The organism is Sporosarcina sp. P20a (assembly GCF_002743175.1).
Taxonomy (GTDB): Bacteria; Bacillota; Bacilli; order Bacillales_A; family Planococcaceae; genus Sporosarcina.
In genome coordinates this window covers 458260-515930 of sequence record NZ_PDYT01000001.1, presented here as the reverse complement: position 1 = coordinate 515930, position 57671 = coordinate 458260, and the positions used below count along the sequence as shown (strand labels likewise).

Here is a 57671-nt window from a genome sequence, read left to right as displayed (position 1 = left end):
GCACCCCATAGGAATTGACTGACGATAAGTCCACTATATACCGGGAAAATTACAGGAATAATGAGTGAAACTGCACCAATTCCGAGTGTCGCTAGCAATGCAGATTTTCGTCCGATCCGATCAGATACTCCGCCCCATAACGGACCACTAAAAATCGCCATAATTCCACTGATTGCCATGATCTGCCCTGCTTGGAACTTCGTCAATCCCACTTCGAGAATATAGCTGAACAAGAAGCTTTGCGGGACCAAATAAGCAAATCCAACGAGTCCGTAAATGAAGGCGACACGAAGTACGCGTTTATCTAAGTATACTTTCGTCCAAAACGTGCGTTTCTGTGTTTCCTTTGGCAGTAACAGGATTGGTGGATCACGTAAAATGATCATCGCGATGATGATAGATACAATCGACAGAGCGCCATAGAAGAACCAAAGATAGCGCCAGCCCATATCACCGAACCATGTACTGAAGAACGGAATTAACGCGCTTGATATGAGTGTTCCTAGTCCCATGCCACTAACGAGAAATCCGATAAGCATGCCGCGCTTCCTCGGAAACCAACCGACGAGTATGGTGATGAGCGGTGTATAGGTGAAAGCCGTTCCTATTCCAAGCAGCAGCATGGCGAAAAGTATCCAGCCATAGCCAGCGACGAGTGATAACATAAATAGTCCGAATGACACGAGTCCCGTTCCAAAAATCACGAGCTTTTTTGCCCCGTATTGAGTTACGAGCAATCCAACAAAGATCACCATCATCAAATAGCCAATCGACACCGTTGTTGCGAGCAGTCCTGCTTGTTTATAGGACATGGCGAGGTTTTCTTTCATGAACGGCATAATGATTCCATACGACATCCGTCCAAAGCCGAGAGAACTGACAGTGACGGCGACGCTTGCAAATGCGTATTTCCAAATGTTTTGATCGTGTTCTTTAGCTAGCATACAAATCCCACCCTTTTTTGCGTTCAATATAAACTTTCTAGTAATGGTAGTCACTCAGAGTTGTGTCAGGGTGTTTGATCATAGTAGGTTTGGCAACATTTCTGAGGTTATTCATTTATGTCTAATGTGTGAACTCTATCATTCACACTATAGCATTCATGATAGAATATTCCAACTTCTTTATACTGAAATTTATTCTAGTTTACATAATAATATTATTGGTTAATCAAAGTGAAAAGCGAGTGGGATGGCACCGTTGATCGACGTTCCAGGTGGACGCTTTCCCATGGGCCCGCGTTGAGCCAACTAGGTCGCAAGCTCCCTTTAGTTGTCTCACCTGTCGGGCTGGTCCATAGGGAGTCGCCACCTTCCACTTACGATCAACTAGTTTATTCTTCTATTTAATGTAACGTTTAAAGATTAATTCACTAATTAAACGAAGACACCTTCAAAACGAGGGCCATCCGCCAGCTTTATAGTGGGTCCGGTAATATCATCTATTTTTACTCGCCCATTTCAAAAAGCGCTGCCGCCACAAGTCGGATCGTTACGACTTCTAGCAACAGCGCTCTATTTTCTTATTACTTTTTATAGAAAAACGGTTTTCCGATGGTTTCGACTATACTGGGTGCCAATGCGTAGAGTCTGCTTGTCAGACCTGTGATTTTTGGCAAGTTTACTTCGCGTCTAGGTCGCTCGATGGTTTCCATGACAGCGCGTACGACTGTGTCAACCGATAGTAACTGGCTGCCCATTGCTTGTTTGTAGCCGCCGGTGACGTCTGCTAGCTCGATAAATGGTGTATCGATTGGTCCTGGATGGATGACGGATACGTCGATGTCGTAAGGCGCGACTTCCATACGCACGGCGTTTGTATAGCCGATCAGTGCATGTTTTGTTGCGGCATAGACGGATGTTTTCGGTGTGGCTACCTTTCCTGCTTGTGAACCGATATAGACTAGATGACCGTGCTTGCGCTTGATCATTGCAGGTACTACACGCGCGGTTAGTTGCATCGGCACGAGGACATTTGTCTCAAGCATCGCCACCGTGTCTTCATCGGTCGTTTCATGTGCTAGATGGAACTTCCCCACTCCAGCAGAAAATACGATGAGGTCCGGTGTGCCAATGCAAGATACCAACCAATCGAGCTGCTTTGTATCTCGCAAATCGGCACAGTATCCTTCTACGCCAAGTACGCGTAACTCTTCTAATGCTTTAGCATTGCGTCCTGTTGCGATGACACGATACTCATTCAACACTGCCAAGCGCTTCGCCAGCTCAAACCCAATTCCACTCGTCGCTCCCGTGATCAGCACGGTTTTAGATGCGGACATAGTGATGAACTCCTGCTAAATCGACCGTTTCTGAGATTAATTCTGCCGCCACTAGATAATCCAGCTGCCCAATCGTTTCAGACAACGTCAGCCCCAACTCTTTTTCATAGACTGCTGGGAACAATCGCTTCGTCACGTCAAAGACCGTTTTCGAATCATCTAGCATCGCGAGAACTTTCATCGCACGGTCGCGCTGCTTCGCTAAGCGTTCCGTTATGAGCGCATGTGCATTCGTAATCTCTCCGCCATGACCTCCGTAGACGAGTGACACCGGTAAATCCAATAAACGTTCTAGCGATGCATTGTATTGAAGCAAAGACTTCGGACGTCCTTGTTCTTTCTTAAATGGCGGCTCAATTAATGGATTGGATGACACTTTCTCCAGCAATAAATCGCCACCGATTAGAATGCCTTCTTGTTCATTGAACAATGATAAATGACTTTGTGCGTGGCCAAGAGACTCTTGGATTTTCCAGCCCGGATGTCCTGGTAGATCATCACCTTCATTCATCATGCGATCGACGGGACGCCCTCCCATTAAATCAACTGATCGACGGAAGCGTTTAACCCACTTCAAATATTCCTCCGGTACGCCTTCTTCTATTAATGATTGTTCATAGAAACGATCATGACGATCTAAAAACTCGGTATCTCGTGTTAGCCAATAGTTTAAATACGGATGACCGAGTATTTCCGCGCGGTCAAACATCTCGACCAATCCGCAGTGATCGGGGTGGTGATGCGTGACGAATACTTGCTCAATATCATTAAATGTATAACCCATTTCTTTTAATTTCATCTGCAACACTTCACGCGCTTCTGGCGTCTTCGTTGCTGCGTCTACCAAAGTCAGTGTGTCGCCTTTAAGTAAAAAGCAGTTCACGTCACCTACCGCGAATGGCGTAGGTGTAATTATTTTTGTGATCATATACTGTTCCCCCTATAAAATGAATGACTGTTCAGTCTATTGTACTCTTTATTTTCATGTGCGTCACGTCTTGATTGTTCAATTACCGAAAGATATTTCGCGCAAAGTGAAACCATTTTGTCCATTCTTCGTATGGTATACTACAGGAAATCGTATGATTTACATAATTATGTCGAGTTGGAGGGAAAACAATGGGATTTTTTAATATGTTTAAAAACCAATTTATCGAAGTAATCGAGTGGCAAGCACAGGATGCCCATACAGTAGTCTATCAGTTCCCCGTGCATAATAATGAAATTAAAATGGGAGCAGAGCTAACGGTCCGAGAGTCGCAAGTCGCAGTCTTCGTCAATGAAGGGGAAATTGCGGACGTATTCGGTCCAGGGCGCCATATTTTGTACACGCAAAATATGCCCATTCTAACGAAGTTGAAGTCATGGAAGTACGGCTTTGATTCACCATTTAAAGCGGAAGTATATTTCATTAATACAAAGCAGTTCATCAATCAAAAATGGGGCACGTCGAACCCCATTATGATGCGTGATCCGGATTTTGGCATGATCCGTCTTCGTGGGTACGGAATTTATTCGTATCGCGTATCAGACCCTACTGTATTCTTGCGGGAGTTATTTGGAACGAACAGTTCGTACGACACGAACGCCATTGAAGGTCATTTAAAGAAAATGATTATTTCCGGATTATCCGATTTATTCGCAGAGTCTCAAATACCCGCACTGGATCTATCAATGCATTACGATGAATTAAGCGAACAAGGCAAAGAGAAGATGATCTCTCGTTTCGCTGCATTCGGTTTCGAGATCACGTCACTTTATATCGAGAACTTGTCATTACCAAAAGAAGTCGAAGAAGCGATGGACAAGCGTACGTCTATGGGCGTACTCGGCAATATGCAGCAGTACCAGCAATATCAAGCAGCTGAAGCGATGCGTGACGCTGCACAGAATGAAGGCGGCATGGCGGGCGCAGGTGTTGGCATGGGAGCGGGTATGGGCATGGGTCAGGTTATGGCAAATGCGATGAATCAAAATCAAGCACAGCAGCCCCAAGCACAAGTTGCAACGAAATCTTGCCCGCATTGTCAGGCAACGATCAACGCCGACGCAAAATTCTGTGGTCAATGCGGAAAGTCTGTTGAAATCGATAAAGTACCATGCGTTAAGTGTGAAACTATGATTCCAAAAGACGCCAAGTTCTGCAGCGGCTGCGGTACATCTCAAGTCACCGAGAAAATTTGTCCTGCTTGCTCACATGCCAATCTGCCAGGTGCGAAATTCTGCGCAGAATGTGGTGAGACGTTAGACGAAAAGTGAGGGATGGACGTTGACTTCATTCGATGAACAACACAAAATCGTAGAAGATACTGAAAACATTAAATGCCCTTCTTGTGGCGGTAACACGGAATATAATCCAGAATCACGTGGCTTGAAATGTCCTTTTTGTAGCCACGAAATGCCAATTGAAGCAACGTTCGATCATCATGTAGAACTCGATTTCAATGAGGCAGGAAATAATCTTCAACACGTATGGAATGAAGAGAAACGTGTTTTCTCCTGTAGCAACTGCGGAGCGGAATCGGTACTGGACGCACATATCGTCGCGGACTTCTGTTCGTTTTGCGGATCTTCTCATATATCCGTGACGAATCACGATGCCGGGATCCAACCAGGATTATTGATTCCGTTTCAGGTTTCTGAGGAACAAGCACAAATAAAGTTCAAAGACTGGATCAAAGGACACTTTTTCGCACCGAATACTTTGAAGAAAACGTATCGAATGAATAAAATTTCCGGTGCCTACTTGCCGTACTGGACGTATGACAGTCAGACACAGTCACACTATGTCGTACGTGTCGGAAATTATTATTATGTCAGCGAAACTCGGACGGTTTACGAGGACGGTAAGGCTAGACAAGTGACCGAGCAAGTACGGAAAGTCCGCTGGCATCAGGAAAGCGGTAATTATAGAGAATTTTTTGATGATATTCTAATTAAAGCGTCTAGCACAGTCGAATCGAAACTGTTGCAGAAAGTACAGCCATTTCAATTGACTGGTCTCACCGATTATAAAGTGGAATACATGTCCGGCTTTCTTGCCGAGCGCTATTCTGTTTCGTTACAACAAGGGTTTACGCAGGCAAAGGACGTCATGACGAGAGAAATTGTCAACGGGATCGAAGGCAGCGTAGCCGGAGATATCGTACAGGTAGTCAACGTTTCTACAGATTATACTGATATTACATATAAACATATTTTATTGCCGATTTGGATTTCCTCTTTTCATTTCAAGGAAAAAATCTATCAATTCATCGTCAATGGACAAACGGGAAAAGTGACCGGAAATTATCCGTTGAGTGTGATGAAGATTGTTTCGTTGGTGATCTCGATTCTGGTCGTGATATTCATCGTCTACTTGTTCATCGACAGCTAACGACAGTTTGACAATTCACAAAGTACATGACATAATCATGAAAATAGTATGGAACGGGCATTGAGGAAGATCAGTAGATGGGTGATGGATAGAAGAGAGCATGGCCGAGGCTGCAAGTCATGTATCCCACTCCCCTTTCGAACCTCCTTCCGAGCTGTCGTGGAAACACGACCGTACCTTCTGCGATAAAGAAGACTTGAAGTTGTGCTGTAGCAAACAGCAAATTTAGGTGGCACCGCGGAAACCGAGCGTTTTCGTCCTGAAAGACAGGACGGGAGCGCTTTTTATTTTGGGGAGGATGTTGGACATGGAAAAGATTTTATTTGTAGGCGCTGGACAAATGGCAGAAGCCATTATTGCAGGGATTGTCAATAAACGAGTCATATATGAAGAGAATGTCTATGTGATGAACCGTTCAGATACAGAACGGTTAGACGAACTAGAATCGCGTTACGGCATTACGAAAGTGTGCGAAGACCGAGATTTCATTAAAAAAGTCGACTTAGTTGTGCTCGCGACGAAGCCGAAAGATGTAGGGAAAGTGATGGATGATATTGCCCCCTACCTCGGAGAAAATACGACAGTTCTTTCCGTCATTGCTGGAATTTCCATCGCTACATTTGAAAAAGGTCTAGGTAAACGTCCAATTGCACGCTCGATGCCGAACACGTCCGCGACAATCGGAAAATCAGCGAGCGGGATTGCGTTTAATGATGCCGTTTCAGAAAGAATGCAACAGTCGATTTTAAGCTTGCTGAATTCAATCGGTATCGTCAAAGTCGTCGAAGAAGATGATTTACATGCCGTAACAGCCCTTTCAGGTAGTGGTCCTGCATATATCTACTATTTAGTAGAAGCGATGGAAGAAGCAGCGGTTGAGCAAGGTCTAGATGCAGCCGATGCACGTGAATTAATCGTTCAAACAATCTACGGTGCAGCGTCCATGCTAAAGAAGACCGGCGAAGAGCCTAGCATACTGCGCGAGAATGTAACAAGCCCTGGCGGTACAACAGCAGCGGGTCTGCAGTCACTAGAAGATCACAACTTCAAGACTATTATTTCGGACTGCTTGATCCGTGCGGAAAAACGTTCGCGTCAACTAGGTTCTTCAAAATAAAAAACTAAGCATCCATTGGTTCCCTTCAAGAGAGCCAAACTCGGATGCTTAGTTTTTTAGTAACTTGATTAATTCTCCATGTTTCCACTGAAAACGCGCGAAATCATCTGCAATCGAAATGGCATCAAATATCTCGGTACCTTCTTCTAAGAAAGCCGGCATTTCACCTGGCATGAAGCGTGCGCTAATATGGTTCACAATGAGGTTTTTCGCGTTCGCTTCTTTGGCAACGGTTGCCGCTTCGACAATCGTTGAATGACCGAATTCCTTCGCACCTGCTGCATATTCATCCGTGAACGTCGCTTCATGGATTAAAATATCAGCGTCTTGCGCTAGTTCAATGGAAGCTTGGCAGTACGACGTATCCCCAATGACTGTAATAATGAAGCCTTTTTTCTTATCTGTCGTAACGTCTTGACTATAAACCGTCTGCCCATTGTCGAGTTCTACGTCAAAGCCGTCTTTCAAGCGCTGCAACATAGGTCCTTTTGGAACACCTTGCTCTATCGCTTTATCGACCAATAACGTACCAGGCAACTCTTTCTGTTCAATACGGAAGCCGAAACTCTGCACGACGTGTTGGACTTCTTTGGCGTAGACTTTAAATTCCTCTGTTTCAAGAATCAAACCGTCATGGATTTCATGCACGTTCAACTTGTAAGGTAAATAGGTTCCCGTCATTTTATAGGTGTGCTGCAACCATTCTTTCAAGCCAGCAGGACCGTATAGATCGACGGGATCATCTCCACCTAAAAATGCGCGTGAGCTGAGAAAGCCAGGTAATCCGAAAATATGATCGCCGTGCAGATGCGTAATGAAGATTTTCGTAATCTTCTTCGGCTTAATGGCGCTGTATAGTAATTGATGCTGTGTCGCTTCACCGCAATCGAATAACCAATTTTCTTTATTCTCGTCTGTCAAATCCAGAACAAGCGCTGAAGTATTGCGCTGTTTCGATGGCATCCCTGCACCTGTGCCAAGAAATTCTATATCCACATGCATTGCCTCCTTGCTATTTCTTCGTAAATCCTTTTTTAATAATACCATCTCCGAAACGTTGTGTCAGACTCGACATCAACTGATCCATTTCATATTCCTTTTCTTGTTGCTCAAAATTATCAAATGTCAGCTGCTTGACCATTTCAGAACGTTCGATGACATTCGCTGCCGTGATGCCTAGCAAGCGAATGGGCTCATGGTTCCAGTGTTGCTGAAATAATTGAAGCGCTACATCTGTAATATCTTTCTCAAGATAGACCGCTTGTTGGAGCGTTCTGCTTCTCGTCGTGTTTTGCCAGTCGGCATAGCGAATTTGAATGCTGATTGTCATTCCGGCCAGTAGTTTCGTTTCCAGTCGTGCCGCCACTTTTTTCGCAAGCCGTTCAAATATCGGAACACAATCTTCGAATTCGGTTAGATCAACAGGCAACGTGGTGGAACTGCCAATACTTTTACGTTCTTCCGCACTTTCGGGGTCTACAGGACGTGTATCGATTCCGTTTGCCCGTTGTTTAAGGCGCAAACCATTTTTTCCAAGCAGTGCTTCCAACGTGATTTTTTCAGCAGTGGCCAAATCGCCCATCGTTTTAATATCTGCGCTATGCAATTTCTCTTCCGTCCGCTTGCCGATGCCATGCATTTCAATGACTGGTAACGACCACAGCATTTTTGGCACTTCACGTTTTCGTAAAATCGTAATGCCCATTGGCTTTTTCATATCAGAAGCTGTTTTCGCAAGAAACTTATTCGGTGCAATTCCTATCGAGCACGGTAGATCGAGTTCTGCTAAAATGCGCAACTGGATTTCACGGGCCAAATCGTACGCACGTGTCAACCCGCCAATATCGGTCGTATCGATATACGCTTCATCAATTGAAACAGGTTCGACCCATTCCGTATAACTTCGCAAAATATCAAAAACAGAATCAGACATTTGCCGATATAGTTCATGTCGTGGTGGAACAATCGTTAATTTCGGACATAGTCGTTTAGCTTCTCCTACCGTCATAGTCGTGTAGACACCGAATGCCCTTGCCTCATATGAACAGGTTACGAGAATTCCTCTTCGTTCTTTCGGGTTGCCCGCGACTGCAAGAGGGATTCCCTTTAATTCGGGATTCGCAGCCTGTTCAACAGAGGCAAAGAAGCTGTTCATATCAAGATGCATAATGACCCGTGGATTAGCGATGATCAGATCCGTCATGTAAACACCTTTCTTTCCTCGGAAATAATTATGTAATAGGAAAAAGCGGCAAACCGACTTCAGTCTGCCACTCTTTCCATTTTATCAAATGTATGTTCTTTTTGCCTACTAATTTGATTGGTGCTGTTCTTTCATATAACTGGATATTTCATCCATGCCATGAAGTGAATCCGCCATGATATTTGGATCGATGACAGTCACTACACGGTCAACAAGATTCGCTACTGTTACGAAGTAAGGCGTTTTAGAATACGCTTTTAGTGCAGTAGACGTTAAGCGATCTTCTGGCAATTCGAGAATCTCCCTTGCGTCTAGCACTAATAAACCGACTTCCAACTGATCTGTTTTCACAACCACTACATGGGATTCAATATCCCGAGGTGTCGCCTGATGATACAAAATCTGACTTAAATCCAGAATAGGCACGAGTTCGCCACGCGATTTCATCAGTCCCAGTAAGTATTTAGGAAGATGAGGAATCGGTGTGACGTACTCGAGTTTCTCGATGGATATCACCGATTCTACTGGTAGTGCATATTCTTCATTGCCCGTCCGCACAATCACAGTTTGCATAGTTATACCTTCTTTCAGGCTCTTTGTTAAGACTGTTACACCGTGCGGATTGCTTGACCGACAATCTCAAGTATTAATTCCGTCAGTTTTTCCAACTCTTTCACCGGCATTCGTTCGTTCTTCGTATGAATCTCTTCATAACCAACAGACAACGTCACAGTAGGAACTCCCATGCCGTTGAAGACGTTGCCGTCACTTCCTCCGCCACTCGTCATGATCTTCGGTTCACGGCCTACGTTGCGGATTGACTTCATCGCGACTTGCACGACTTCTTCGTCATCTCCGATTGAGAAACCAGGATACATAAGTTGTGTTGTAGTTTCGGCTTTACCACCAAAAGATTCAGAAGTCGTTGCAAATTTTTCTACCATTAAGTCAATTTGTTTCTTCATTTTATCCGGATTGATCGAGCGTACTTCCGATAAAATGAAAGCTTCTTCACAAACGATATTCGTTGCTTTTCCACCTTCAAAACGACCAATATTCGCAGTCGTCTCCTCATCTATGCGGCCAAGTTTCATGCCTGCAATAGATTTAGCAGCGAGAGAAATAGCAGAAATTCCTTTTTCAGGAGCGACGCCAGCATGTGCTGTTTTTCCGTAGATCGTCGTCCATAATTTTGACTGATAAGGAGCCGCTGTAACAATGCCGCCTACTTCTCCGTCGCTATCGATCGCAAAGCCATATTTCGCTTGTAAATAATCCGGATTCATCGCTTTCGCGCCTACTAATCCGCTTTCTTCACCAGCTGTAATTATGAACTGAATCGGACCGTGTGGCTTGTCTGACTCTTGGATCACTTTCGCCATCTCGAGTAGAGCAGCAATTCCCGCTTTATCGTCAGCACCTAAAATTGTCGTACCGTCACTGTAGACATAGCCGTCTTCTTTGACGATTGGCTTAATCGATTGTCCTGGAACGACCGTATCCATATGACATGTAAAGAAGATCGGATCCGCGTCAGCCACTGTACTCGGCAAGTTGGCAATTAAATTACCTGCACCGTGTCCTGTCTTTTCCGCTGTCTCGTCTTCCGTCACATCAAAGCCCAATTCCTGCAATTTCTTCGTAAGAATATCAGCAATATTTCGTTCGTTTTTAGTTTCAGAATCAATTTTTACTAACTCCAAGAATTCTTGAAGTAATCGTTGTGTATTCAAGATGTAAGACTCCTTTATTTATAGAGGTATGTTGCCGTGCTTTTTCTTCGGACGATCTTCGTGCTTATTGCGCATCATTTCAAGTCCTTGAAGCAACTTGATACGAGTTTCGCGTGGATCAATTACGTCATCTATCATGCCGTGTGAAGCTGCAACATATGGATTCGCAAACTTTTCACGGTATTCTTCGATTTTCGCAGTACGAGTTGCTTCCGGATTTTCACTGTTTGCGATATCGCGAGCGAAGATGATGTTCGCTGCACCTTCAGCACCCATAACAGCTACTTCTGCGTTTGGCCAAGCGAAGACTAAGTCTGCACCGATTGATTTAGAGTTCAGAGCAACATATGCGCCACCGAAAGCTTTTCGCAAGATCAATGTGATTTTTGGTACAGTTGCTTCCGAATATGCATAGAGGATCTTCGCCCCGTGACGAATGATTCCACCATGCTCTTGCTTGATTCCAGGGAAGAAGCCTGTAACGTCTTCAAATGTAATCAATGGAATATTGAATGAGTCACATGTACGGATGAAACGTGCGATTTTATCAGATGAGTTAATGTCTAGTCCACCCGCCATTACTTTCGGCTGGTTACAGACAAATCCTACTGTTTCACCTTTCATGCGCGCATAACCCACTACTGCGTTCTTTGCGAATTCAGGTTGGATTTCGAAGAATGAACCTTCATCCACTACTTGCTCCAACACTTTTCGTACGTCATATGGACGAATTGTTTCGTAAGGTACCGTATCTGCTAAATCTTCACGATAATCATCTTGCTCGTCGTATGGCTGAATCGGTGTTTTTTCTGTGTTGTTCTGTGGTAGATATGTTAAGAGATCGCGAGTTTTTTGCAATACTTCCTCTTCACTTGCGCCACGAAGATGTGCGTTACCACTAATCGTGTTATGAACTTTTGCTCCACCCAAGTCTTCAGAAGTAATTTTCTCGCCTGTTACTGTTTCAATAACTTTTGGTCCTGTGATGAACATTTGGCTCGTTTTATCCGTCATAATCACGAAGTCTGTGATTGCTGGTGAATACACCGCGCCACCTGCACAAGGCCCGAGGATAACAGAAATTTGTGGAATCACTCCGGAATAGATTGCGTTACGGTAGAAAATCTCACCGTATCCATCAAGCGATAATACACCCTCTTGGATACGTGCGCCACCAGAATCGTTCAAACCGATGAATGGTGCACCGTTTTTCGCAGCTAAGTCCATAACATTCGCAATTTTCATTGCGTGCATTTCACCTAAAGCTCCACCAAATACCGTGAAGTCTTGGGAGAATAAATAGATAGGACGACCGTGGATCTTACCGTAACCTGTTACGACACCGTCGCCAGGTCCTTCTAGCTTGTCCATGCCGAAATCACGTGTACGATGAACAACGAATGGATTCAACTCTACGAATGTACCTTCATCAAGTAGGATCTCAATACGTTCACGTGCAGTCAATTTACCTTTTTCGTGCTGCTTCATGATTCGCTCATCGCCGCCACCCAACTCGATTTCGCGCTTTTTGTCGTATAGTTCATTAATTTTATCGTAAATGTTCATCTATTATTCCCCCTTAGTCTTTTCACATAATTCATAAAGCACACCATATGATGATTTCGGATGCAAGAAAGCAACTTCTGCTCCGCCAGCACCTGGTTTTGGTTCATCTGAAAGTAGTTGAACGCCCTTTTCTTCCAATTCCTTCATTCTTGAACGAATATCTGTTACACCGAAAGCGATATGGTGAACCCCTTCACCGCGTTTTTCAATAAACTTCGCAATGGGACTTGTCTCCGTCATCGGTTCAAGCAATTCGATCTTGACATTATGTGCATCAATGAACGCCACTTTAACCCCTTGGCTAGCGACTTCTTCAATAGCGATAACTGTCAAACCGAGTGTATCTATGTAATAGTTAACTGATTCATCTATACTTTTTACAGCAATCCCTATATGATCTACCTTGTTCATAGCACATTCCCCTTTTAATACGATTCTACTATCCGAACATATAACAGCCATTCTAGTTGTGAAAATCCTTATTTCTGTTAAAATAGAAACAAACCAATTCCAACGTGTAAGGAGTTTTGCTGCATGAGTAATAAAAAAATTCAAAAAACAGTTGTTTACTTGATGATCGTCGCCATGATCGCATCTACCATGGTCATGGGTCTCAGCATGTTCTTATAATTCTTAATGACAGTTCGCATATGAAAATATGCGAACTGTTTTTTATTACAAAAGCGGTATGCGCCGTCTAGTCTCGACAGATGCTGGAGGGCCTGAAGCAATCCGAGAGACTGGCGCATGCAGCTAGATGTTACAGCTCTTCACAGTGCTCCTCAAATTGTTCCTGAAGATTTACAACGACAGACATCGGGTCATGTCCTTCGATTTCAAAACGTCCTACTTCACCGATTAGTTTGCCGTCTTTTAGCAAAGCGAATGATGGAGAAGATGGGATGTGGTCTTCACCGAAGTGCATACGTGCTTGTGCAGTTGCTTCTTTGTCTTGTCCAGCAAATACCGTTACCAAGTGGTCAGGACGCTTGTCATAATGTACTGCGTGCGCAGCTGCTGGGCGAGCAATTCCGCCAGCACATCCACAAACCGAGTTCACCATTACTAATGTCGTACCCGGCTGCTTGAATGCTTCCTCTACGTCCTCAGGTGTTTTCAATTGCTTGTAGCCGCTCGCTTCCATTTCGGATCTCGCTTGGTTCGTCATATCGTTCATGTAAAAATCAAAGTTCATAGTCATTTTACAGGATCTCCTCTCTTATACCGTATAATTGTGATAGCCTATTCAGTTCCGCTATGACACTTCCCTGATAATTAATTGACTATCCTCTTCAATCATAGCATATCCCTACACGAATTAAGAAGAAAACAATCGGTCAATTGCTCCAGTTACCGTTAAATGTCCGTCTAGCAATTCTTCCTCAAGTGCCTTCACCTGCGTTTTTCGTCCTTGCTCCGAGAAAAATGAATCAATCAAGTGGTCTCGGATCATCGCATGGAACCAATCACGTGTCTGGTGCTGACGTCTCGTGTCCCAATGATTCTTTTCTTTCATTTCTTTTTCGAATTCTAAAACCGTTTCCCATACAGCTTCCAAGCCGGTGTTTTCTATAGAAGAAACCGGTTGTACTTTCGACGTCCATTCAGGTGAAGCAGGTTGGAGCATGTGCATGATGCGTGTATATTCGCGCACCGTTTTTTTGACGAGCGGCTTATTGGCACCGTCATTCTTATGCACGACAATACCATCTGTCAGCTCCATGATCCCCTTTTTCATTCCTTGCAGTTCGTCTCCGGCACCAGTCAACACAAGTAATAAGAAATAATCGACCATACCACGGACAATCGTTTCACCTTGGCCAACCCCAACCGTTTCAATCAAAATGACGTCATAGCCCGCGGCTTCACAAAGCAGCATCGTTTCGCGAGATTTCTTATGCACGCCACCAAGTGTTCCCGCTGACGGAGAAGGACGGATAAAAGCATTCTTATGCCGTGCCAACTCCTCCATACGGGTCTTGTCACCCAAGATACTTCCGCCGGTCAGTGTAGAACTTGGATCAATCGCAAGCACCGCCACTTTATGGCCCATATCTGCAAGCATTAGACCGAACGCTTCGATAAATGTACTCTTCCCTGCACCGGGCACGCCTGTAACCCCAATCCGGATACAGTTGCCCGTTTTTGGCAGAAGGCTAGTCAACACTTCCTGACCGACCTTCTTATCGCTAGGCTTCGTACTTTCTAGCAACGTAATACCTCGTGCCAAATACAAACGGGAGCCATTTTCTATTTCTTGCTGCAATACATCTAAATTTTTATGAGATGGATCTTTCTTAACAAAGCGTTTACGTGAAGAGGCAACAAATCCATCATGTGTGGATTCTATTCCGCGCATCACATGCATTGCTGATTCATCTCGTCCGTTTTGTTTTTCTGTCAATCCGTCACTTCCTCATAGCCGAGCTGTCGGTAAATCTCCTCAATGACTTTTTGAGCTGCCACTGGAATGACTGTACCCGGGCCAAAGATTGCGGCTGCACCATTCTTGCGCAAGAAATCATAATCCTGTGCCGGAATAACGCCACCTACTACAACTAAAATATCTTCACGATTGATTTTTTTCAGTTCTTCACGCAATGTCGGTACTAATGTTTTATGACCTGCCGCCAGTGAACTCACACCGATGACGTGCACATCATTTTCCGCCGCCTGCAAAGCTGTCTCTTCAGGTGTCTGGAATAAAGGACCGATATCGACATCGAATCCTAAGTCAGCAAACGACGACGCGATCACTTTCGCACCGCGGTCATGTCCGTCTTGGCCCATTTTCGCAACCAAAATACGTGGACGACGCCCTTCATTTTCTAGGAATTCATCCGTCATATCTTTTACTTCCTGAATTTCTTCTTCATTTGAGAAGTTCGCGCTATATACACCACTCACTGAACGGATCACCGCCTTATGTCTGCCGGATACGGATTCAATCGCATCCGATATTTCACCGATAGTTGCACGCGCTCTTGCAGCGTCAACTGCCAATGCAAGTAAGTTCCCTTCGCCGCTTTTAGCCGCTTCCGTGATGGCCGTAAGAGTGGCTTGAACTACTTTTTCATCACGTTTGTCCTTCATATCGTTAATGCGGTCAATTTGCTTCTGGCGTACCATCGTATTATCGATATCTAGAATATCAATCGCATCTTCCGTATCGAGACGATATTTATTCACACCGACAATTGTTTCTGCTTTCGAATCAATTTTCGCCTGGCGCTTAGCTGCAGCTTCTTCAATCTTCATTTTCGGTAATCCAGTTTCAATCGCTTCCGCCATGCCACCAAGCGACTCAATTTCACCGATTAATTCCCATGCTTTCTCCATTAACTCTTCGGTTAATTTCTCCACATAGTACGAACCGCCCCAAGGATCAATTACTTTCGTCATCATCGTCTCTTCTTGCAAGAACAACTGCGTGTTACGTGCAATACGAGCCGAGAAATCTGTCGGTAATGCGATTGCTTCATCCAATGCGTTCGTGTGCAGTGACTGCGTGTGACCCATGGATGATGCGTTAGCTTCGACCAATGTACGTGTTACGTTGTTGTATGGATCTTGCTCCGTCAAACTCCAGCCTGACGTTTGAGAGTGTGTACGCAATGCAAGTGTCTTCGGATTCTTCGGTTCAAATGACTGCATCATCTGCGCCCAAATTTTTCGTGCCGCTCTCATTTTTGCTATTTCCATATAGTAGTTCATGCCGATTGCCCAGAAGAATGACAAACGTGGTGCGAATGAATCGATATCAATACCCGCCTTTAAACCAGTACGAACATATTCCAAGCCGTCTGCAAGTGTATACGCAAGCTCGATATCCGCCGTCGCTCCTGCTTCTTGCATATGGTAACCCGAGATCGAAATCGAGTTGAATTTCGGCATGTTTTCAGATGTGTACGAGAAAATATCCGCAATGATCCGCATCGACATAGCCGGCGGGAAGATATACGTATTCCGTACCATATACTCTTTTAAAATATCGTTCTGAATCGTACCAGATAATTTCTCAGGACTTACACCAGACTCTTCAGCCGCTACGATATAAAATGCCATGATCGGCAAAACCGCACCGTTCATCGTCATCGATACCGACATTTGATCAAGTGGAATACCTGCGAATAAAATCTTCATATCTTCAATAGAATCAATCGCAACTCCCGCTTTACCTACGTCACCTGTTACACGAGGATGATCGGAGTCATACCCACGGTGAGTCGCAAGGTCAAACGCAACAGAAAGTCCCTTTTGCCCCATCGCCAAGTTTCGACGGTAAAACGCGTTACTTTCTTCCGCTGTAGAAAATCCAGCATACTGACGAACGGTCCAAGGACGTGCTACATACATCGTCGGATACGGTCCGCGTGTGTTCGGTGCGATACCCGGGAAGTCTTTCAAATGCTCTGTGTTTTCAATGTCTTTTGCTGTATAGACAGGCGCTACATTGATTCCTTCATTCGTTAAAAAATTCTCTTTTGATAATGCTTGTTGTGAGAGTTCATTGAGTGATTGCTCTATATTCACTTTACGGAAATCAGGTTTACTCAACGGAACGGCCTCCTTTAGTTTGCGTAATAATAGTATTTAGCTTTTCGATTTTATCCTGTCCTGCAAAAATGAAGCCATTCAGTCCATTGGCAAGCCACTGATCTGCTGTTTCTGATGGATATTTACCCGCTGTATCGGTTGGACAATTGCCTTTATACGAAGCTAAGAAGTTTGTTACAACTTCTTCTGTATCAGCAGCCGATGCACAAATTACTGCATAATCAGGCTGTTGCTCTTCGATCCAACTGAGCGCTTGATCGTTTGACTCGAAAGAAGGACTCCACGTCGCTTCAATGCCACCAACTGCCAAGATTCCACTGACAAAATCTGCACGTGGTTTATAATCTTTCAACGCACCGAAGTTGAGTAATACAGTTTTCGGCAACTCCTCTTTTTGCTTAGAACGAATATGTTCAAAAGGCTCTGCCAATCGTTTCGATACCGTCACAGTTGATTCATTCGCATAATTCACATCCGTCAATTCCGCATAGACATTCGTACCGATCAACGTCTTCTTGCCCGTCGCCATCTCTTTCTGGCGCTGCGCATAAAGCTTGCTTAATTCACCAGACTGCAAGAAGGCTTGATAACCGCCATTCTCTTCAATCTCCAGGAACTTCGCCCATGATTTACGAATTAATTCAGTCGTCAACGATTCGATAAAGTAAGAACCGCCTGCAGGATCAAGAACTTGATCAATATGCGTTTCTTCCTTCAGAATCAATTGAATGTTTCGTGCGTAACGATTTGAGCTTGGGGACGTACCCGTCAATACATCATGCGGTAATACAGTCAGCCAATCCGCTCCACCTAAAATAGCTGCGAATGCCGCGTTGCCGCCGCGTAATAAGTTTACATACGGATCAAGTTTTGAATATGAACGCAATGAAGTAATCCCTAGTAAAGGTACTTGCTTCGCGTTCTCTACGCCGTACGCTTCATTGAATAGTTTCCACAACACGCGGAACGCACGGAACTTCGCGATTTCCATGAAGAAGTGTGTGTCAGATGCAAACCGTGCATAAAAGCCGTTTGCAAATTCTTCAAATGAAGAAGCGTCTTCCGCAAGTTCAGCTGCAATTGAAAGGGATAGCGCAAGTTCTGTTATCGCATCTGCCCCTTCATGATGCGCTGTCCATAAATCAGCACCTTTTGTGCGGACTCCTGGGAATCCTTCAGGTACTACCGGAACCGTACCGATGCAAATTCCTGTAACGTCTTTACGCTTTGCTTCATCTATATACGTGAAGGCTTGCAATATCGGATCATCGCTCTGCACTTCAGTGAATAAAATTGGATATTGCGTAATCAGTTCAGCCACTTGCTTGACGTCCTGTTCCGCCCAAACTAAAGGCCTCAGTCCGTTGTAAGCGATTGCTTCATTGCCCCGTGCCAAAGATTCTTTCATCTGCTCTACAAACTGTTGACCGTTCGCTGCGCTAACGGGTTGTGCGACCGTCCAGCCGAATGCAGGTTTCGTGACACGTGAAACTTCCAACTGGTCCAAGTCTTCTTTCGTGTATAGCGGATTGAGTTCAATGCCCTCAATCGTTTTTGTGTACAACGAATCAAAAGGCTTTCCTTTAAGTGATAAAACAGCCGCTTCTTTCCATTCAGTAAAGTTGGGGGCTGTGAAAGTAAATGTTTTCATGTTATGTATAGGCATAATGGTGCTCCTTCCCCTTTTAAAAACCATTAATAGTTATAGTGTACCGTAGAGTACGTTATGAAGAAAGGGGGAAATCAGAAGTTTCCGTCTAATTTTATCATAATCATACAAATTGATGACTTTTTATGCGTTTACTATTGAATTATTTGAGTGAATGGGATACATTAAACATCTTTTAATTGGAAAAGTGAAAAATTTAGTGAAAGCCAATTCTTTTGCGCTCATTAATTCGTGTAAGCGATCATAATTCCCTGTATCCGCTCTTAACTTCTCACAAGCGCTCATATCTCATCCGTATCCGCTCTATATCCACCACTAAGCGCTCACAAAGTTTGTCTAGCCGCTCATTACGCAATTATTAACTCACTTGATTTCAAACTTTTTCTGCATTTTATAGCCAGCAAGTGATCAGCCTCCATCCACAAGACTCTATACTTACTGCTTTACCTCCAAAAAAACCAAAAAACAACCTCCAAAAACCAAGTTTGGAGGTTGCCGAATCTTAATATAAGGAAGTCTTATCTTTAGCCATACCTTCCAACAACTCTTTCACACGGGCAAGGAAACGTCCACAAACGAGTCCGTCAAGCACACGGTGATCCAGCGATAGACAGAGGTTGACCATATCACGTGCAGCCATCATGCCATTGTCCATAATAACTGGACGCTTGACGATCGACTCCACCTGCAAAATCGCAGCCTGCGGATAATTGATGATCCCCATTGACTGAATGGAACCAAATGAGCCCGTATTGTTGACAGTGAACGTACCACCTTGCATTTCTGTCGATTTCAGCTTGCCGTTACGTACCTTCCCTGCCAACTCATGAATTTCGCGACCAATACCTTTGATCGTCTTTTCATCTGTTTCTTTGATGACTGGGACATATAACGCATCGTCCGTTGCTACTGCAATCGAGATGTTGATGTCTTTTTTCATGACGATCGTATCGCCTGCCCACATAGAATTCATTTCCGGATATTCCTTCAAAGCTTGTGAAATGGCTTTGATAAAGAAGGCGAAGTACGTCAAATTGAATCCTTCTTTTTCTTTGAATTCTTTTTTTACACTATCACGCAATAACACAAGTTCTGTTACATCCACTTCTATCATCATCCATGCGTGTGGTGCCTCGGTTACAGAACGCACCATATTGCTCGCAATTGCGCGACGTACACTCGTTACTGGAATCTCGATATCACCGTTTTCGAGTTTCACATTCGACGAGGCAGCTTGTTTAGGAGCCGACTGTTGATCCGAAGACGCCACTTGTTGTTGCGACTCTTCTTGAACAGCAACTTCTTGTGGTGCTTGTTGCGACTGTGCTCCGCCACTTTCAATGAATGCTTGAATGTCTTTACGTGTAATACGTCCTTCGCGTCCTGTACCGCTTACTTGTGCCAAGTCTATGCCGTTTTCCTGAGATAGCTTCAACACAGCAGGAGAATATCGTCCTGCTGCCTTGCCGCCTGTTGCAGGTTGTGGCTTTGCTCTAGGCGCGTCCTGTACTTCTTTCATAGCAGGCTTTTTTGCGGGTGTTTCAGGTTTAGGTGCTGAAACTTGTACTGGCTGTTGTGCGGCGCCTTCAATTTCAATCAAACAAACCGTTTCGCCCACTTCGATCGTATCGCCTTCTTTTGCGATGATTTCCTTGATCGTTCCTGAGAATGAAGAAGGAACTTCCGCCGTTACTTTATCAGTCGTCACTTCCGCGAGAGAATCATATTTCGCTACCGTATCTCCCGGAGCGACGAGCCATTTTTCGATAGTTCCTTCTGTTACACTTTCACCCAGTTTCGGCATAGTGATTTTTTCAATGCCCATTTCTTTACGCCTCCTTAGTTAAAATTCCGCTAAATCCCTTGCTGCCTTTTCGACCTTTTCAGGATTCATCATAAAGAACTTTTCCATAGAAGGGGCATATGGCATGGCAGGTACATCGGGTCCTGCTAATCGTTTGATTGGCGCATCCAATTCAAATAAACAATTTTCTGCAATGATAGCCGAAACTTCACTCATGATGCTGCCTTCTAGGTTATCTTCTGTTACTAATAGAACTTTTCCTGTTTTCGAAGCCGCTTCAATGATCGCTTCTTTATCTAACGGGTACACCGTACGTAAATCCAGTATGTGGACAGAAATATCATCTTCAGCTAAACGTTCTGCAGCTTGAAGTGCGAAATGCACGCACAAACCATACGTGATAATCGTTAGATCTTCTCCTTCACGCTTTACATCTGCTTTACCGATCGGCAATACATAATCATCATCCGGAACTTCCCCTTTGATTAACCGATACGCTCGCTTATGCTCGAAGAATAGCACGGGATCTTCATCGCGCACTGCCGCTTTTAGCAAACCTTTCGCATCGTAAGGAGTAGATGGAATGACAATTTTCAAACCAGGTGTCGAAGCAAACATCGATTCCACTGACTGTGAATGATATAAAGCTCCGTGAACGCCACCGCCAAAAGGAGCGCGAATGACGATTGGACAAGAGAAATCATTATTCGAACGATAACGAATTTTCGCCGCTTCCGAGACGATCTGATTCACCGCAGGCATAATAAAATCAGCAAACTGCATTTCAGCAATCGGACGCATACCGTACATCGCAGCACCAATCGCTACACCCGCAATAGCGGACTCAGCAAGAGGCGTATCAAGCGAACGGTATTCACCGAACTGATCGTATAGTCCCGTTGTTGCTTTAAACACGCCACCTTTACGGCCCACATCTTCCCCAAGTACGAATACTTGGTCGTCGCGTTCCATTTCTTCCTTCATCGCCAGGTTGATCGCATCTATAAATGAACGAACGGCCATTATGCTTCGCCTCCCTTTTCTTCATAGACATAGCGCAGTGCGTGTTCCGGCTTCGCGTATTCCGCCAGTTCCGCATACTCAGTCGCTTCATCGACCTGCAATTTCACTCGTTCTTCTATTTCATCATACTTTTCATCCGTCAAGACATTAACTTCTTTCAGATAATGAATGAATGACAATAACGGATCTTGTTTTCTTTCGTCCTCAAGCTCTTCTGCATCACGATATTGACGTTGATCATCATCCGAAGAGTGTGCAGTCAGTCGATAACATACCGCTTCGACTAATGTCGGACCCTCTCCGTTTCTAGCACGGTCTGCCGCTTTTTTTACCACTTCATACACTGTCAGCGGATCTCTTCCGTCTACTGTGTAGCCTGGCATACCGTAACCGATTGCACGATCAGAGACATTCTCACATGCCATTTGTTTCTCAAGAGGTACGGAGATTGCATATTTATTATTTTCCACCATAATTACTGTCGGTAATTTATGCACACCGGCAAAGTTCATGCCTTCATGGAAGTCTCCCTGATTGGAAGAACCTTCACCAAGAGTTACGAACGTGATGAAATCTTCTTTATTCATTTTAGCGGCGAGTGCAACACCGACAGCATGTGGTAATTGCGTTGTAACAGGTGAAGACCCTGTCAAAATACGATTTTTGCGTTGGCCAAAGTGACCTGGCATCTGCCGTCCACCGGAGTTCGGGTCTTCTGCCTTGGCGAAAGCCGATAACATCAAATCTTTCGGCGTCATACCAAAATGTAAGACAACTCCCATATCACGGTAATACGGTGCGATCCAGTCCTTTTCGTTATTCAGAGCAAATGAAGCTCCTACCTGCGCCGCCTCCTGTCCTTGACAAGAAATAACGAACGGGATTTTCCCTGCGCGGTTCAGTAACCACATTCTCTCGTCTAAACGACGTGCCATCAGCATCGTCTCGTACATTTGCAACACATCTTCATCTGTCAAACCCAATTCAATATGCCGATTACTCATTCCACTTCCTCCTTTACATGTGAATGGCTAGCCCATCAACCGCTAATGCCGCTTCACTGAACGCTTCAGATAATGTTGGGTGAGGATGAATTGCCGAGGATATTTCCCAAGGAATTGCATTCATCACCATCGCCAAGCCTGCTTCGGATATTAGATCCGTTACGTGCGAACCCATCATATGGACGCCGATAATATCATCCGTCTGCTGATCAACAATGATTTTCACGAAACCATCTGCATGACCGTTAACTAATGCTTTACCGTTTGCCTTGAATGGGAACTTGCCGATCTTCACATCAAATCCACGATCTTTCGCTTGTTGCTCTGTCACGCCGACTGCCGCAGTTTCCGGGTAGGAGTAAACACAACGTGGTACTAGATCGTAATCAATCGGATCTACCTGTTTTCCTGCTATATGTTCGATCGCATGCAATCCTTCATGTTCCGCTACATGCGCCAATTGAAGGCCGCCAATCACGTCACCGATTGCATAAATATGATCATCTTTAGTTTGATAATGATTATTCGTTTGAATCGAGCCCTTTTCGACTTGGATATCCGTGTTTTGTAAACCGATATCATCGATCACTGGAGCGCGCCCTACAGACACTAGCATTTTCTCACTCGTGATAGATTGTTCATCATTATCCAGCTTATAAGAAATTGTGACTTCACTATCGTTTTTCTGCAACGACTCCGTCAGAATTTCAGCACCTAAGATGAACTTCACACCGCGCTTTTCAAGCGCTTTATGCATCGCGACAGCTACGTCACGATCTTCCGTTGCCAATATCTGATCCAGACGATCCATGACTGTTACATCGACACCAAAATCTACTAGCATAGAAGCCCACTCGATGCCGATCACACCGCCACCGATAATCGTAATAGAAGATGGAAGCGCATTCATTAGTAGAGCTCCGTCGGATGTCATTACAGACTTTTCATCTACTTCGAGTCCAGGTAATGATCTTGGTTTTGATCCAGTAGCAATCACGAGATTTTTTAGAATCAATATTTCATTTTCATTACCGTTATCCATTTCCACGGAAATAGTTCCAGGCATCGGGGAGAATATGGAAGCTCCTAGTATTCTACCTGTCCCATGATAGACATCGATTTTACCTTTTTTCATCAATCCTTCTATACCCGCATGCAATTGATCGACGATTTTACCTTTACGTTTTTGTACTTGTGAGAAATCCAATGAGACATCTCCCGTATTCACGCCGAATTCATTCGCTTCTTGACGTGTTACGCGATAGACTTCCGCGCTTTTCAGCATCGCTTTACTCGGGATACACCCGCTATGCAAACACGTACCGCCAAGTTTGGATTTTTCTACAATTGCTGTTGTTAAACCTAATTGAGCCGCACGAATGGCTGCAACATAGCCGCCAGTTCCGCCACCTAAAATCACTACGTCATATTCTTTACTCAACGTAAAGGACTCCCTTCGCTTACAGTATTCAAATAAATGTAGACAGGCGAGTGTAGCGGTGGACAGGTGCACCCTACCTACCGCTATGACTCATCTACTAAATTATTTATTTGATATAATACTCTTTTCGTTGCGCAAGAATGTAGTTCTCGTTGCGCCAACTCTTGCAATACGTTCTTCTGCCAAACGATCAGCAGCCTGGTAGGATGGAATACCGTCTCGCTTTGAGATAGCGAATATCTTTAGGATCGTATCGTAAATACCTTCTACGCGCTTTAATGCACGCTCTTTATTGTATCCAATCAATTCGTCGGCTACGTTGATTACTCCGCCTGAGTTGATTACGTAGTCTGGAGCGTAAACGATTCCCATTTCATGCAAGCGATCACCGTGTTCTGGTTCCTTCAATTGGTTATTAGCAGAACCTGCAACAACTTTCACTTTCAATTGTGGAATCGTTTCGTCATTGATTACAGCACCGAGAGCACATGGAGCGAAGATGTCCGCTTCTTGTGAGTAAATCGCGTCCGTCGCAACCGCTGTTGCTCCGAATGCCACTACCGCACGCTGGACTGCTGCTTCATTGATATCCGTGACAATCAATTTTGCGCCTTCTTCATGCAAGTACTCGCAAAGTGTGTAGGCAACATTACCAACGCCTTGGACCGCAATGGTTTTACCTTCAAGTGAATCATGGCCAAATGCTTCTTTCACAGCGGCTTTCATTCCTTTGTAGATACCTAGTGCAGTAACCGGGGAAGGATTTCCTGACGTGCCTTCTCCTGAAGAGATACCCGTAACAAAATTTGTTTCCAAATGGATTAAGTCCATATCGTATTCAGTAGTCCCAACGTCTTCCGCTGTTATATAGCGTCCGTTCAGCCCCTCTATGTAACGACCCAATGCGCGGAACAGTTCATCGTTCTTATCCGTTTTCGGATCTCCGATTATGACTGTCTTTCCGCCACCGAGATTCAAACCTGCTGCAGCGTTCTTGTATGTCATGCCTTTAGCCAATCGTAATGCATCTTCAATCGCATTTTCCTCGCTAGCATACGTCCACATGCGCGCGCCACCAAGTGCCGGTCCAAGTGTCGTGTCGTGAATAGCAATAACCGCTTTCAATCCCGATGTCTTGTCATAACAAAGCACCAGTTGCTCATAGTCGTGATCTTCCATGTACGTAAACAATTTCATAAGTATCCCTCCAGGCTAGTAAAAGATTATAAAGATTCATGCGTATGGTACTGATTCTAAATTTCCTACGAAGAAAATGCAAATCTGACACATTTTGGCCATTAATTTCGCAAGAGTTTTGTAAACAATCTACCTATATCGTACATGATGGCAGAGTCCTTGACAATCCATGACCACACGGTAAAATTAAATAGGTGAGGGGTTGAATGATATGGTACGTCTTGCTGCGTTTATTGTACTGTTGATTCCAGGGATTGCAGCGGCTCTCGGAATAAAATTAATGCGAGATTCATTGTTCGGACATCTATTTCCGCCATTCCCATTCATTTGGATGCAGTTTTTAGGCGGTTTCATACTATTCGCCGGCGGTCTTGGATTCTTTGCAGGCTTTTTATTACGCCGAGACCGCAGATCTGGACGAGCAGCTGACAGATTTAAAAAAGACTTAAAATAAAAGGGCCAAGGTGCATTACCTTGATCCTTTTATTTTTTTGCGTACACGCTTCGGATAATCTGTAATCCAGCCTGTCACTTCAGGTGTATTGGATAAAAATGATTCCGCACCCGTTACCCCGTACATTCGTAATATCTTACCACTTTCAAGCAGATGACTCTTATACGGATCTTTCCATAATCGCTTATGAAAATGAAATGCATTTACATCATACGAATTAAGATTCTGCCAGTCTACTGATTTTTTTCTAAGCAATAAAGCCGTTTCCATGTCAGGATCCAGCTCTCTTACCAGACGCACCGTTTCATAATCGAACGAAGAGAGATGTACGTCTGATAATGGTTCTACGTAATGTAAGATTTGCTCAAGTACAGCCGCTTGACCATACACCGTTTCCTTTAATTCGACATTAAGCGCCAAATTATGTTCGGAACAGAAAGTAACTACATCAAATAATAGAGGGATGGGATGGCCAAACATTCGCCTGTATCTGCTTTTCCCTATTTTGATTTCCTGCAGTTCCTGTGACGTCAATTGATCAATGCGCTGATCAATTCCAGCGAGGCGTAGTAATTCATTGTCGTGAATGACAACCAATTGTCCGTCGCTCGATTGTTGCACATCCAATTCGATTCCATCCGCACCTTTTTGTACAGCCCCTAAAAAAGCCCGCATCGTATTTTCGAAATAATTTCCAGATGCGCCACGGTGTGCAAATATTTTACTGTCAGACATTTAATACTCCTTCGCTCGTTATTTCGAAAACACCTTTTGTTACACGACTCAACATGCTACTTTTACTTCCTATAACGATTTGAACACCAGGATGTGCTTCACGCGTGATGTCAATTTTAGGCGTACTAGCCACTTGCACAAGTTGCAGCTTATTTTTGATTGCCTGATCGAGTGATACAATTTCTTGCTGCTTTGCCTGCAATGTCTTTTCTAGCATATCCAACTGAGTAGCAGGAAGATTCGCTTTAACACTCGCCATTTTATCGAGCGTCATCTCAAGTTTCTTCAGTTCTGCATGCTCCGCTTTGAGTTTTTCTGCAAGTCGTTGAATTTCTTCGAGCTCCATTTCTTTATTGACTCCTTTGACGATAAGTTTCGTCAAACGTTCATGGCTATTGCCGACCGACGCACATTCGATGGAAAACATTGCTTCTGCAACACCACCAATGATCCGACCTTTATGTTTATCAACAAAAATATGATCGCCGTATAATTCAGATCCAAGTGAATAGAGACCGATGTTCACTCGTTCCCCGTAGATTTTGCAGTTATTCGCATGCTTGACGAAGACGTTTTTCTTCGCCTTAATAATAGTTTCTCCTCCACCAAAGACACCGCCTTTAATATAGACGTCGCCATCTTCAGAGTAGATTTCCTTCGCGTTTGTAACGCCTTCTTTTCCTTCGATAGAAATATCCCCTGTCGCATTGACTGAGAAGCCGGCCGAAACCGTTCCCATTACACGCACGGAACCATCAAATGTAATCGATCCGGTTTTTGTACCCACATCATCCGGAATGATCAATTGCTTTCCTACACTGATTGCACCATTCAGTTCTTCAAGTGCGCCGCCATGCAAGGCGCGTAAGATGATTTTGCCATCTTCCTCAAACTCCCCGACAGATTTTCTATCATAAACTAGTTTAATGTCCTCGCCTTTTTTCGCCGCTATCGGTTCACCAAAGACGTTATAGCCTTCAAATCCTTCTTTAGCAGGCGTCTTTTCACCCAGCCAATCATCTTTCACAATTGGCGTTACGAAATTCAACTCATAGTGATCAACTGAGCCATCATCGCGAAGAATAGGTTTACGATCTGGCAACTTAATATACTCGACCTGCGCACCTTCCCCTTGGACGGGTTCTTTGCCTACGGCAATAATGATCGGATTACTTGGAAGGTACGCTAAGCTAAACAGACTTTCTTTGTCGTAGTGTACGTCTCTTTGGTCCAGCATGTCTTCTGCCTGTTTCAGGAACTGCTCTTTATTTGCAAGAAATTCTTCGTTTGTTGCATGAATATACAATTCTACCTTCATTTTACTAGGTGATATATATACTTCACAAGGAGCGGAGTACGACCCAATATCATGCTGACCTACTGTTTGCAGTGCTTTCATCAGCTCCTTGAATGAATTCAGTTTCAATCTAGGAATATCAGAAGCCAGTGCGTCAAATGACTTAAGCGGATATCCTACTTTTTTAGTGTTCATGATAATTTTATTATTTTCTTCTTGAAGTTCAAAATATTCATTTTCAACTAACAACGAAATCCCTCCCTCTTTATTTACTAGTATAGAAGATTGCAACGCACTAGAGGTAGCTCTTTTTGTGATTACACCGCGTAAATAAGCATTTTCTCACAGTGTTCTCCGATTTTCTTATGCTACGAAGTAAATACTGACTTTATCCCTACAATATGTCTACTGCATAGTTTATGCATAAACTGCAGCTGAGTTTGTATGGAGGTATGAGTCGCAGAGCGTTAGTGAAATTTTAGTTAAACTACAAATTATCTCCAAAATCAAGCGAGGTCATTATGCGTAATGAGCGGCTAGACAAACTTTATGAGCGCTTAAACGTCAGTATAGAGCGGGTACGAATGAAGTATGAGCGCTTTACAGAAGTTATGAGCAGTTGCAGAGAAAGTATGATCACTTACACGAATTAATGAGCGCAAACGAATTGGCTTGCAGTAAGCATTCACCTATCCAACTAAAAACGGAATAATCCTGCCCCTCCAGAACGAATCCGCCTAAACCGTAAATCCCCTAACGTATCCACCGTCATCCTTATCCGTCTACAAACGAAAACCAACTAATACACCCGATTAGTTGGTTTCCGTAAACACTCTATCCTTTTGTCACTTCGATCAGCTCACCATATGCTCCAAACGGATTTTGTCAGCGATCATTGCAATGAACTCGCTATTCGTCGGCTTACTCTTCAAATGATGCACCGTATAGCCGAACGTCTTCGAAATCAAATCGTAATTTCCACGGTTCCACGCCACTTCAATCGCATGACGTATTGCACGTTCCACACGGGATGGTGTCGTATTATACTTCTTCGCAATATCCGGGTACAGAATCTTCGTGACCGATCCAAGCAACTCTACATCACTATACACCATCTGAATTCCTTCGCGTAAAAACGCATAGCCTTTAATATGAGCAGGTACGCCGATTTCTTTGATCATTGACGTAATCGCTGTATCGAGTACTTTCTGAGTAACAACGCCTGTCTGTGGGGCTGACTCCTGCACGACAAAAGAAGGCGTCGTATTTTTCGGTTTTCCTGCAGCTTTAAAGATTTGTCCGATCAAGCGGTCGAATTCAAATGGCTTCAACATGAAGTACGAAGCACCAAGATTTGCAGCTTGCGACATGACGTTTTCTTGTCCGAAAGCCGTCAGCATCATGATTTGCATATCCCCCATTTTATTCGTTTCATTCAGCGTCTCCAGTACCCCAATACCATCAAGATGCGGCATAATAATATCCAACAATAAAATATCCGGTCGCTCTTCTTCCAACATCGTCAAGCATACTTGCCCATTATTCGCTGTCCAAATTACTTCTATTTCGTCGTGCTTTTCAAAATAAGACATCATCGTTTTCACAAGTTCTTTATTATCGTCAGCAATTGCTACTTTCACATTTTCCATTACTCATTCCCCCTGATATAAAATCGGTCATCCATTTCTTTCTCCCGCTGTTTCTCTCCTATTATCGTAAGTCATCTATATGGCAAATTCTACATTTACTTAAATTTTCACGCAAAATGATACTTCTGAACGATGCTTTCTACCTATTTCGACTTTTTTCCCTTTTCTTTGTATCGAACACATATACGAAAAAAAGCAGCCTGTGCATTTTTGGCACAGGCTACTTTTTCACTTCTCATTCGTTCTCATCGTTTTCAGGAAAAGCGCGGCCCCTTTTTCCGGCTCGTCTACGAACATATGCGTAATAGCACCGACAAACTTACCATTTTGGATCACAGGACTCCCACTCATGCCTTGCAAGATCCCGCCTGTCTTGCTCAGCAGTTTCTGGTCAGTCAATAGGATGTGGAATTGTTCTTCTTCTATCTTCGTTATTTGGATGGTGAACTTTTCTACAGTCGAACCTTCTACCGTAGTGTAAATTTCTGCAGGTCCGATCATCAATTCAAACGGTTGCATAATTTCAAGGGGTTCAGCCAACACTTTATTATTAGCTTTTTTCCAATGACCAAATATTCCATAGACATTATTGATTTGAATATTTCCAAGCAAATTATTCTGATCAATAATGGAAGAAATTTTATAACCCGGAATTCCTGGAGAGCTCTTCTTGATCTGGCTGATTTCAGATAAATAAATCGCGCCTTTTTCAAAAGACGGTGCAGACTGTAACGTACTATCAATAATCTGGTGCCCCAGCGCACCATACGTGCCACTTTCCGGGTCGACATACGTTAACGTCCCCGTACCTTCCGTTCGATCCTTCAGAAAGGGTGTGACGCGCTTAATGAGCGACCGATCTGCTTCAATGGTTTCGTTCTTCCCATTACGCAAAACGTCGAGTATCATCGTAGCGCTATCTTTTTGTAAAGCCCGTTCAAAATGAACAAGTTGCTTCGTATCCGTACCGTTCAATTGGCGAATTATATCGCCTTTTTTTAGCCATTCCTGCTGACTCACCTTGACGTCACTCGTTACATAAATCCCACTCAAATCCATTTGGATACCAATGGAGTCACCCATCGGTATGAGCGTTTCTTCATTTGCTAATGAAATTCCAGGCACTAGGCAGAGCATCAGGACGAGCGCTATGAGCGTTTTAAAAGATTTATTCCATCCCATGTTTCACCTCCTCAACGAAAGATACCTTTGGTATGTCCTTTCGAAGAGAAAGTATGAAAGGGTAAAATAAACAGTGCCCATTCCTAGGGGAAACGTTATGATTTCAAGCTTTATTTACGGAATTCTTGTTTACGTTGATCGGCTAGAACCAAAAGTTCTTCAGCATGCTGAAGCGTCAATGTGGTAATTTCTGCACCAGAAAGCATACGGGATAATTCCTCCGTACGTTCTGTTTTCATCACATCATGAATCGCTGTAGTTGTCCGTCCATCATGCACTTCTTTTTTAATAAGATAATGATGATCTGCCATTGCAGCCACTTGCGGTAAATGTGAAATACATAACACTTGCGAATGACTGGAGATCATGGAAATTTTTTCCGCGATGGATTGCGCTACGCGTCCACTGACTCCGGTATCCACTTCATCAAAAATAATCGATGTGACACCTTGATGTTGAGAAAAAATTGTTTTCAACGCCAGCATCATTCGTGATAATTCGCCACCAGATGCCACTCGTACCAAAGGTTTAAGCGGTTCCCCCAAGTTTGTTGAAATTGTAAATACAACTTCATCAAATCCGTTAGCGTCAAATTGACGAGGTTGTTTTTGCTGAATTTGTACTTTAAATGTGGCTTTTTCCATATATAACTGTTTTAACTGCTCTTCAATCCCTTTTTCGAGAGAGAGTGCCTCTTTTTTACGGATAATCGATAATTCATTCGCTTCTATTTCAAGATCTTCTACGTATTGTGCCAATAATTCTTGGTTTTGATGCAATCTCTCGTCACGATTGACAAGTTGATCGAGCGCATCAGCAATTTTATCGCGATAAATTAAAATATCTTCAAGTGATTTGCCATATTTGCGTTTCAACGTCAAAAATAATGCTAATCGATCTTCGACGAACTCCAATCGATCCGGCTGGAATTCCATACCATCGATCATCCTTTTTAAATCATGCGAAACATCTTGAAGCGCATAAAATGAAGAATTAACCGTTTCAGACATCGTTTTAAGATCTTCATCAATTGAAGCAGCTTCTTCAAGATCACTCATTGAATTGCCAACCCAATCGAGTCCATGAGACTCTAAAGACAATGCTTCGTAGGAAGTATTCAAGCGATCAAATAGCCGATTAAAATGTTGGAGCTTTACAAGTTCAGACTCCAATTCCTCTTCTTCACCAATCATCAAATTCGCTGCATCGATTTCTTCTAATTGAAATTTGTATAAATCAATTTTCTGCGCAATTTGCTGTTCATCTTGTGTTTTAGCCGCAATGAGTTGCTGGAGTTTTTTATATTTATCATATAACTCGGTATATGTTGACATTGCACGTTCAATTGGCTCGCCAATAAAAAAATCTAGCAAATGAATATGACGTTTTTCATTCATTAATTCTTGGTTTTCGTGCTGTCCGTGAATATCGATCAGCATAGCACCAATCTCACGCAATATAGCAATTGTCACGAGTTTACCATTGACGCGACAAACAGATTTTCCACTGGCACTTATATCTCGGCGTAAAATCACGATACCTTCTTCAGTATCAATGCCAAATTCCATCAACTTCTCCGTTACATTTTCAATATTTTTATCAATCGTGAAAAGTCCTTGAAGTTCAGCCTTTTTTGCACCATGGCGAATAAATTCCTGTGAGCCTCGTCCGCCAGCGAGCAGCTGGACAGCGTCAATAATAATGGACTTCCCAGCACCCGTTTCACCAGTCAGCACCGTTAGACCGTCGTCAAATGTGATTTCAAGTTGTTCAATAATAGCAAAGTTTTTAATCGAAAGTTCGCTTAACAAAGAAATCCTCACCTCGCTTATAGCATTGATAATAATTTATCTTTTACGTATTCCGTCTGAGATTCTTCACGACAAATGATCAAACATGTATCGTCGCCGCAAATCGTTCCTAGCATTTCATCCCAGTCCAAGTTATCGACAAGTGATCCAACCGCCTGCGCATTACCCGGAAGCGTTTTCAACATGATAAAATGACTGGCGCTGTCGATGCCCACAAATGCATCTTCTAGCATACGCTTCAATTTTTCTTCCGTATTATAGCGATGGATAGGAGGTAGACTGTATTTATAATTGCCTGAAGGTGAAGGTACTTTAATCAAGTGCATTTCTTTAATATCACGCGAAACCGTTGCCTGCGTGACATCGGCACCGGCAGCTTTCAGACTTTCAACCAGCTGATCCTGTGTTTCTATTTCATGGTTCGTAATAATTTCTCTAATACGTAGATGTCGTTGTCCTTTATTCAATTTTATTCACTCCGATTCTGTTGAGTCCATAAACAAAATTATACTAATCATCTAAAAAACGCGCAACTCATTGCGCGTTATGTTAAATCATTATGTGCCTGTTTAACTAATTGCTTGAAATCTTCCGTTGTAAAATCGGAGACCGCGTCGTCTTCGGCTACTAAATAATACAAGAACTCAATATTGCCTTCTCCACCTGTGACAGGCGAGTACGTAGCACCTTTAACGGAAAATCCTTCCACCACTGCCATCGCAGCAATTTTTTCCAACACTTCTAGATGAATCGCTGGATCACGGACAATTCCTTTTTTACCCACTTTATCTTTACCCGCTTCAAATTGAGGCTTCACTAGCGCCACCACTTGACCGCCGGGTACGATAATGTTCTTTAGTGCGGGTAAAATCAATGATAATGAAATGAATGAAACGTCAATCGTAGCGACTTCCGGTAACCCTTCTGTAAACAAATCAACGGTCGCATGACGGAAATTCTGTCGCTCCATCACCGTTACTTGTTCGTGCTGACGGATTTTCCAAGCGAGTTGGTTGTACCCAACATCCAGTGCGTAACAATGTTTCGCACCGTTTTGCAGTGCACAATCCGTGAAGCCACCCGTAGAAGCTCCGATATCAAGAACCATCTTTTCTTTCACAGAAATAGGAAAAGACTCTAACGCCTTTTCCAGTTTCAAGCCACCACGACTTACATATTTAATCGCAGGTCCTTTTACAGTCAATGGGGCATCAACTGCAATTTTCTCTCCCGCTTTTTCAATTCTTGCCGTATCAGAGTAAACGAGTCCCGCCATGATGGATCGTTTCGCTTGTTCACGGGATTCTGTTAATCCACGCTCTACTAGCAACAAATCCACTCTCTCTTTTTTCACAGATGTACTCATACTTTCGCTCTTTCCGCTGCTTGTTGAATAGCCGCTGCTGTAACTTCAGCTACGTGATCAGGTGTCATGTGGATTTCAACAAGTAATTTATCGACACTACCGTGTTCTATGAATTCATCCGGAATACCGATTCTTTCGAAGATCGTTCCCGTATGACCCACTTTTTCTGCATATTCCAACACGCCACTGCCGAATCCTCCAGCAAGTACAGCTTCTTCAATTGTAATGATGGGTTTACCTTTAGCAAATAGCTCATCCAGTAAATCGGTATCCATTGGCTTAATGAAACGCGCATTGACAATCGCCACATTTTTACCTTGTAATTTCAATTGTTCAGCAGCCGAGAACGCCATAGGAATTGTCGTACCGAATGTTAAGATCGTTGCATCTTCACCATCTTGTAACACTTCCCATGTACCAATTGGAATGGTATGAAGTTGTTCATCCATTGGAACACCATACCCATTGCCACGTGGAAAACGAAGTGCAATCGGACCTTCATCATAATCGATAGCTGTCTTCACCATATGTTGGCCTTCATTCTCATCTTTCGGCATCATAATGACCAAGTTCGGCAAATGTCGCAAGAATGCAATATCAAACACACCGTGATGTGTTTCTCCATCTGCTCCAACAAGTCCTGAACGGTCAATACCAATAAAGACATTAAGCTTCTGACGCGTAATATCATGCAACATTTGATCGTATGCACGTTGTAGGAATGTCGAATAAATCGCAAGGAATGGCTTCATTCCAGTAGCCGCTAGTCCCGCAGCCATAGTCGTCGCATGTTGTTCTGCAATCCCCACATCGAAGAATCGATCTGGGAATTCCGCTGCGAATGATTCAAGTTTCGATCCTACAGGCATAGCAGGCGTAATCGCGACAATACGTCGGTCTTCTCTCGCAAGCTTACGTACCGTTTCCGAAACTAAAGCACTCCAAGCAGGGCCGTTTACAGGGGATTTCACAAAATCTCCTGTTTCGATCTTATAAGGTCCCGTACCATGCCATGTACCAATTTTATCTAACTCGGCTGGGCTATAGCCTTTCCCTTTTTTCGTAATCACATGAAGTAATACCGGTCCTTCCATTTTCTTTGCGTATTGAAGAGAACGTTCCAATTCCACAAAGTCATGGCCGTCAATCGGACCTAAATACGTGAATCCAAGCTCCTCAAAGAAGACCCCGTTCACTACTAAATATTTCAAACTGTCTTTCACACGTTCCGCAGCCGTTGCGACTCTACCGCCTACTGCTGGGATTTTACGCAATAAGAATTCCAGTTCGTCTTTCACGTTATTATACTTACCAGCCGTACGTAATTTTCCGAGAATCGAGTGCAATGCGCCAACATTCGGTGCGATAGACATTTCATTGTCATTTAGAATAACCGTGAGATTTGTCTTCTCGTGTCCAATATGGTTCAAAGCTTCAAGTGCCATGCCGCCCGTTAATGCACCATCACCAATGATCGGGATGACAAAACTTTTTTCCTTTTTAATATCTCGTGCAACAGCCATTCCCATAGCCGCCGACAAAGATGTCGAACTATGGCCGGTTTCCCATACGTCATGTATGCTCTCCGCCATCTTCGGAAATCCGCTCAATCCTTTATATTTTCTAAGAGTATCAAACTCGCCAGCTCGACCTGTGAGAATTTTATGGACATATGACTGATGTCCTACATCCCATAAAAATTTGTCGGTTGGACTGTCGAATATTTTATGCAACGCAATCGTTAATTCGACAACACCCAGGTTCGGTCCGATATGCCCGCCAGTTACCGATAAATTTTCAATTAGAAAATGACGAATATCTGCCGCCAATGATTCCAACTGTTCTTTATCGAGCTCTTTTATAAAAGATGGATTGGTAATCTTTGTTAGATCCATCATGATCACACACCTTCATCAAGTAAGTAGGTCTTTCTATTCGTACGTTCGCACTATCTCTTGTTCAGTAGTCCAAGTAGTTGCTGTTTGTTTTCTACATTATAACAGTAACAACGTGCGACACAAATATAACGGTCCCAAATTACATATTTCGCTCAATAATGTAATCTGCTAACAACTGCAACATAGACTCCCCTAAGCCAATGGAGTGCAACGCATGTAAAGCTTCCTCATGACGTGCTTTTAATTGCTCGCGAGCCCCGTCTAACCCAAGCAATGAAGGGTACGTCGACTTTTCGCTTGAAGTATCGCTGTTTGCTGGTTTACCAAGTTGCTCGGTAGTTGCTGTTACATCCAAAATGTCGTCCTGGATTTGGAATGCCAACCCAATGTTTAGAGAGAATCGGCGAAGTTGCTCGCGTTGTTCATCAGTAGCCTGTGCTAGCACAGCACCCGCTTCAATACAGTATGAGAGTAATGCGCCCGTTTTATGAATATGGACTTCTTCCAATTCTGCTAGTGGCAATAATTGATGTTCACCTTTCATATCGAGAACTTGTCCCTTGACCATCCCTTGTGCACCCGAAGCTTTCGCTAGTAATCCAACGAGTTCAATCGCTGCTGCCGGTGGTGTTTCTCGAAGATCTGCGAGCGCTTGGAATGCCATTGCCTGCATCGCATCTCCAGAAAGCGTCGCCACATCTTCGCCGTACACTTTATGGTTAGTAGGTTTCCCTCTTCTAAAATCATCATCATCCATGCAAGGTAGATCGTCATGGATCAATGAATATGTATGTATCAATTCGACAGAAGACGCGACTTTTACTGCATCTGCCGAATCTTTTTTCATATCAAATAAAACGGCCATAACCAGCAACGGACGAATCCGTTTGCCACCCGCTTCTACGGAATACATCATAGATTCGTGTAAAACGTCTGGAATATCAGACTTCGCCAGTTGGTTCGTCAATTCGCGTTCAATCTCAGGAATCATTTCATCGACAAACGCTTGTAATTTTTCATTCATTCGACTCACCTGCTGTTGGATCAAATGAGGATTCGTTACCCTCTTGATCAATCATACGAATCAATTGTTTCTCTGCATTCTGCAATTTCTTCTGACAATAGGCTGAGAGCTCCATCCCTTGTTTATACAACGTGATCGTATCATCCAAAGGCGCTTCTCCAGCCTCCAACTTCTGTACAATTTCTTCTAACTGGTGCATTGCCTGCTCGAATTGCATATTTTTATCTTCTGCCATCCTTACTCGACCTCCTTTGGAATGATTCCTTCTACTATAGTGGAAATAGATCCGTCTGCTAATTGAAGCGTTACTTGATCACCGCTGGCTACATCGTTTATAGATTTAATCACTTCATGATCTTTATAACCAATTGAAAAGCCTCTTTCCATTACTTGTAACGGGTTCAAGGCTTGCATCATGCGCATCAGTGCAACAAACTGTTGCTGACGCTGTTTAATCGTGTGTTCCGCAGCACGACTTAAACGCATTTCGAGTTGTTTCGTCTGTTGCTGTTCAAGCTGTATACGTCTAATCGGTGTGTAGTACTGAAAACCTGCATATAAACGATCGAAGTTCATCCGTTTTCCCTGAACGACTGCTTCACTGCTACGTTGCAAACGATCTTCGAGATTATCGAGTTTCTCGATGAACGGCCGATATAATCGTTCCGGATATTGCAGCGGATAGGCGGCTTGAGCCGTTTCTAAACGCTTATTCAACTGTTTAATTAAAGTCTGTACCGCTAGATAAATCGAACGCTGTTGATTTTTTAGATGTTGGAATAATTGAAGCTGATCCGGCACCGCCATTTCTGCTGCTGCAGTTGGCGTTGGTGCACGTAAATCCGCCACAAAGTCCGCTATTGTCGTATCGGTTTCATGTCCGACTGCACTGATGATCGGAATCCGACTTGAGAAGATAGCACGTGCAACGTCTTCTTCATTAAATGCCCAAAGATCTTCAATGGAACCCCCACCTCGGCCAACAATCAATACATCGACATTCGCCATTTCATTCGCTTGTTCAATCGCTTTGACAATCGAAGGAACAGCTGTGCGACCTTGCACGAGAGCAGGAAACAGGTACATCTCCGCCATCGGAAAGCGTCGGTTAATTGTCGAATACATATCACGTAGCGCAGCACCTGATTCTGCTGTGATAAGGCCGATTCGTTGTGGTACTTGCGGAATAGGTTGCTTGAATCTTTCTTCAAACAATCCTTCTTGCTGAAGCTTCTTTTTCAACTGTTCAAAAGCTAGATACAGCGCCCCAATACCATCCGGTTCCATGGTTTGTACATAGAGTTGGTACGACCCTGCCGTTTCAAACACCGTCACATCACCCGTGATCAGTACATTCATACCGTTTTCAGGCTTAAATTGAAGTGTGTTGGAACGAGAACGGAACATGGCCGCCTGAATTCTCGTCTTATCGTCTTTCAATGTGAAATAAATATGGCCGGACGGATGCAGCTTAACGTTCGACAATTCACCTTTTACATAGACGTTTCGTAAATGTGGATCTGCGTCAAATTTACGTTTGACATATTTCGTTAGCGCTTGAACGGTTAAAAAAGTTTGATTGGACATGTTTCCGTCACCTGCCCTTTTATGTATAGAGAGGCGCTCATGAAGAGCGTCTCTCGTTTAGAATTACTTATTTTGCGTACGTGCCTTTAATTTGTTCTCCGCACTTTCGACGGTGTTTTTCAACAACATCGTAATCGTCATCGGACCTACTCCACCTGGTACAGGTGTAATAGCACTAGCTTGCTTCTCAGCTGATTCATAATCAACATCTCCACATAGCTTGCCGTTTTCATCACGGTTCATACCGACGTCAATAACGACTGCGCCTTCTTTAATGTAATCCCCTGTAATGAACTTAGCCATACCAATTGCGACGATTAAAATATCTGCTTGTTGCGTGAATTTCTTCAAGTCTTCTGTACGGGAGTGACAATACGTTACCGTTGCATCTTTTTGCAAAAGAAGTTGTCCCATCGGTTTCCCTACGATATTACTTCTACCAATAATCACCGCGTGCTTGCCAGCGATATCTACGTTGGAACGCTCAAGCAGCTGCATAATGCCATATGGTGTGCATGGCAAAAAAGTTTCTTGACCAATCAGCATTTTCCCAACATTCATTGGATGGAATCCATCGACATCTTTTTCAGGGCTAATCGCACGGATGACTTTATTTTCATCAATATGTTTTGGTAATGGCAATTGCACCAAAATACCATCGATCGTATCGTCCTGATTGAGCTTCTCTACTTCAGCAAGAAGATCTTCTTCCGATACAGTTTCCGGCAATTTAGTAAGCACGGATTTCATACCCGCTTCCTTGCTGGACTTCTCTTTGTTTTTCACGTACGTTTCAGACGCTGAATTTTCTCCAACTAAAATAACAGCTAGTCCAGGTTGAACCCCTTGCGCGACTAAAGAAGCGACTTCTTCTTTTAATTCATTCCGGATTTCCTGTCCTATTGCTTTTCCATCAATCTTTTTACTAGACATGATTTTCCCACCAAACTTTTTTTATTTGTAATGAAAGTTTATCGAGCTCAAGCTTGCTACTAGTAGTGACGATTTCGGTTATTGGAATTTAGAAAGTACCCCATTAACAAAACGGCCTGACTTTTCGTCACCAAACGTCTTGCATAGCTCAATCGCTTCGTTCATGATGACCCGATTCGGAACTTCTTCATTATGAAGGAGTTCATAGACAGCCAATCGTAACACTGTTCTTTCGATCTTCGGCAATCTGTCGATGGTCCAGTTTTCCAATTTATTTGTGATTTCACTGTCGATTTTTGTCAAATGTTCCGCTGTACCTCGAACTAGTTGTTCGTAGAATGAATCCAGTGGTGTTTCCACGATATAACCTATCGCTTCGTCCACGTTCATCTCACTATTGTCCAGCTGAAACAGTGTTTGAATTGCTTTTTCACGTGCTTCTCGTCGTTTCATAATCGTTATCTCCTCTACCGCTCATCTTCAAAACCTAATGATATCACAAAACGCAGGAAAAGAACTAGTGGAATCAAGCGATTTTATGTCACCAGTTTTCATTTTCGGTCAAGATGTTCATAATTAGTTCTGTAAGGTATAGCTGGTAACGATGTTTGCACCGTTGATCGACCTTCCAATAAGACTTTTTAACATTTTGTTGTGGTACGGAGTTTTAGTCGTGACTTGGTGAGGGCGATGTGAGTATCGCTCAATAATTCGTCTAAGCGCTCATAGCCCATATGTATCCGCTCTATAATCAATGTCAACCGCTCTATCAAGGTCCGCAACCACTCATAACTTTAAGTCAACCGCTCTATCACCGCCTGTAACCGCTCATTGCCACCAAATCTCCACAAGAATTAACCTATATCCCGAACTCACACAATAAAAAACCGAAGACAAACCTACTAAAAGGTTTGTCTTCGGTTATTCGCTCATTCAATAAGTCCCGCTCAGTCGTCGAAATGAATGCCCGTTATGTGGACATTCACTTCATGCGTTTGAAGCGAAGTCATATTCAAAATCGCTTGGCGAATTTCGTTTTGAATCTTCGCCGCAATCGTAGGGATGGAATGGCCATACTCGATAATGCAATACACATCGATTTTTAGTCCTTCGTCTGCCCATTCGGTTTTTACACCTTTTCCGTACATCACTTTACCCAACTTCTCCGCAACACCTGACGCGAAATTCCCTTGGGTAGCAATCACTCCACTTACTTCTGACGTGGCGATGCCAATGATGACTTCGAGTACTTCAGGTGCGAGTTGAACTCGTCCGAGTGCAGCATCTCCAGACGGTGTCATTCCGACAAACGATGCATTTGTTTTATCAGCCATTTCACTTCTCCTCCAATTACTTCATGACGTCGTACTTTTCTAAAAACTTTGTATCAAAATCACCAGACTGGAATATTTCGTTATCCATTAAGTTCGCGTGGAAAGGAATCGTTGTATGGACGCCTTCAACTACGAACTCATCTAGTGCACGTTTCATCCGAGCGACCGCTTGCTCACGCGTATCCGCATGAACGATCAGCTTTGCGACCATTGAGTCGTAAAACGGTGGAATCGAATAGCCTGGGTACACTGCTGAGTCAACACGAACGCCAAAGCCACCTGGAGGTAGATACATAGTTACTTTACCGGGTGATGGCATGAAATTCTTTTCAGGATTTTCTGCGTTGATCCGGCATTCAATAGACCAGCCATTGAATGTAATATCTTCTTGTTTAAACGCTAATTCTTCGCCTGAAGCTACTTTTAGCTGTTGTTGAATCAAATCGATCCCTGTGATCATTTCTGTTACAGGATGTTCCACTTGAATTCGTGTATTCATTTCCATGAAGTAGAACTTTTGATTGATATGATCAAAAATGAATTCTACAGTACCTGCACCGCGATAGTTACAAGCTTTAGCCGCTTTAACAGCCGCTTCACCCATCTCCGCGCGTAGTTCAGGACTCAACGCAGGAGATGGAGCTTCCTCGACAAGCTTTTGCATACGGCGTTGGATAGAACAGTCACGCTCACCTAAGTGAATCGCGTTGCCATATTTATCAGCTAGTACTTGTACTTCTACGTGACGGAATACTTCTATATATTTCTCGATATAGACGCCTGGGTTACCGAATGCCGCAGCCGCTTCTTTTTGTGTGATTTTAACGCCTTTGACTAGCTCGTCTTCATCACGTGCTACACGAATACCTTTACCGCCACCACCAGCTGTTGCTTTGATGATCACGGGGAATCCAAGTTCATTCGCAATTTTGAGTGCATGGTCCGCGTCATCCACTATGCCATCAGAACCAGGAACGATCGGAACTCCTGCAGATGCCATTGTATTACGTGCAACATCTTTTGTACCCATTTTAGAAATAGCTTCCGCTGTAGGGCCGATAAATTCGATATTTACTTCTTCACAAAGTTCCGCGAAGCTCGCGTTCTCTGCAAGGAAACCATAACCAGGATGGATCCCGTCACAGTCAGTTGCTTTCGCCGCACTGATGACGTTTGAGAAATTCAAATAACTTTCAGTTGATAGACGCGGTCCGATACAAACTGATTCATCAGCCAGTTGAACGTGTAGCGCTTCAGCATCAGCTTCAGAATAAACAGCTACTGTTTTAATACCCATTTCTTTACACGCACGAATAATCCGTACGGCAATTTCTCCACGATTTGCAATTAATACTTTTTTCATTAGATACTCCCCCTTAGTTTTCTCTAACAAGGAATAAAGGCTGACCGTATTCCACAAGTTGACCGTCTTGCACTAAGATTTCAACGATTTCACCATTTACTTCTGATTCAATTTCGTTGAATAATTTCATTGCTTCTACGATACAAACGATGGATTCAGCTGTTACTTTATCACCTTTTTTAACGAATGCTTCTGCGTCAGGTGATGAAGCTTGATAGTATGTTCCAACCATTGGGGATGTGATTTTGTGAAGTGTTTCATCAGTTGCTACTTCAGCAGCCGGAGCTTCTGGTGCTACTGTTGGAGTAGGAGCTGCTACCACTACAGGTGCTGCTGGAGCTTGAACTGGAGCCGGTGCTGCTTGTGGTGTTTGAGGTGCTTCTGTAACCGTTGTCACGGCTTGTCCGCCACTTTTCTCTAGTTTAATCTTCCCTCCATCTGATTCCAATGAGAACTTCTGGATGGATGATTGATCAATAAGCTTAATAATTTCTCGAATTTCTTGAATTTTCAACATATCTGATTCTCCTAACTAAATTTTCTTGCTATCGTATACTATGATAGTCGTTTTACTGTAAATATGGAATAGCAAAAACACAAATTATTCTATTATTCTTGAAAAATACGCATTAGTTGCAAATTTTATGACAAATTATTCAAATAAACGCCAATGTGTTATCCGTAAGTATTATAAGGTTAACCAATACGCGTGAAATATGACTTAAACCATACAACTTTTTCATTTTTTTATTTTTCTATGTAAAAAAAGGAAGCCACTTGGACTTCCTTTCTGTCATTATTCTTTTGTTTCTGCAAAATCTACTTTAACTGTTTGCGCGCCATCCCAACTCGACATGACATACTGTGTAATTTCATCCGCCATTTTCGGTGAATGGCTTTCGTTTGATAATACTGTTACGTTGACTTTATCACCATCTCCACGTACAAATACTTCAGGGTAACCAAGAGCTGCAATTTGCATCTCCATTAACGCTTCTGTAGAACTTACTTTTCGTAAATCCGCAATTTCATTAAATATTTCATTTTTCTCTTCAGCGGAGAAATCAGAAGAAGTCATTTTCTCTGTCAACTGTTGCACTGTCTCGCTGCGTTCATTACGTACTTCCATACGCATATCCTGGAAAATATACGATTCAGCAAAGACCGGCTTCACTTCCTCCGACTTGCCTTCCTTTTCGAGTAGATTCGTTGCGTCCTTTGTTTCTTTCGTGAAGATCGCAATTCCGTCAAACGGCATTGGCGCTTCCTTCTTCACGTAGTAGATTGAAATCACTGCGACTAGACTGAGTAATGTTAAAAACCAAACTGTTCGTTTATTGGCTTTCATGTTGATTCCCCCTTTTCTTCATTTCCACGATGACGATACGATGTTCAGGCAATTGTAGGACGTTGGCTAGGAGTTGTGAAAGTCCGTTTCGTACAGACGGATCTTCTGCCCCTTCCGCTACGACGAGTAAGCCTTGCAAAGGTGATTGGCTTTTCACAGCGGATGAAGCGGAGAAATAATTAGCTAACGGGCTTTCCTCTTCCTTTTCATCGTAATGAAAATACACCTTCACATTCCCTAGCCCTTCCATTTGTTCAAGTGTTTCTTCAAGTGTTGACAGCATGCGCTTCTCTTCTTTTTTCTGTTTCTCCCCTCCTACATTCGCCGTACTGGTGATGTATAAAACGCTACACACCATAAGCATCAAACCGATCATGATCAATCGGGGTTTCCCTGTGGGCTTTTCCAAGTTTCATCACCATCTCAACGTGAATTAACTAAAATGAATTCTACATTTGCATAATATGTAGCGTCACAGTAACTTATGACTTGCGAATTGTAGAATATATTGTAATATCCATATACCGATCGCCACTTTACACAAAGGAATCATCATTCTTTCCATCTCACGGCTCGCGAGCAACTGAATAATTAGCGCAAGGACTACCAAGTTTGCCAGACCCACTAAAAATACTTCCATCCACTGACCTCATTTCCCGAGCGTCATCAGTTTAATGAACATCACAATGAAAATCGTTGTATAGATGAAAGCGAATGTCAGTAAAAATGAAATGGCGCATAACACAAACAATGTACGACCGATATCGTCCAATAAACCGCATACTTCCCTTTGCGAAAACGGTTCGATGATTGCTGCGGTCCATCTAAATAAAAAAGCAATACATAGAATCCTAACCGCCGGCAATAGCGCTATCGTCCAGATCGATACGAGCAGCCAAACGCTCATGTAAGCCGTGGCGCCTGAAGAGTAACGGCCGATTGATCCGAGCGTATCCGTCAACAATGAACCAATGACAGGAATATTATTCTTTATCAGCTCTTTCAGCGGCTCATTCAAAGCTCCATTCATCGTCCAGGACAGCGCACCACCTGCTGTAATGAAAATCGAATACGCTGCAACCATGGCAGAAACAAGCGCAAGCAATGACGTACGCAATAAATCTGCCATTTTCGTGAAAGCAATTTCCGGCACCAATCGCGTAAAGATATCGAACAACAGCGCCGTCAATAACACCGGCAACAGGAACTTGTCTGCAAAAACGACTGCTCCTTGCGCAAATAACAGCATAGCGGGTTGGAAATTCAAGACGCCGAACGTTGCACCCGAAGCCAAAATCATCGCGGCAATTAGCGGATACATGCCAAGGAATAAAGAGGCTATCGTATGCGTGATGACTTGGATCTGCTCGAAACTTTCCCTAGCCGGTTCAATCAGCAACACTAAAATGAGGATGAGCAACAGAAACCTCGTCCACTTTTGAAACGCTGGAAGAAAGAAATCGACAAGTGAAGCAATGAGCAACATAATGAGCAACAAGAAAAATGGTCCGATAATACCTGCGATACTTTCCTGCAGAAAATTCAGCATAGATGTCTCGTCCATTCATTTTTGTTAGGATTCGTTCACCAGGGAATGAACGCGTGAATCGTCTCGATCAATTGCGTGATATACGGCAGCCACAATGTCATGATGACTACTTTCATGGTGGTCTGAAACAGCTGCGCGAATGCCCCGTACCCCTCATCTTTCATTTGAAGCGACAGAACCTCCGCTACATAATACAAACCCGCACTCACCACTAGCAGCGTCGCATAAGGCGACGGTAACTTTTCCGTCAGTGCTAACAATGTCGAACCGAATGGCACAAGGACCGTAAATAATACATACACCGTGACAAGTAAGAATAGCGCGGTATAGAGAATGGGATGCAGGGCGGGTGCAGCAAATGAAAGCAGAAGCAGCAAGAGATACACGACAAATAATTGAAAGAGAATCGCCATTTACATCGCCATGGATAGCCAGCTAAAGAATTCCGTGATCTCCGTGAAGAATATTCTGAGGAACATCAACAATTCGATCGAGATGTACAGATAGGCTAAGAAAAATAGGAAAAACGAGAAATCCTTCTTGCCTGTTTGCTCGAAGAACACGTGAAGTACCCCAATCACCAATCCGACGCCGGCGATGCGCAATAAATCATTCAGTTCCATCCCGCTACGCCTCCTCCATAGTCCACTCTATGAAGTATGCTTGTTAGATATGCAAAAGTTTAAAAGTATAGAGTACATTGTGTATTAAATGAGATAAGGAGGAGTTTTTGTTGGGGTAGGGATTTGCGGGTGGGTGATACTTTTTAAAGGAGATAAAATCTAGGCTTGTAATCTAATTTGAATTTGAACTGGAATTAAATAAGTTAAGACACAACGACAATTCACACACTACCTACAGTGAGTGATCTAAGCACCTAAACTTTTCAACTAGGATGGAAGCGGAAGCTGGCGGCGAAGTGCAAAGATGGGCTCCTAACGCTTCGCTTTTACTCGCAAAAACCGTTCTTCGTTACGGCTCTTCCCGCAGGATCAGCTCTAAATGAGAGACAACCAAAAGGGAGCTTGCGATCTGGTTGGCTCAACGAGAGCCCATGGGAAAGAGTCCGCCAGCTGGAGCTTCCATCCCGAACCACTCACATTTAACTAACATTTACCAAAGATTTAGTTCTTGAACTCATTTCCACGCAAAAAAGGATGCCCCATTCCTGGGACATCCTCGTTACATATTTACTTACGCGCGAGAAACGTATTCCGCTTCTTCTGTATTGATGACTAACATATCACCTTGGTTAACGAAGAATGGCACTTGTACGACAACGCCAGTTTCCATCTTAGCTGGCTTAGAACCGCCACTCGCTGTGTCACCTTTGATTCCAGGCTCTGTTTCAGCTACTTCAAGTGTAACTGTTATTGGCAATTCAACGCCAAGTACTTCTTCTTTATACGTGATGACGTGAACTTCCATGTTCTCTTTCAAGAACTTTAGTTCATATTCAAGTTGCTTTTCAGAAAGTTCGATTTGCTCGTATGATTCATTATCCATGAATACGTGCATATCTCCGTCCGCATATAAATACTGCATTTTACGGTTGTCTATCTGTGCTCTTGCTACTTTTTCTCCCGCACGGAAAGTCTTTTCGTTCACGTTACCCGAGCGAAGATTACGCAGTTTCGAACGAACGAACGCTGCACCTTTACCTGGCTTTACGTGTTGGAAATCCATTACGCGCCAAATGTCACCATCAACTTCAATTGTTAATCCTGTACGAAATTCGTTTACTGAAATCATTCGTATTCCTCCATTTTTAACCGATTATAAAATAAGCAGTTCTTTAGTAGACTTTGTCAAACGTTCATTACCTGTTTCTGTGATCAGTATATCATCTTCGATCCGCACGCCGCCAATACCAGGAAGATAGATCCCCGGTTCCACTGTTACCGCCATATTCGGTACAAGCACCGTTTCTGAGCGGAACGATAAGGCCGGAGCTTCATGAACTTCCATACCGATCCCATGACCGGTTGAATGTCCGAATGCGTCTCCATACCCTTTGGACTTGATATAGTCGCGTGTAATTGCGTCGGCTTCGATACCTGTCATGCCAGGCTTGATTTGTTCTACACCTAGTTCTTGGGCGCGTAACGTGACTTCATAAATTTCACGAAGTTTAGCAGAAGGCTCACCGATCGCAACAGTTCTCGTAATATCAGAGATATACCCATTATAGAGGGCACCGTAATCCATTGTAACTAAATCACCAGTCTCAATCACTTTATCAGATGCTACCCCATGTGGTAAAGCCCCTCTTTCACCAGAAGCGACAATTATGTCAAATGAGGAGGAAGTTGCGCCTTGTTTGCGCATGAAGAATTCCAATTCGTTGGCGATTTCTAACTCGGTTTTACCTGCTTGGATGATCGAACAAATATAGACGAAAGCCGCATCCGCAATCGCTGCCGCTTGCTTCAACACCTCGATTTCTTCTGGTGTCTTAATTATACGTAGTTTCTCTATTAAACCAGCAACCGGTACTAGTTTGGCTTGTACATGTTTGTTATACACTTCAAACTGGCTGTAGCTGAGATCTTCTTTTTCGAAGCCAAGTGTATCTATCTTCATTTCTTTCACTTGATTCGCGACTTCCTGAATCATTGTGCCCGTGTGCTGGACAATGCGATAGCCTGAGAGTTGAACATTAGCTTGGGCCACATAACGGAAATCCGTAATAAATACTGCATCATCTTGCGAAACAATGGCAGTCCCCGCAGATCCCGTAAAGTTCGTCATATAGCGACGATTGTAAGGATTTGTAATGACTAATGCATCGAGTTGCTGTTCTTTTAATAATTTTCTTAATTGCTCTATTTTCAAGATTGTCTCTCCTCTCGTTGTAACAAAAACGCTTGGAAGGCGAGATCGTAGCCCGCTGTTCCAAAACCACAAAGCTGTCCTGCCGCTACAGGCGCAATGACAGACGTGTGTCGGAACTCTTCGCGAGTATGTATATTGGAGATATGGACTTCAATTACCGGAACAGAAATAGAAGCGATGGCGTCACGAAGCGCAATGCTATAGTGTGTAAATGCACCTGGATTGAAGATGATGCCAGCAATTTCTCGGTCTCCTGCATCATGAATCTTATTGATAAGCTCGCCTTCTATATTGGATTGAAAACATGAAAGCGTAATATCCGATTCATTTGCTAGACGCTGAATGCGACCTTCAATATCCGCAAGTGTTTCTGCCCCGTAAATATTTGGTTCTCTTTTGCCCAACCGGTTCAAGTTTGGACCATTTAACAGTAACAGCTCCATTAAATCCCCTCCCACTCATTTTTCTTCCCTATTTTAGCACAATGAGATAGCAGGACATACTAATACTGTTCTAGTCTAATGTTTTTTTTATGTAGACAGATGTCCCGATGACGAAACGGAAGATCATCGCAAACAGACAAGCAAACGGTATCGATATTTTTTTAATGAATTGTGTCATGGTTAAATCTGCTTTGACGTGGATCATCCATTCAATGAAGATAATCACAATGATTGTCACGATCAATGAAGAAAGAGTGGGTGGAATCTTACACGTCAGACCTGCAATAAAGTACAGGATAAAGTATAGCAAAAAGAATATTACCCCTAATAGCACCCACTTGAGCCAGCCAGGAAAAGACGTAAGCATATGAAGTTTTTTGGTCCAGCCGATTGGCGACCATTTGATAAATTTAAATACGTGTAGGAATTTCAGTGAAATGATAGATAGTACCGCAGCCATAATAGCTGTCCAAACATGTGTTGAAGTAATTTTCATGACAATACCTCCCATTCCAGTGTCGGGATAATTACAGATTTTTAAACATCTCAATGGTGCATTTCCAATTTTTTTAGTACAATGGGAATATCGTTTCTTACGACAGAAAGCGTGGGTATGGTATGAGTCAACAGAAAACTCCTCCAGCATACGGAGGTCAAGCACTTATAGAAGGTGTAATGTTCGGTGGAAAGAAAGATACGGTGACAGCAATTCGCCGTAAAGATGATACGATCGAGTACTATCACGTACCGAGAGAATCACATCCTGTACGCACTAAATTAAAAAAGATTCCATTGATTCGTGGTATTGTCGCGTTAATTGAATCGGCTGGTAATGGTTCTAAGCATTTGACGTTTGCGAGTGATCGCTACGACGTGATGCCTGGTGAAGAAGAGGAACATGCCAAAGAAGAAGAAACGTCAAAGCTTGTGATGGTTCTTGGCGTGGCGGCAGTCGGAGTATTATCGTTTATCTTCGGTAAGTTCGTCTTTACACTCGTTCCCGTTTTCTTAGCAGAGTTATTCCAATCTGTAGCACCTAGCAAAACGGCACAAATTATGATCGAAAGTTTCTTTAAACTATTCTTGTTACTCACTTATATTGGATTAATTTCTATGACACCGCTAATCAAGCGGGTATTCCAATATCACGGTGCAGAGCATAAAGTCATCAATAACTATGAAAGCAATATGGAAATGACAGTGGCAAACGTACAATCACAATCTCGATTGCACTATCGCTGTGGTAGTAGTTTCATTTTGTTCACGGTCATTGTCGGGATGTTTATTTACTTCTTAGTTCCAACCGATCCACTTTGGTTGCGCGTTCTTAATCGGATCTTATTGATTCCAGTAGTGCTCGGCGTGTCCTTTGAAGTATTACAACTGACGAACGCAGTGCGCAACGTACCGGTTCTTCGTTATCTAGGCTACCCTGGACTTTGGTTACAATTACTAACAACAAAAGAGCCGGACGACAAGCAAGTAGAAGTTGCCATTGCTTCTTTCGAAAAATTACTGGAAGTGGAAGAACATGGAGTAGGTGTGTTGAATCCTCAAATTGGGGTAGAAACAGAAGAAACGAATGAGGCGAAACCTCTACTTTCATAAGATAAAACAAAAAGCCTCGAATGTGTTTTGTGCATATTCGAGGCTTTTACTTTTACAAAAGTTTACACGCGAGTAAAAAGGGCCCTTAGCGCATGCTAAGGGCCCTTTCTATCTATTCTATTGTTCACTAACAATAACCGGGACTTGCTTCGATTGAATGACTTTGAGTACGTAAAACACACCGATCGCACCTGATACTACAATTCCTGCGCCTACCGATACAGCATAGTCAAGATGCAAACCTTCGGGAGCATACATCCAGTACGTCACGACGACGGCGGTCATGAACATCGCAGGTATTCCCGCAATCCAATGTGCTCGTTTTTCTCTAATTAAGTAGGATGTCGCGGTCCAGAGCATGACGGCTGCTACTAATTGATTCGTACCGCCAACATAACGCCATAAGAAAGAATAATCGATGGTCGATAGATAGAACATCGGTACACCTAATAACAATGTCGTAGCAAGAATCACCCATTTTTTATTGGGATTCAACCACTTTGATGTTGCTTCAGTGAAAATCATACGCGCTGAACGAAGAGCGGTATCACCCGTTGTAATCGGCAAAATGATAACACCTAAAATAGCTAACAGCCCGCCGAACGAACCAAGCAATGTGCTCGAGATTTCATTCACTGCACCAGCTGGACCACCTGCGGCGAGAGCGCCTTGTAGTCCTGCCGTACCGCCAAAGAATGTCATACCAGCTGCAGCCCAGACCATCGCGATAATACCTTCCGCAATCATGGCGCCATAAAATACTTTCCGGCCCTCCGACTCTTTTTTCATCGTTCTAGAAACAATTGGACTTTGTGTACAGTGGAAACCAGAAATCGCTCCGCAAGAGATCGTCACCATCAGCAATGGCCAAATTGGTAATTCTCCAGGATGTAAGTTCTGCAAAGTTAAATTCGGAATTTTCTCTGGTCCAAATAATAATGCGCCACCGATTCCAACTGCCATAACAATCAAAACCACTCCAAACACGGGATATAAACGACCAATGATTTTATTGATCGGTAAAATAGCCGCTAACACGAAATAAGCAAATATAAGGATAAGAGACACAATAAATGAGAGCGGTGTAATGGATGAAATAAGTTGCGCTGGCCCAGCAGTAAAGGCAGCCGCCACAAGAACCATTAAAACAACTGAAATCACATTAATTAAACGTCTAGCGACATCACCTAAATACTCCCCTACGATTTTAGGAAATTGAGCACCACCGTGTTTTAGTGATAACATTCCAGAAAAATAGTCATGGACAGCTCCTGCAAAAATACTACCGAACACAATCCAAATGAATGCAACAGGTCCATATAAAGCACCTGCAATCGCACCGAATATCGGGCCTAAACCTGCGATGTTCAGTAATTGAATCAACCAGCCTTTCCACCAGCTCATCGGCACGTAATCCATCCCATCAGCCTGTGTATAAGCGGGTGTTTTTCTTGCATCATCAATCACAAATGCCTTTTCAACCACTTTCGAATACGTCAGGTAACCAATAATTAGCAAGACGATAGATGATAAAAACGTCAGCATGAAACCCCTTCTTTCTCGTCTTTCAATGTATTTGTCTGATTGATTACTAAGGTATCAAACAATTTTTAATTCAGTATATAATAGTTTGAAAATTATATCAACATAGACTTTTAAAATAATTCAACTTATTATTACTACATTAAATTCTAAGCGAAAGAGATTGCAAACTTTTACTTTTCTATACATAAAAAGCCCGAATGCATATATAAGCATTCGGGACCTTTCCTACTATTTAATTATAACCCACACTTCAATTGCGCTTGGCAATTCGTACATGTATTACATCCACCAATTTCTTCCACTGTACCTTGTCGGCAAACCGGGCATGTGTCGCCTACTTCTGAACCGATCGTGACGTTTGTAGAACGCAATGCTTGAATTGTATTGACGAGCACGACTTTCGGCTGTTCTGTCACTTCTACTACTTCTTCTGTATCCGGAATATTATCTTCCGCTTTCAGAGTCAGAACTTGTGCATCACGGCTACCGTCGACGTAAACTGTACCGCCTTTTGCTCCGCCTTTATACAATCTCTCATACACACTCTCAACTTGTTTCACAGTATAGCCGCGTGGTGCGTTAACCGTTTTAGAAATAGAGCTGTCGATCCAGCGCTGAATGATACATTGTACGTCCGCATGCGCTTCTGGTGCTAGTTCCATTGAAGAAATAAACCACTCAGGCAAGTTGTTCGGATCTGCATCAGGATTAGCCTGCAAATACTCTTCTACAATCGCCGCTTTTACTTCAATGAATTTACCTAGACGACCGCTGCGGTAGTATGTGAATGAGAAATAAGGTTCTAACCCAGTTGAAACTCCTACCATTGTCCCAGTACTCACTTTTGTTACTCTCCTTACTTAAGGAGGGCGGGGTTATCAGTACCCGCTCCATGTGTCGCCACATGGGTCAGACTATATCATCAACCGATTTTACTTTTTGTTTAAATTTGCTAGGATGATTTTCACCAGAATGAATTATTCGGTGACAAGGTTCACAAACACTTATTAAATTACTTAATTCGTTTGCAATTATATAATCATCAATTGTAGAAAAAGGAATAATATGATGGACTGATAATTCTTGTCCATATTCTATTTCTGGAATTCCACAACGTTGGCAAGTATGCTCATCACGTTTTCTTGCTATTCTACGTTGAGACAACCAATTTGGACCGTAGTAGCTAATTTTGCCACCACTCCAAGTACCGCTATTTTCTCCTGAAAATAATTGGTTTTTAGAATAATAACTACCCATACATTCAATGGTACAAAAGTTCAGGGTTTTTACTACACTTGGTTTTTTATAGAATGTCTTTTCACAATAGCTACATGAAACCATTACTTGTTTTGAAAGTTTTTCTTTTGCTCTTCTTCCATTTGCGGCCCCTAAGCAGTTTTTCCCACAATACTTTGCATCTTTTCTGCTCTTTACGACCTCAAACGGATTTTGGCATTCTTGACAAATCAGAGAAATCCGCTCTCTCTTAGGACCAGGCTTCTTTACTTCCTGTTTGAAAAGCGTATTCCAAGTCCTGTTACAAAAGAGATCTGTGAATTTTTCAATATGGCATTTCTTTCTGTATATCTTTGATTTACAGTAACTACAAAACACTTCTTGTTTTGTACTTAAATGCTGATTAAAAGTTCCCTGTTTTGTCTGATATTCACCTTTACATTTACGAGAGCAATATTTCTTTCTATCATAATGGCTTGGTTTAACTTTGATAATGACTGAGCAATTTAAACATTTTTTCTCCAAAGCAATTCACTTCTTTCAAAGAGATTGTAATGGATAAATCGGTTGTCCGGCGTGTAGTCGTTGAGGGGTCAGCCACGACTTCCCTGCGGATTGTCTGCACCTTTTGATTTTTACCTTGAGCGTAATGGCAAGTTACAGGTACAAAAGGATTCTCAGAGTTTCCCGCATATAGCCAGATGTTCACGATGCAATTACTTGCATCGGGGGCAATTCATTTACCCGTTGGAGCAACAGTTAGGAGATGTGAATTACGAATTCCATGTTCCACAATTGATTCTCGGATATCTTCCGGCATGCGCTTCATAAAGCCAGAATTAATGAAAGCATGACGTAATGCTTTCGTTTCTTCATCCGTTTTACCAATTAGGAACGGGAAGCTTCCTTTTTCTTTCGCCAATTCAATCGATTCGCGGTAAGCAGTTGTCGCAATTGCTTCAAATACTTCATCCACTAATTGATTTCCTTCAGGCGAGCCATATTTTTTTTCACAGTAGATGTGAAGATCTGCAAGTCCCATAACACCTAGACCTACACGGCGTTCGCCAAGAGCTTGTACTTTATTTTCTTCAAGGAAGTACGGTGTAGCGTCGATGACGTTATCTTGCATACGTACACCAGTCCGTACCGTCTCTCTCAACTTTTCGAAGTTAACCGTCTTCGTATCTTTATCTGCCATCTCAGCAAGATTGACAGCAGCTAAATTACAGACAGAATATGGTGCAAGTGGTTGTTCCAGTTGTTATCCTAAAGGCTTTTTATCCTCTAGTTCTTACAGTTGTCTTCCTGTAAGTTCAGCATACATTTTCACTACATAACTTTTTCATAAACCTTAGCAATTCTTTTCTTCCTTTATCTTCACCAAAAACAGCCTTTGAGATAACCCTCATATCTTTAACACCAAATCGAGAATAAATCTCGTCGGTTAAGGGTTTAATAGTCGAATTTATTTTATTAAAAGGCGTTAATAGTACAATTTCACTATTCTCATTAGTCCAATGAATTATATATTGCTTAATATTCCGATGTACAGTAGTTCTACTTTCAACATAAGCTTCAGTCGCTATGCGAATAGCCGATTGACCTGAGCAGTGTTGACAACAATAACTTTGCTTAGAAGTAACCATAACAATAAATTCATCGTAACATAAAGCGCAGTATCTTTTTTCGCGTTCAGTTTTAATTTTCCCTTTTTGAGATAAACCAGATTTACGTAATCCTTCAATCATCTTTTTCTTAGCAGGAGTATCTCCATTCCAAAGTTTCTTGGTATGCTCTCCTATCCTCTTTTTTGTTTCTTCACTATGCTTTAATCCATAATGAGCGTTCAAACTACCCGAAACACCTTTATGAATTGAAGTGTTATCTGAGTTAATCCAATGTTCGATGACTGAATTCAAAGATACTGGCATATCTTCATAAATTTTCAGTAACTCTTTATAAGAAAATAATTCTGTCGTTACTTGATACTGAACCGCAATATAATTCAACTTTTCCTTCGCCAATTCAATCTCTTTTTTATTTCGAGATTTAATTTCGACTATCTTCTCTAGTTTTCCATTTTTATCATAAAAGAGAAAATCTGGTTTATAAATCTTTCCATTCACTTCAAAAATCTGAGTTTCGAAGCTCCAAGAAATATTAAATTGATCAAGATAGACAGCATAGGCATACTCATAAGAGCTTCTTAAATAAAAACCTTTATAAAAACCTGCATATCATCTGTTCAATTTTAATATCACCCTTTTTGAAAAGTAATTACACAGTGTTGCGGTCTCGTGCCTGGATTATAGTCTGATCAATATCGATCAGGATCACCAGGTATGCGTTGCCCCTGACTAAAAATTTACTTCTAGCCTTCGGTTCGGATTGGCATCTCAGCTTTCCCGCTTCATCCCGCAATTTTTAACGTGAGGCGAACTTCACCACACGGATTCGTTGCTACAACTTGCTGTCCGTACGCTTTCGCATTCGTGTCGTCATTCGCATTATCAATGAAGAAAATGCCTGGTTCCGCTGAATACGTAGCACAGATATTAATTAAATCCCATAGTGCGCGAGCTTTAATCGTACGATAGACACGAACTTCGTGACCTTGACGTTCCCATTCGCGTACGTCGCCAACTTCATGCCACTGTTCGTTATAATGCTTCATTTGTTCAGGTGAATAATTTTCGACTGCTGGGAACCGTAAATCGTAATCCGCGTCTTCTTCCACCGCTTTCATGAAATCATCCGTTAAAGTAACAGAGATATTCGCTCCTGTCAGGAATTCCGGATTATGAACGGTGTACGTTCCGCCATCCTGAAGCTTCAGCTCAGCGTCACGGATAATCGCTGCGTTAAAACCACCTTGACCTGGGATTTGTTTATAGTTTGTAATGCCTTGATACATTGCTTCTTCTTGTGCTGTCAAAGGTTTGAAATTTAATTTCTCATCTGCCAGCTTCTTGATCATTTCATCTTCTGTGTTTTCGATCAAATAGCGTAAAATTCGCGGATTCTGCATTTTGGAGATGATAAACTCATAAATGTCCGGGTGCCAGTTTGATAACATAATCATCTGTGCTCCACGTCTTGATCCGCCCTGCTCAACCAAATGAGTCAACTTCGCAATATCATCCAACCAAGAAACAGATCCAGATGACTTACCGTTGACACCGCGTGCCAATGTGTTGCGTGGACGCAATGTCGAACCATTCGTTCCTACACCGCCACCACGACTCATGATCTCCATCACTTGCTTGCGGTGATCGGAAATTCCTTCACGGGAGTCGGGGACAAACGGCATTACATAACAGTTAAAGAACGTGACATCTGTATCCGATCCTGCGCCATACAGCACACGACCAGCTGGAATGAAGTTCAATGCCTTCAACTGATCATAGAACATGTTATACGACTGCGTTCTTCTATCTTCCGTCTTTTCAACAGAAGCAAGCCCGGTCGCATTTCGTTTCGCAATCTGCTCGTAGAAAACTTCCAGAGGCTTCTCCAGCACATCAAGCGGACGTGTGATCACTCCTTTTTGCTGCTCGTCCATATCATCGATTGATGAACGATATTCTGGTTCGATCCAGATATCCGCTTTTCCGTTCGCTTGATCAAGTTTCATAATATAACCTAACCCACGGGCAGGGAACCTCGGATCTTCTCTCACTGTTAGAACGACAAAATCGCCTTCTTTTAGTGTCTTCTTTTCCATATCTTTAAATGAATACCGATCGATCATTACTAGACGAGATACTCCACTATGAGTTAGCTTCATATCCTCCGTAACGGGGTGAACTTGAGGGAACTTCGCAATATCCTCATTCAACTGTTGTTTATCGAGCATCGGTTCGCCTTGCTTCGACATCGTAACCATGTAACATCCTCCTCATAACGCTACAAACACTATATATAGTGTTTGTCTTATTAAATAATCTACTACATATTGAATATTATATCAATCGACATTTATGTTTCAAAAACAAAAAATCATTGATATCGCGACATTTCGACAAAAAAAATAAAACCAAAGTACCAATTTTATTTTTTGTAATTCCAGTCATCATTCGCATATTTCTCTTTCTCGATTTGACGGACTAAAGCGAGCTGTTCGGGCGTTAATTCTAGTGGTTCCAATGAAATATCGAGCGACGCTTTAAATCCTTTTGAAAAGGCTTGTTTGCATTCTTCCACTGAAATCTCTCGATCCGTCAATCGGTCAATCGCAATTGCACGATCCGGCAATGTTCTACGTACACGTTCTTTCAATGCGGGTGATGAATACGTGAAAATGGATGTTAATTTATCGACATCTAAGCTCATTAAAATGGCTCCATGTTGTAAAATCACGCCTTTTTGACGCGTTTGCGCACTACCAGCAACCTTTTTACCCTCAACGACGAGTTCATACCAGCTCGGTGCATCAAAACACACACCACTCTTCGGGCTTCGTAATTGCTCTGTGACATCTTTATCTGGAATCGAGAACTCTGCCTGAAGTCCGAGATTACGGAAACCTTGCAGCAATCCGCCAGAAATTACACGGTAAGCTTCCGTCACCGTTTCCGGCATATCGGGATAATGCTCACTCACAATGACGCTGTAGGTAAGCTCATGTTCATGCAGGACGCCACGGCCCCCTGTTGGTCTTCGGACAAATCCGAGCCCCAATTCTTTTACTTTTTCCATATCGATATCTTTTTCAATACGCTGAAAGTACCCGATAGATAATGTAGCAGGTTCCCATTCATAAAAACGTAGAACCGGTCCGATTTCTCCTCGGCTATGTAAGTCAAGAAGCGCCTCATCGAGCGCCATATTGAAGGAAGGACTACATTTTCCAGAATCTACATAATGCCAAACGGCTTTTGTCATAATCAATTCTCCTTCACCTTTAATACTCCACCTATAGTATAGGAAATCGTCAATGAAAAAAACAATAACGCATTTCATTTTATCATTAGGATTGAACTGATGCCAGATAATCTTTATAATAGAGATATTGATGAAGGGGGAAGTTTTTTTGAGTTATTATATTTTGGGAGCAGCTGTGCTCGCGGTCATTTTGTATTTCGTCATCACATACATACGGGTCGGAAAAGCATTGACTAGTTTAACACAAGAAGAGTTTATTAAAGGTTATCGCAAAGCACAATTGATCGACGTGCGCGAACCAAAAGATTTCGATGCTGGACATATTTTAGGTGCACGTAATATTCCATTTACGCAGTTCTCACAGCGTTATAAGGAAATCCGACCCGATAAACCCGTTTATCTTTATGACCAAAACACAAGCCGTACTGGCCGTGCTGCGTTGTTCTTGAAGAAAAAAGGGTGTACAGAAATCTACCAGCTACGCGGTGGATTTAAACAATGGTCAGGTAAAATCAAAACAAAATAATCAGTGTAGATCCTCCTTTTTAAGGAGGATCTACTTATTTATAAGGAGAGTGTTTTATTCATGAAACCATCTTTTTTAATTCCATTACAG

Annotated in this window: 56 protein-coding genes and 3 pseudogenes (2 of these 59 only partly in view); 8 read left to right on the top strand and 51 right to left on the bottom strand. The window is 42.9% G+C overall.

The genetic code is table 11. The annotated features are described in order from the left end of the window. From CSV72_RS02720 to CSV72_RS02710, 3 genes are all read right to left on the bottom strand, one after another. On the bottom strand, positions 1-944 hold the 5' portion of the coding sequence (locus CSV72_RS02720) for a YbfB/YjiJ family MFS transporter (RefSeq protein WP_099676993.1). Its footprint begins 322 nt before the window's first position; only the first 944 of its 1266 coding nucleotides appear in the window; it begins with the start codon at positions 942-944; the stop codon falls past the left edge of the window. A 581-nt stretch (positions 945-1525) separates the two neighbouring features. Beyond that, a complete protein-coding gene (locus CSV72_RS02715; protein ID WP_099676992.1) occupies positions 1526-2281 on the bottom strand; it encodes an SDR family NAD(P)-dependent oxidoreductase in 756 nt (251 codons plus the stop codon). Beyond that, on the bottom strand, positions 2268-3209 hold the full coding sequence (locus CSV72_RS02710; protein WP_099676991.1) for an MBL fold metallo-hydrolase: 942 nt from the start codon (positions 3207-3209) through the stop codon (positions 2268-2270). Before CSV72_RS02710 ends, CSV72_RS02715 begins: the two co-directional genes overlap by 14 nt. 191 nt (positions 3210-3400) lie before the next feature. On the opposite strand from CSV72_RS02710, the gene CSV72_RS02705 reads away from it, so the two are divergent. The 3 genes from CSV72_RS02705 (at position 3401) to proC (ending at position 6774) form a co-directional block, all read left to right on the top strand. Next, positions 3401-4540 (top strand): SPFH domain-containing protein, encoded by a 1140-nt coding sequence (locus tag CSV72_RS02705; protein ID WP_099676990.1) that lies wholly within the window; start codon positions 3401-3403, stop codon positions 4538-4540. A 10-nt stretch (positions 4541-4550) separates the two neighbouring features. Further along, on the top strand, positions 4551-5657 hold the full coding sequence (locus CSV72_RS02700) for a TFIIB-type zinc ribbon-containing protein (protein WP_099676989.1): 1107 nt from the start codon (positions 4551-4553) through the stop codon (positions 5655-5657). A 307-nt stretch (positions 5658-5964) separates the two neighbouring features. Then, complete coding sequence (gene proC / locus CSV72_RS02695; RefSeq protein WP_099676988.1) at positions 5965-6774, top strand: pyrroline-5-carboxylate reductase; 810 nt, start codon at positions 5965-5967, stop codon at positions 6772-6774. Positions 6775-6822: 48 nt separating this feature from the next. On the opposite strand, the gene rnz is transcribed toward proC, so the two are convergent. From rnz to mce, 6 genes are all read right to left on the bottom strand, one after another. Beyond that, positions 6823-7770 carry a ribonuclease Z gene (gene rnz, locus CSV72_RS02690; protein ID WP_099676987.1) on the bottom strand — a complete coding sequence of 316 codons (948 nt, stop codon included), beginning with the start codon at positions 7768-7770 and terminating at the stop codon, positions 6823-6825. A 16-nt stretch (positions 7771-7786) separates the two neighbouring features. Next, positions 7787-8977, bottom strand: coding sequence for a DNA polymerase IV (locus CSV72_RS02685; RefSeq protein ID WP_099676986.1), 1191 nt, complete (start codon positions 8975-8977; stop codon positions 7787-7789). Positions 8978-9085: 108 nt separating this feature from the next. After that, complete coding sequence (locus tag CSV72_RS02680) at positions 9086-9550, bottom strand: chemotaxis protein CheW (protein WP_099676985.1); 465 nt, start codon at positions 9548-9550, stop codon at positions 9086-9088. A gap of 35 nt (positions 9551-9585) precedes the next feature. Next, positions 9586-10710: a M20/M25/M40 family metallo-hydrolase gene (locus CSV72_RS02675; protein ID WP_099676984.1), complete on the bottom strand. Its 1125-nt coding sequence runs from the start codon at positions 10708-10710 to the stop codon at positions 9586-9588. A gap of 18 nt (positions 10711-10728) precedes the next feature. Continuing rightward, positions 10729-12276, bottom strand: coding sequence for an acyl-CoA carboxylase subunit beta (locus tag CSV72_RS02670; RefSeq protein WP_099676983.1), 1548 nt, complete (start codon positions 12274-12276; stop codon positions 10729-10731). Between the two features lie 3 nt (positions 12277-12279). After that, complete coding sequence (gene mce, locus CSV72_RS02665) at positions 12280-12687, bottom strand: methylmalonyl-CoA epimerase (protein ID WP_099676982.1); 408 nt, start codon at positions 12685-12687, stop codon at positions 12280-12282. A 123-nt stretch (positions 12688-12810) separates the two neighbouring features. On the opposite strand from mce, the gene prli42 reads away from it, so the two are divergent. Beyond that, positions 12811-12906: a stressosome-associated protein Prli42 gene (gene prli42, locus CSV72_RS16650; protein ID WP_155979530.1), complete on the top strand. Its 96-nt coding sequence runs from the start codon at positions 12811-12813 to the stop codon at positions 12904-12906. 130 nt (positions 12907-13036) lie between these two features. On the opposite strand, the gene CSV72_RS02660 is transcribed toward prli42, so the two are convergent. The 9 genes from CSV72_RS02660 to CSV72_RS02620 all read right to left on the bottom strand — a co-directional run bounded on the left by CSV72_RS02660 (position 13037) and on the right by CSV72_RS02620 (position 24971). Then, complete coding sequence (locus tag CSV72_RS02660) at positions 13037-13477, bottom strand: BrxA/BrxB family bacilliredoxin (RefSeq protein ID WP_099628904.1); 441 nt, start codon at positions 13475-13477, stop codon at positions 13037-13039. A 117-nt stretch (positions 13478-13594) separates the two neighbouring features. Next, positions 13595-14644 carry a methylmalonyl Co-A mutase-associated GTPase MeaB gene (gene meaB, locus CSV72_RS02655; RefSeq protein ID WP_099677130.1) on the bottom strand — a complete coding sequence of 350 codons (1050 nt, stop codon included), beginning with the start codon at positions 14642-14644 and terminating at the stop codon, positions 13595-13597. Positions 14645-14676: 32 nt separating this feature from the next. Then, positions 14677-16833: a methylmalonyl-CoA mutase gene (scpA, locus tag CSV72_RS02650; protein ID WP_099676981.1), complete on the bottom strand. Its 2157-nt coding sequence runs from the start codon at positions 16831-16833 to the stop codon at positions 14677-14679. After that, positions 16826-18484 (bottom strand): methylmalonyl-CoA mutase family protein, encoded by a 1659-nt coding sequence (locus CSV72_RS02645; protein WP_158232131.1) that lies wholly within the window; start codon positions 18482-18484, stop codon positions 16826-16828. The genes scpA and CSV72_RS02645 overlap by 8 nt, the downstream gene beginning before the upstream one ends. 520 nt (positions 18485-19004) lie before the next feature. Then, positions 19005-20327: a dihydrolipoamide acetyltransferase family protein gene (locus CSV72_RS02640; RefSeq protein WP_099676979.1), complete on the bottom strand. Its 1323-nt coding sequence runs from the start codon at positions 20325-20327 to the stop codon at positions 19005-19007. Positions 20328-20345: 18 nt separating this feature from the next. Next, positions 20346-21329, bottom strand: a complete 984-nt coding sequence (locus CSV72_RS02635; RefSeq protein WP_099633528.1) for an alpha-ketoacid dehydrogenase subunit beta — start codon at positions 21327-21329, stop codon at positions 20346-20348. Next, complete coding sequence (locus CSV72_RS02630) at positions 21329-22333, bottom strand: thiamine pyrophosphate-dependent dehydrogenase E1 component subunit alpha (RefSeq protein ID WP_099676978.1); 1005 nt, start codon at positions 22331-22333, stop codon at positions 21329-21331. Before CSV72_RS02630 ends, CSV72_RS02635 begins: the two co-directional genes overlap by 1 nt. A 13-nt stretch (positions 22334-22346) precedes the next feature. Next, the gene (gene lpdA / locus CSV72_RS02625) at positions 22347-23774 is read right to left on the bottom strand and encodes a dihydrolipoyl dehydrogenase (RefSeq protein ID WP_099676977.1); all 1428 of its coding nucleotides are present in this window, start codon (positions 23772-23774) and stop codon (positions 22347-22349) included. Between the two features lie 102 nt (positions 23775-23876). Next, complete coding sequence (locus tag CSV72_RS02620; protein WP_099676976.1) at positions 23877-24971, bottom strand: Leu/Phe/Val dehydrogenase; 1095 nt, start codon at positions 24969-24971, stop codon at positions 23877-23879. Between the two features lie 211 nt (positions 24972-25182). On the opposite strand from CSV72_RS02620, the gene CSV72_RS02615 reads away from it, so the two are divergent. After that, complete coding sequence (locus tag CSV72_RS02615; RefSeq protein ID WP_099669259.1) at positions 25183-25425, top strand: DUF2627 domain-containing protein; 243 nt, start codon at positions 25183-25185, stop codon at positions 25423-25425. Positions 25426-25440: 15 nt separating this feature from the next. Here the strand turns inward: CSV72_RS02615 and CSV72_RS02610 are convergent, their stop codons facing one another. The 26 genes from CSV72_RS02610 to CSV72_RS02490 form a co-directional block, all read right to left on the bottom strand. After that, positions 25441-26160, bottom strand: coding sequence for a glycerophosphodiester phosphodiesterase (locus tag CSV72_RS02610; protein ID WP_099676975.1), 720 nt, complete (start codon positions 26158-26160; stop codon positions 25441-25443). After that, positions 26153-27706: a flagellar assembly protein A gene (locus CSV72_RS02605; RefSeq protein ID WP_099676974.1), complete on the bottom strand. Its 1554-nt coding sequence runs from the start codon at positions 27704-27706 to the stop codon at positions 26153-26155. The genes CSV72_RS02610 and CSV72_RS02605 overlap by 8 nt, the downstream gene beginning before the upstream one ends. A 605-nt stretch (positions 27707-28311) precedes the next feature. Further along, a complete protein-coding gene (spo0A, locus tag CSV72_RS02600; protein WP_099676973.1) occupies positions 28312-29106 on the bottom strand; it encodes a sporulation transcription factor Spo0A in 795 nt (264 codons plus the stop codon). A 228-nt stretch (positions 29107-29334) separates the two neighbouring features. After that, complete coding sequence (locus tag CSV72_RS02595) at positions 29335-30288, bottom strand: SpoIVB peptidase S55 domain-containing protein (protein WP_099676972.1); 954 nt, start codon at positions 30286-30288, stop codon at positions 29335-29337. A gap of 110 nt (positions 30289-30398) precedes the next feature. Next, the gene (recN, locus tag CSV72_RS02590; protein WP_099676971.1) at positions 30399-32099 is read right to left on the bottom strand and encodes a DNA repair protein RecN; all 1701 of its coding nucleotides are present in this window, start codon (positions 32097-32099) and stop codon (positions 30399-30401) included. A gap of 17 nt (positions 32100-32116) precedes the next feature. Further along, positions 32117-32566: a transcriptional regulator AhrC/ArgR gene (ahrC, locus tag CSV72_RS02585; protein WP_099676970.1), complete on the bottom strand. Its 450-nt coding sequence runs from the start codon at positions 32564-32566 to the stop codon at positions 32117-32119. Between the two features lie 77 nt (positions 32567-32643). Further along, positions 32644-33465 carry a TlyA family RNA methyltransferase gene (locus CSV72_RS02580; protein WP_099676969.1) on the bottom strand — a complete coding sequence of 274 codons (822 nt, stop codon included), beginning with the start codon at positions 33463-33465 and terminating at the stop codon, positions 32644-32646. After that, positions 33462-35360 carry a 1-deoxy-D-xylulose-5-phosphate synthase gene (gene dxs, locus CSV72_RS02575; protein ID WP_099677129.1) on the bottom strand — a complete coding sequence of 633 codons (1899 nt, stop codon included), beginning with the start codon at positions 35358-35360 and terminating at the stop codon, positions 33462-33464. Before dxs ends, CSV72_RS02580 begins: the two co-directional genes overlap by 4 nt. Positions 35361-35502: 142 nt before the next feature. Then, on the bottom strand, positions 35503-36387 hold the full coding sequence (locus CSV72_RS02570) for a polyprenyl synthetase family protein (RefSeq protein ID WP_099676968.1): 885 nt from the start codon (positions 36385-36387) through the stop codon (positions 35503-35505). Continuing rightward, positions 36380-36622 carry an exodeoxyribonuclease VII small subunit gene (locus CSV72_RS02565; protein ID WP_099633541.1) on the bottom strand — a complete coding sequence of 81 codons (243 nt, stop codon included), beginning with the start codon at positions 36620-36622 and terminating at the stop codon, positions 36380-36382. The genes CSV72_RS02570 and CSV72_RS02565 overlap by 8 nt, the downstream gene beginning before the upstream one ends. A 2-nt stretch (positions 36623-36624) precedes the next feature. Beyond that, complete coding sequence (gene xseA / locus CSV72_RS02560) at positions 36625-37974, bottom strand: exodeoxyribonuclease VII large subunit (protein WP_099676967.1); 1350 nt, start codon at positions 37972-37974, stop codon at positions 36625-36627. A 63-nt stretch (positions 37975-38037) separates the two neighbouring features. Further along, complete coding sequence (gene folD / locus CSV72_RS02555; RefSeq protein ID WP_099661385.1) at positions 38038-38907, bottom strand: bifunctional methylenetetrahydrofolate dehydrogenase/methenyltetrahydrofolate cyclohydrolase FolD; 870 nt, start codon at positions 38905-38907, stop codon at positions 38038-38040. Positions 38908-38985: 78 nt separating this feature from the next. Next, on the bottom strand, positions 38986-39360 hold the full coding sequence (gene nusB, locus CSV72_RS02550; RefSeq protein ID WP_099676966.1) for a transcription antitermination factor NusB: 375 nt from the start codon (positions 39358-39360) through the stop codon (positions 38986-38988). Positions 39361-39854: 494 nt separating this feature from the next. Then, entirely contained in the window at positions 39855-40241 is a 387-nt protein-coding gene (locus tag CSV72_RS02545) for an Asp23/Gls24 family envelope stress response protein (RefSeq protein ID WP_099676965.1), read from the bottom strand. Positions 40242-40257: 16 nt separating this feature from the next. Continuing rightward, positions 40258-41604, bottom strand: coding sequence for an acetyl-CoA carboxylase biotin carboxylase subunit (accC, locus tag CSV72_RS02540; protein WP_099676964.1), 1347 nt, complete (start codon positions 41602-41604; stop codon positions 40258-40260). Between the two features lie 13 nt (positions 41605-41617). After that, positions 41618-42121, bottom strand: coding sequence for an acetyl-CoA carboxylase biotin carboxyl carrier protein (accB, locus tag CSV72_RS02535; RefSeq protein ID WP_099676963.1), 504 nt, complete (start codon positions 42119-42121; stop codon positions 41618-41620). Between the two features lie 279 nt (positions 42122-42400). Continuing rightward, a complete protein-coding gene (locus tag CSV72_RS02530) occupies positions 42401-42952 on the bottom strand; it encodes a SpoIIIAH-like family protein (protein ID WP_099676962.1) in 552 nt (183 codons plus the stop codon). Further along, the gene (locus CSV72_RS02525; protein WP_143561140.1) at positions 42939-43361 is read right to left on the bottom strand and encodes a hypothetical protein; all 423 of its coding nucleotides are present in this window, start codon (positions 43359-43361) and stop codon (positions 42939-42941) included. Before CSV72_RS02525 ends, CSV72_RS02530 begins: the two co-directional genes overlap by 14 nt. A 63-nt stretch (positions 43362-43424) precedes the next feature. Next, positions 43425-43592 (bottom strand): hypothetical protein, encoded by a 168-nt coding sequence (locus tag CSV72_RS16645; RefSeq protein WP_158232130.1) that lies wholly within the window; start codon positions 43590-43592, stop codon positions 43425-43427. Positions 43593-43601: 9 nt separating this feature from the next. Then, positions 43602-44501, bottom strand: coding sequence for a stage III sporulation protein AE (locus CSV72_RS02520; protein ID WP_158232129.1), 900 nt, complete (start codon positions 44499-44501; stop codon positions 43602-43604). 35 nt (positions 44502-44536) lie between these two features. Beyond that, the gene (locus CSV72_RS02515; protein ID WP_099676960.1) at positions 44537-44914 is read right to left on the bottom strand and encodes a stage III sporulation AC/AD family protein; all 378 of its coding nucleotides are present in this window, start codon (positions 44912-44914) and stop codon (positions 44537-44539) included. Beyond that, positions 44915-45124: a stage III sporulation protein AC gene (locus tag CSV72_RS02510; protein ID WP_099633552.1), complete on the bottom strand. Its 210-nt coding sequence runs from the start codon at positions 45122-45124 to the stop codon at positions 44915-44917. It abuts the gene before it with no gap. Between the two features lie 571 nt (positions 45125-45695). Then, positions 45696-46253: an elongation factor P gene (gene efp / locus CSV72_RS02505; RefSeq protein ID WP_099676959.1), complete on the bottom strand. Its 558-nt coding sequence runs from the start codon at positions 46251-46253 to the stop codon at positions 45696-45698. 24 nt (positions 46254-46277) lie between these two features. Further along, positions 46278-47339 carry a M24 family metallopeptidase gene (locus CSV72_RS02500; protein ID WP_143561146.1) on the bottom strand — a complete coding sequence of 354 codons (1062 nt, stop codon included), beginning with the start codon at positions 47337-47339 and terminating at the stop codon, positions 46278-46280. After that, positions 47333-47779 (bottom strand): type II 3-dehydroquinate dehydratase, encoded by a 447-nt coding sequence (gene aroQ / locus CSV72_RS02495; protein WP_099676957.1) that lies wholly within the window; start codon positions 47777-47779, stop codon positions 47333-47335. Before aroQ ends, CSV72_RS02500 begins: the two co-directional genes overlap by 7 nt. A gap of 70 nt (positions 47780-47849) precedes the next feature. After that, positions 47850-48275 carry a hypothetical protein gene (locus tag CSV72_RS02490; protein WP_099676956.1) on the bottom strand — a complete coding sequence of 142 codons (426 nt, stop codon included), beginning with the start codon at positions 48273-48275 and terminating at the stop codon, positions 47850-47852. A gap of 122 nt (positions 48276-48397) precedes the next feature. Here CSV72_RS02490 and CSV72_RS02485 point away from each other — a divergent pair, with 122 nt between their 5' ends. Next, complete coding sequence (locus CSV72_RS02485; protein ID WP_099676955.1) at positions 48398-49387, top strand: DUF1385 domain-containing protein; 990 nt, start codon at positions 48398-48400, stop codon at positions 49385-49387. A gap of 117 nt (positions 49388-49504) precedes the next feature. Here CSV72_RS02485 and CSV72_RS02480 read toward each other — a convergent pair whose 3' ends face one another. The 7 genes and pseudogenes from CSV72_RS02480 to CSV72_RS02450 form a co-directional block, all read right to left on the bottom strand. Continuing rightward, positions 49505-50932, bottom strand: coding sequence for a carbon starvation CstA family protein (locus CSV72_RS02480; RefSeq protein ID WP_099676954.1), 1428 nt, complete (start codon positions 50930-50932; stop codon positions 49505-49507). Between the two features lie 236 nt (positions 50933-51168). Further along, positions 51169-51771, bottom strand: a pseudogene (locus CSV72_RS02475) (vitamin B12-dependent ribonucleotide reductase); the annotation flags it as partial. A gap of 70 nt (positions 51772-51841) precedes the next feature. Beyond that, positions 51842-52693 (bottom strand): HNH endonuclease, encoded by an 852-nt coding sequence (locus CSV72_RS02470; RefSeq protein WP_099676953.1) that lies wholly within the window; start codon positions 52691-52693, stop codon positions 51842-51844. Positions 52694-52910: 217 nt separating this feature from the next. Beyond that, positions 52911-53426: pseudogene (locus tag CSV72_RS02465) on the bottom strand (vitamin B12-dependent ribonucleotide reductase); the annotation flags it as partial. A 58-nt stretch (positions 53427-53484) separates the two neighbouring features. After that, on the bottom strand, positions 53485-54297 hold the full coding sequence (locus CSV72_RS02460) for a restriction endonuclease (protein ID WP_233191049.1): 813 nt from the start codon (positions 54295-54297) through the stop codon (positions 53485-53487). Between the two features lie 314 nt (positions 54298-54611). Next, a pseudogene (locus tag CSV72_RS02455) lies at positions 54612-56057 on the bottom strand (vitamin B12-dependent ribonucleotide reductase); the annotation flags it as partial. A gap of 164 nt (positions 56058-56221) precedes the next feature. Beyond that, positions 56222-57055: a lipoate--protein ligase family protein gene (locus CSV72_RS02450; RefSeq protein WP_099676951.1), complete on the bottom strand. Its 834-nt coding sequence runs from the start codon at positions 57053-57055 to the stop codon at positions 56222-56224. Positions 57056-57185: 130 nt separating this feature from the next. Between CSV72_RS02450 and CSV72_RS02445 the strand changes: the two genes are divergently transcribed. Together CSV72_RS02445 and CSV72_RS02440 are read left to right on the top strand one after the other, a co-directional pair. Continuing rightward, positions 57186-57581: a rhodanese-like domain-containing protein gene (locus CSV72_RS02445; protein ID WP_099676950.1), complete on the top strand. Its 396-nt coding sequence runs from the start codon at positions 57186-57188 to the stop codon at positions 57579-57581. A gap of 60 nt (positions 57582-57641) precedes the next feature. Continuing rightward, positions 57642-57671: the start of an ATP-binding protein gene (locus CSV72_RS02440; protein ID WP_099676949.1), read on the top strand. 1236 nt of this gene lie beyond the right edge of the window; 30 of the gene's 1266 nt are visible here — the first part of the coding sequence; the start codon lies at positions 57642-57644; the stop codon falls past the right edge of the window.

Excerpts from the sequence above, each read along its gene's own strand:
- CSV72_RS02595 (WP_099676972.1), bottom strand. The coding sequence starts at position 30,288 with ATGGGATGGAATAAATCTTTTAAAACGCTCATAGCGCTCGTCCTGATG.
- CSV72_RS02445 (WP_099676950.1), top strand. The coding sequence starts at position 57,186 with ATGAAGGGGGAAGTTTTTTTGAGTTATTATATTTTGGGAGCAGCTGTG.
- CSV72_RS02710 (WP_099676991.1), bottom strand. The coding sequence starts at position 3,209 with ATGATCACAAAAATAATTACACCTACGCCATTCGCGGTAGGTGACGTG.
- efp (WP_099676959.1), bottom strand. The coding sequence starts at position 46,253 with ATGATTTCAGTAAACGAATTTCGTACAGGATTAACAATTGAAGTTGAT.
- CSV72_RS02485 (WP_099676955.1), top strand. The coding sequence starts at position 48,398 with ATGAGTCAACAGAAAACTCCTCCAGCATACGGAGGTCAAGCACTTATA.
- CSV72_RS02580 (WP_099676969.1), bottom strand. The coding sequence starts at position 33,465 with ATGAGTACATCTGTGAAAAAAGAGAGAGTGGATTTGTTGCTAGTAGAG.
- meaB (WP_099677130.1), bottom strand. The coding sequence starts at position 14,644 with ATGCATGTGATGCGCGGAATAGAATCCACACATGATGGATTTGTTGCC.
- CSV72_RS02545 (WP_099676965.1), bottom strand. The coding sequence starts at position 40,241 with ATGGCTGATAAAACAAATGCATCGTTTGTCGGAATGACACCGTCTGGA.
- mce (WP_099676982.1), bottom strand. The coding sequence starts at position 12,687 with ATGAACAAGGTAGATCATATAGGGATTGCTGTAAAAAGTATAGATGAA.
- accC (WP_099676964.1), bottom strand. The coding sequence starts at position 41,604 with ATGAAAAAAGTATTAATTGCAAATCGTGGAGAAATTGCCGTACGGATT.
- prli42 (WP_155979530.1), top strand. The coding sequence starts at position 12,811 with ATGAGTAATAAAAAAATTCAAAAAACAGTTGTTTACTTGATGATCGTC.
- spo0A (WP_099676973.1), bottom strand. The coding sequence starts at position 29,106 with ATGGAAAATGTGAAAGTAGCAATTGCTGACGATAATAAAGAACTTGTG.
- folD (WP_099661385.1), bottom strand. The coding sequence starts at position 38,907 with ATGTCTAGTAAAAAGATTGATGGAAAAGCAATAGGACAGGAAATCCGG.
- dxs (WP_099677129.1), bottom strand. The coding sequence starts at position 35,360 with ATGGATCTAACAAAGATTACCAATCCATCTTTTATAAAAGAGCTCGAT.
- CSV72_RS02565 (WP_099633541.1), bottom strand. The coding sequence starts at position 36,622 with ATGGCAGAAGATAAAAATATGCAATTCGAGCAGGCAATGCACCAGTTA.
- CSV72_RS02450 (WP_099676951.1), bottom strand. The coding sequence starts at position 57,055 with ATGACAAAAGCCGTTTGGCATTATGTAGATTCTGGAAAATGTAGTCCT.
- CSV72_RS16645 (WP_158232130.1), bottom strand. The coding sequence starts at position 43,592 with ATGGAAGTATTTTTAGTGGGTCTGGCAAACTTGGTAGTCCTTGCGCTA.
- xseA (WP_099676967.1), bottom strand. The coding sequence starts at position 37,974 with ATGTCCAATCAAACTTTTTTAACCGTTCAAGCGCTAACGAAATATGTC.
- accB (WP_099676963.1), bottom strand. The coding sequence starts at position 42,121 with ATGTTGAAAATTCAAGAAATTCGAGAAATTATTAAGCTTATTGATCAA.
- CSV72_RS02490 (WP_099676956.1), bottom strand. The coding sequence starts at position 48,275 with ATGAAAATTACTTCAACACATGTTTGGACAGCTATTATGGCTGCGGTA.
- CSV72_RS02615 (WP_099669259.1), top strand. The coding sequence starts at position 25,183 with ATGGTACGTCTTGCTGCGTTTATTGTACTGTTGATTCCAGGGATTGCA.
- CSV72_RS02715 (WP_099676992.1), bottom strand. The coding sequence starts at position 2,281 with ATGTCCGCATCTAAAACCGTGCTGATCACGGGAGCGACGAGTGGAATT.
- CSV72_RS02670 (WP_099676983.1), bottom strand. The coding sequence starts at position 12,276 with ATGAACATTTACGATAAAATTAATGAACTATACGACAAAAAGCGCGAA.
- CSV72_RS02480 (WP_099676954.1), bottom strand. The coding sequence starts at position 50,932 with ATGCTGACGTTTTTATCATCTATCGTCTTGCTAATTATTGGTTACCTG.
- aroQ (WP_099676957.1), bottom strand. The coding sequence starts at position 47,779 with ATGGAGCTGTTACTGTTAAATGGTCCAAACTTGAACCGGTTGGGCAAA.
- CSV72_RS02645 (WP_158232131.1), bottom strand. The coding sequence starts at position 18,484 with ATGAAAACATTTACTTTCACAGCCCCCAACTTTACTGAATGGAAAGAA.
- CSV72_RS02635 (WP_099633528.1), bottom strand. The coding sequence starts at position 21,329 with ATGGCCGTTCGTTCATTTATAGATGCGATCAACCTGGCGATGAAGGAA.
- CSV72_RS02620 (WP_099676976.1), bottom strand. The coding sequence starts at position 24,971 with ATGAAATTGTTTACGTACATGGAAGATCACGACTATGAGCAACTGGTG.
- CSV72_RS02520 (WP_158232129.1), bottom strand. The coding sequence starts at position 44,501 with ATGCTGAATTTTCTGCAGGAAAGTATCGCAGGTATTATCGGACCATTT.
- CSV72_RS02680 (WP_099676985.1), bottom strand. The coding sequence starts at position 9,550 with ATGCAAACTGTGATTGTGCGGACGGGCAATGAAGAATATGCACTACCA.
- CSV72_RS02630 (WP_099676978.1), bottom strand. The coding sequence starts at position 22,333 with ATGAGTAATCGGCATATTGAATTGGGTTTGACAGATGAAGATGTGTTG.
- CSV72_RS02610 (WP_099676975.1), bottom strand. The coding sequence starts at position 26,160 with ATGTCTGACAGTAAAATATTTGCACACCGTGGCGCATCTGGAAATTAT.
- nusB (WP_099676966.1), bottom strand. The coding sequence starts at position 39,360 with ATGAAACGACGAGAAGCACGTGAAAAAGCAATTCAAACACTGTTTCAG.
- CSV72_RS02685 (WP_099676986.1), bottom strand. The coding sequence starts at position 8,977 with ATGACGGATCTGATCATCGCTAATCCACGGGTCATTATGCATCTTGAT.
- CSV72_RS02640 (WP_099676979.1), bottom strand. The coding sequence starts at position 20,327 with ATGGGCATTGAAAAAATCACTATGCCGAAACTGGGTGAAAGTGTAACA.
- CSV72_RS02705 (WP_099676990.1), top strand. The coding sequence starts at position 3,401 with ATGGGATTTTTTAATATGTTTAAAAACCAATTTATCGAAGTAATCGAG.
- CSV72_RS02530 (WP_099676962.1), bottom strand. The coding sequence starts at position 42,952 with ATGAAAGCCAATAAACGAACAGTTTGGTTTTTAACATTACTCAGTCTA.
- CSV72_RS02510 (WP_099633552.1), bottom strand. The coding sequence starts at position 45,124 with ATGGAACTGAATGATTTATTGCGCATCGCCGGCGTCGGATTGGTGATT.
- proC (WP_099676988.1), top strand. The coding sequence starts at position 5,965 with ATGGAAAAGATTTTATTTGTAGGCGCTGGACAAATGGCAGAAGCCATT.
- CSV72_RS02570 (WP_099676968.1), bottom strand. The coding sequence starts at position 36,387 with ATGAATGAAAAATTACAAGCGTTTGTCGATGAAATGATTCCTGAGATT.
- CSV72_RS02515 (WP_099676960.1), bottom strand. The coding sequence starts at position 44,914 with ATGGCGATTCTCTTTCAATTATTTGTCGTGTATCTCTTGCTGCTTCTG.
- CSV72_RS02660 (WP_099628904.1), bottom strand. The coding sequence starts at position 13,477 with ATGACTATGAACTTTGATTTTTACATGAACGATATGACGAACCAAGCG.